Consider the following 57,671-nt stretch of genomic DNA (forward strand, 5'->3'; position numbering starts at 1 on the left):
GTTTCTGCGTGCTTCGCAAATTGTTCATGAAGGCAGGATGACGACCTTCCCTGAACCCGTATATGAGCGGCCTGAATCATCCAGACATCTCCCCCGTTATGTCCCACATAAGCACGTTGAATTGTCGAGCCGATCTGAAGTGGACAACAGGATTATTCGCTCCGTCAAGGAGATTCCCGTGGCGAGTGGCTTGAGTCACAACGTCGGCGAGGTCGAGCCTGTGGCTTGTTTTTGCCCGTCCATAAAGGGTGGAAAATGGGGCAAAGGGAGTCCTGTTATCTGATGGGGGGACGCCGAGTCCGGCGGTAAGCGGTGGTTATTTTCGACGTGACACAAAGCTGAAACATTTGCCCTCGCGCAAGGTGTGGTACGTATAGTTTCACGGGGGAGGTATCCAGTTCGTATTCGGGCCGGGTGGTACGCCCCTACGTTCCGAACCACTGGAGACTTCAATGACTCTGCTGACCACATGGGTGGATTCCGAACCGCGGAAAGCTGTCCTCCGCACGACTGATCCATCCGAGATCGCGGCCGCTCTCTCGGGGATCGGTGTGCGCTATGAACAGTGGCCGGTCCGCGACGACCTGCCCGACGGCGCCGACACCGCCACCGTGCTGGCCGCCTACCGCGCCGAGGTCGACAAGCTGGTGGCGGAGGAGAGCTTCACCACGGTCGACGTCGTCTCGCTGTTCCCCAGCGACGCACCGGACTGGCCGGCCACCGCCAAGGCCGCCCGGGAACGGTTCCTGCGCGAGCACACCCACGACGATGACGACGAGGTCCGCTTCTTCGTGGCCGGTGCCGGCATCTTCTACCTGCATGTGAACGGCGAGGTCCACGCGGTCTACTGCGAGAAGGGCGATCTGCTCGGCGTACCGCGCGGAACCACCCACTGGTTCGACATGGGCACGGTGCCCGCCTTCACGGCGATCCGCTTCTTCCACGAAGAGGACGGCTGGATCGGCAACTTCACCGGCAGTGACATCGCCACCCGCTTCCCCGACTTCGACGAGATCCACGCGGGATACAGGGGAGAGACCCCTTGAGCCAGCGGTTCGAAGCGGACTGTGTCGTACTCGACATCGAGGGCACCACGAGCGCCACGGGCTTCGTCGTGGACGTGCTGTACCCCTATGCGCAGGCACGGTTCGGCGCACTGCTGAAAGAGCGTGCCGACGACCCCGACGTCCGGGACGCCGTCGACCGGATCCGGGAACTGACCGGGGAACCGGATGCCGACGCCGCACGGATCGAGCAGGTGCTGGGCCAATGGGCGAGTGAGGACCGCAAGGTCTCGCCGCTCAAGAAACTCCAGGGCATCCTGTGGTCCGAGGGCTTCGCCAAGGGCGAGCTGGTCTCGCACTTCTACGACGATGTCATCCCGGCCATACGGACCTGGCACGCCCGAAGGGTCCGGCTCTTCGTCTATTCCTCCGGGTCGGTCGCCGCCCAGCGGTCGTGGTTCGCGCACAGCCCCCACGGAGACCTGATGCCGCTGGTGGAAGGGCTCTTCGACACCGAGAACGCCGGGCCGAAGGTGTCGTCCGACTCCTACCGGGCGATCTCGGAGTCCATCGCCGCGGCCCCGGAACGGACTCTCTTCCTGTCCGACCGGACAGCCGAACTGGACGCCGCCCGGTCCGCGGACTGGCTCACGCTGAGGATCCGGCGCCCGGGGGAGCCGTACTACGACCACGACACCGGTGAACACCCCGAGGCCCTGTCTTTCGCCGACATTGACGTCACCAGCGCAAGGAGTGCCCGATGACAGCGGAACACATCGATCCGGCCTCGGCCGGGTCCCAGCCGGTCGCGGTGGTCGTCGACAGCTACACCACGGCCAACCACCTGCCTCCGGCCTTCGCCCGGCTCGGCGTGGCCGCTGTGCACGTACAGAGCACCCCCGAGCTGCTGACCTCCATGCCGGCCCCGAACCTGGCCGCCTACCAGGCCAACTTCATCTGCGACACGCCCGAGGACACCGCTGCCCGGCTGGCTCCGCTGGACCCCGTCTGCGTCGTGGCCGGCCAGGAGGGGCCGGGAGTGAACCTCGCCGACACCCTCTCCGCGCTGCTGGACGTGCCGACCAACGGAACCGCTCTCTCCCTCGCCCGGCGCGACAAGTTCCTGATGATCGAGACGCTGCGCCGGGCCGGGGTCCGCTGTGCGGACCAGTTCCGCAGCAGCGATCCCGACGACCTGGTGGCCTGGGCCGAGGAGCGCGGCTCGTACCCCGTCGTGGTGAAGCCGCTGCGGTCCGCGGCGAGCAACGGTGTGGCCGTGTGCGCAGGCCCGAGCGAGATCCGCAAAGCGGCCGAGGAGATCCTCGGCGTGCCGGACTTCTTCGGTCAGCCCAACCGGGAGGTGCTGATCCAGTCCTACCTGGCGGGCGAGGAGTACAAGGTCGACATGGTGTCCTACGAAGGACGCCGGTACACCTGTGGCGTCTGGCGGTACGGAAAGAGGCTCGTCGGCACCCGCAACATCTACGACCGTGACTCCCTGTGCGCGCCCGATGAGGCTCCGGTGCCCGAGACCATCGCGTACGTGGACACCGTACTGGCGGCTCTCGGCATCGAGTTCGGCCCCAGCCATGCCGAGGTCATCGTCACCCCCGAGGGTCCCACCCTCGTCGAGGTCGGCACCCGTATCGCCGGTGGCACGGTCCCGGACTTCCACGACCTGTGCCTGGGCACCAACCAGGCCGACGTGACCGCCCTCGCGTACGCCAGACCGCAGGAGTTCCTGAGCCGTCTCGCCGGACGCTCCTACCGGAGGCTCCGGCACGCGAGCCAGTACCTGGTGCCGACCACCGCGGAAGGCGTGGTCGCGGGCGTCGACGAGCAGGTGGTCCAGGAGATCGAAGCCCTGGAGACGGTCTTCCGGCTCACCGTCAAGCTCACGGCGGGGGACCGGATCCGGCCGACCGTCGACCTGCCCAGCGCGACCATGGTGGTCCACATGGCCGGTGACCACCCCGCCGCCCTGGAACGCGACCACGAGCGCATCCGGCAGCTCAAGGACCGGGTCTACCAGCTCGCCTAGTTCCCACCGGAGCACGGCCGGGTCTCGTCCGCAGCCGTTCGCACCCTTACAGAACCACCCAGGAGACCTCAGCATGCCCACAGATCCGAACCCCTCTACGTTGCTGCTGGTCGGCGGGGCCCGAGCGATTCCGCTCAGCATCGACATGACGGTCCAGGCCCTGTCCCAGGCCGGTTCCCGCGGGATTCGTGCCCATGTGACCAGTGAGGCGGCCTCGCTGGCGGGCACGCCGGACGTCGTGGCGCTGGCGGACGCCGCTTCTGCGGTGGACTTCTCGCAGCCCGGGACGACCGCGCAGTGGGCCGCGGACCGGGTGGCCGGGGGCGACCGCTTCGATCTGGTCTTCGGCATCCAGGAAATGGCACAGACCGCGGTCGCCGAGACCGCCGAGGCGATCGGCGCACCGGGCAATCCGCCCGAGGTGATCCGGCGGATCCGCACCAAGGACGCCTGCCGGGAGGCACTTGCCGCGGCGGGATTCCCGCAGCCCGCCGTACGGCTCTGCGCCGACCAGACGGAGGCGGCCGCGTTCCTGAGGGAGACGGCCGGCCCCTGGATCGTCAAACCCCGCGACGCGATGGGCAGCATCGGGGTGAGCCAGGTCTCCGACCCCGCACAACTCCCCGCGGCGCTGGCGCTGTTGCCGAGCGCCGAACCGTTCCTGGTGGAGGAGTTCGTCGAAGGCCCGGAGTACAGCGTCGAGGGCGTCTTCCGGGGCGGGAAGCCCACCATCCTCGCCATCACCGCGAAGGAGAAGGTCGCACCGCCGTTCTTCGTGGAGGTGGGGCATGTGCTGCCGGCCGAGCTGGATCCGGCCGTGCAGACCGAGATCGAACAGCAGGTCGGCGATGCTCTGACCACGCTGGGGCTGCGCTTCGGAGGCTTCCACGTCGAGCTGTGGCTCACGCCGGCCGGCGTGGTGCTCGGCGAGGTGCACGGCCGGTTCGGCGGCGACTGGATCCACCGGATGCTCGCCCACGCCATCCCCGGACTGGAACTCTTCGGCGTCGTCTACGACGACATGCTCGGCCGAGCCGACACCTCCCACGAACTGCGGCCGGTACGGGGCGCGGCGGCCCGCTACCTGACACCACCTCCCGGACGGCTGACGGCAGTCGAGGGCTGGGACGAGGTGCGGGCGCATCCGGCCGTGCTGTACGCCGCCCTCACGGTCGAGGTGGGTGACCGGATCAACCCGGTCCAGAAGTCCGGCGACCGGGTGGGAGTGGTGGTCGTCGGAGCGGACACCCCCGTCGCCGCCCGGGAACTGGCGCTGGAGTTGACGTCCTCCGTGCGTTTCGTGGTGGAGTCATGAGCACCACCACACCGGCGCGGCCGAGCAGGGGACCAGTGGCCAAGGCCTTCGGGTCACTCGGCCGTTCGCTGGTCCCGGGCTCGAAGCAGGGCCGTATCGTGGCCGTCGGCGCGGCGGCGGACTCGATCGCCAACGGCCTCTATCTCGCCGCGGCGACGCTCTACTTCGTGCACTTCCTCCATGTGTCCGCCGTGGCCATCGGCAGCGCCATCGCCCTCGCGAACGTCGTCGGCCTGGCCACGCCGATGATCTTCGGTCCGCTGGCGGACCGGTACGGCTCGCGCACCGTCTACGTCGGGCTGACCCTGGTCCGGGCGGCCGGCTTCGTCGCCTACGGGTTCGTCACGAACTACGTCGGCTACCTGATCGTCACCTGCCTGGTCACCGGTGCCACCCGGGCCTGCTCACCGCTGCTCCAGGTCATCGTGGGCGAGTTCGAGGCGGGCACCGAGCGGACCCGGACGATGGCGTCCCTGCGTGCGATCGGCAACATCGGCCTGACCGTCGGGTTCTTCCTGGCGGCCGTGGTGCAGGCGGCTCAGTCCCGGATCGCCTTCATCGCGTTCTTCTGCTTCAACGCGGTCGTGTTCGTGGGCGTCGCCCTCTCCGTGGTGACGGCGGGACGGGTGGCCGCCCCCGCCGCTCCGGCGCCCGACGAGGCCACACCGCACGGCGCCGATCCACCCGCCGCACCCGCCAGGTCGCCGTACCGCGATCTGAGGTTCCTCGTCGTCACCTGCGCCAACGGCGTGCTGATGCTGCACGACTGCGTGCTGTTCATCCTGCTGCCGCTGTGGATCGTGCAGCGGGCCGGCCTGCCGGCCAGCGTCAGCTCCGGGCTGCTGGCCGTGAACACCGTGCTGACCGTCGTCTTCCAGATGGCCATCGGCCGTCTCGCCCAGGGCGTGGACAAGGCGCTGCGCATCCTGCGGTTCGCCTGTGTGTGTCTGGTGCTCGCCTGCGCCTGCTTCGCGGGCGCGGACGGGCGCAGCGCACTGCCGGCGCTGGGCGGAGCGGTCGTGGCGGTCGCCCTCCTCACCGCGGGGGAGAACCTGCACGCGGTCGCGCGCTGGGAACTCTCGTACGAGATGTCACCGCCCAAGGCCCGTGCCCAGTATCTCTCCCTCTTCAGCACGGGCATGAGTGTGCAGCTCGTGGTGGGCCCCTTCCTGATGACCGCCGTCCTGCTGCCGATCGGTGCCCTCGGCTGGCTCGCGCTCGCCGGACTGTTCGCCGTGGCGACTCTGGTCACCGTGGTCGCGGCCCGGCCCGCGACCGTGGCCGCGGAACGCAGCGGTTAGGATGCCGGCCGGGTGTCCCGGCTTCTGCTGTCCTTGTCTTCTTCAGGACAGACGGCATTTCCCAGAGCGAAGCATGTGAAGAGCGAACTCGCGCGAGAGGCGGCTCGTCTTGGCTGTTGATTTCGATGCGCTCCGCAAGGACTTCCCGATCCTCGAGCGGAGGATCCGCGACGGAGCGCGCCTGGTCTACCTGGACTCCGGTGCGACCACCCATAAGCCGCTTCAAGTCCTCGACGCCGAGCGGGACTTCTACGTGACGCGCAACGCCGCCGTGCACCGGGGCGCGCACCAGCTCGCGGAAGAGGCCACAGAGGCCTACGAGGAGGCGCGGGCGACGATCGCCCGATTCATCGGGGCCGCGGAGAACGAGATCGTCTTCACCAAGAACGCGACCGAGAGCATCAATCTCGTCGCCTACGGGCTCGGCAATTCCCGATTCGTCGGCCCCGGTGACAAGATCGTGGTCACCGAAATGGAGCACCACGCCAACCTGGTGCCCTGGCAGCAGCTGGCCGAGCGGACCGGGGCCCAGCTCGCCTGGTTCGGGCTGACGGACGACGGACGGCTCGACCTGGACGGCATCGACCAGCTGATCGACGACCGCACCAAGGTCGTCGCCCTCACCCATCAGTCGAACGTCCTCGGCACGCTCAACCCGGTCCGTCTCCTCGCCGACCGAGCGCACGCGGTGGGTGCGCTCGTGCTGGTCGACGGCGCCCAGTCCGTGCCGCACCGCCCGGTCGACGTCAAGGAGCTCGGCGCGGACTTCGTCGCCTTCTCCGGCCACAAGATGCTCGGTCCCAGCGGGGTCGGCGTCCTGTGGGGCCGGCGTGCGGCTCTGGAGTCCCTGCCGCCGTTCCTCACCGGCGGTTCGATCGTCGAGATCGTGGAGATGGACCGGACCACGTTCCTGCCGCCGCCGCAGCGCTTCGAAGCCGGTGTGCCGATGACGGCACAGGCGGTGGGGCTGGCCGCGGCCGTCGACTATCTGAGCGCGGTCGGCATGGCCGAGGTGGCGGCGCACGAGGAAGCGCTGACCGCACGCACCCTGGAACTCCTCACCGAGATCCCCGGGGTACGGATCGTCGGCCCGACCGACCTCGTCGACCGGGGGTCGGCGGTCTCCTTCACCGTCGAGGGCATCCATCCGCACGACCTCGGTCAGGTGCTCGACGACCGGGGCGTGGCCGTCCGGGTCGGTCACCACTGCGCCCGCCCGATCACCCGCCGCTACGGCGTTCCTGCCACGGCACGGGCCACTTTCTATCTGTACAACACCTTGGACGACGTGGACGCGCTGGCTGCCGGCGTACGGGCGGCGCAGGCGTACTTCGGCTGAGACGGTGCCCGCCGGTCCGGCGCCTGCCCGCAGCGCCGCCGCCTCAACTGCTCACACAGGTATGGCTGATGGGGGCTGCCGCGCCTGTCCTCGGCGGGTCAGGGCCGCGGCGCGGAGCAGTGCCGTGGCCACCGCGCGGCGCAGCTCGGGAAACCGGCGCAGCAGCGGCGGGAGCACGGCGAGCCCGGCGCGGTAGCCGGGGTCGGGGTGCGGATGCTGCCGGGGCAGCAGTACGGCGGCGGCGCCCGCTCCGAGCGGCGCGAGGGCGGCGAAGACGAGGAGCGTCCGCCGCCGGCCGGGCAGGCCGGCGAGGGTGCCGCCGGTCAGCCGGCTGAGCAGGATGCCCGGCGGCAGGCCGGCCGCGACCGTGGCGACCGCCCGTCCTCGGCGCCCCTTTGGAGCGTGCCGGCCGGCCGGGGTGCCGGCCTGGGCCGCGACGCTGGCGGACGCGCCGATCAGCAGGTAGGCGGCCACGGCCTGGTCGCCGCCCGGCTGACCGCACTGGCCGGCGCCCTCGCCCCGGGCCGATCACGGACAGCGGGACGCCCAGGTCCGCGGCGACCGCGCTGAGCGCGGTCGGGTCACGGGGTCGTGCTGCGGGTGAGGATCACGGCGTACCGGCACTCGGTGTCGGTGGTGTTGGCGAAGACGCGCTCGGTGGGCTCGCCCAGCTCGACGGTGTCGCCCGCGTCGAGTTCGTGCACCGTGCCGCCGTCGTGGAAGGTGAGGTGGCCGTCGAGGACCCAGACGAGCTGTCGTACGAAGGCGAAGGCGGCGGCCGGATACGGCACCCGGGCGCCGGCAGGCAGCCGGATCTCGGCGACCTCGGCGGGGAAGCGCGCGCCGGTGATCTGGCGGCGCCGGTAGCCGGTCGCCGGGTCGCGCCACTCCGCCCGGTCCGCCACGCGGCGTACGCCCGCCACCGGTTCGCCCTCGCCCGGTGTCCCCTCGGCGAGGGCGAGCAGCGAGGCCACGCTGAGCCGGAAGGCGGCGGACAGCTTGCCCAGCACGACCGCGGTGGGGCTGCTCTCCGCGCGCTCGATCCGGCTGATCATCGCCTGCGACACCCCGGAGGCCTCGGCGAGCTGGGCCAGCGTCCACCGGCGCCGCTCCCGTTCGGTCCGGACCCGGGCCGCGATCCGCTCCACCAGGGGATCTACTATGTTGGACATGGCTGCAATATACGCAAGAGACGGTGCCGTCGTGACGGTGCGTCCCGCCCGGCCCGGCGACGTGGAGGCCGTCCGCGCGATCCGCAACCACGCCATCGAGCACTCGACCGCCCTGTGGACGCAGACCCCGCAGACCTCCGCCGAGGCGGTCGCCTGGCTGGCCGCCCACCTCGAACGCGGTTCGGCCTTCGTCGCCGAGACCGGCGGCGAGGTCGCCGGGTTCGCCGTCTACGGTCCCTGGCGGCAGCTGGACGGATACCGCCACACGGTGGAGAACTCGGTCTACGTCCGCGAGGGCCGGCACGGACTCGGCCTCGGCTCCGCCCTGCTGGCCGCCGTCGTCGCCGCCGCCCGGGACGCCGGCCACCATGTCATGATCGCCGGCATCGAGGCCGGGAACACCGCCTCGATCCGGCTGCACGAGCGGTTCGGGTTCCAGCACGCCGGCACGGTCGCGGAGGCCGGCACCAAGTTCGGCCGCTGGCTGGACCTGACGCTCATGCGGCTGCCGCTGGACTGAGCCGAGGGCGAGTGCCCGGGGCCGTGCGCGCACCGGCGTTCGCCGCCGCCGATCCCAACCCCGCACGTCCGCACGCCCGTTGGCCGGTCTGCGCAGCAACAGGCGTACGGCGTACGGAGATCCACGACACCCCGGCAAGTGCTTGACGGAATTTCCACCACCGGGTGACACTGCTGCTGCTTTTGACGTCCCTCGTTACGTCAGTGCACAACCTGGAGAGCTCATGTCCTTGGAACAGCCCGCCCTCCCCTTATCACGAAGCGCCACCGAGGTTCGCCAAAGCGACCTACCCGCCGTGCTCGACGGGTTCGACCTCAGCGATCAGGACCGGTTCGGCGACGGTTTTCCCCACGAGGTCTTCGCCCGGCTCCGCCGGGAAGCCCCCATCCTGCTGCACCCGCCCGGCCGTACCCGCGACGGCGAGAACTTCTGGGTGCTCTCCCGCTACGCCGACGTGGTCGAGGCCGCGGCCCATCCGCTGCTGTCCTCCCAGGGCGGCGGCGACCGCGAGGGCGGCGGCACCCACCTCGACGACCTGCCCGCCGGCACCTACTCCGGCGCGATGCTCAACATGATGGACGACCCGCGCCACCGGCTGCTGCGCGACCTCGTCACCCCCTCGGTCACCGGCCCCGTACTGGACGCCCTGACCCCGCTCATCACCGAACGCGCCGAGCAGATCGTCTCCGAGGTCGTGGAGCGCGGCTCCTGCGACTTCCAGAACGACGTCGCCGGCCGGTTCTCCGTCGAGGTCATGGCCGCACTGCTCGGCGTACCGCGCGCGGACTGGCCGCAGTTCGTCGACTGGACCGAAGTCGTGATGGGCTACGAGGACCGCGAGTCCGGCGAGGCCTCCTCCCGCAGCCAGGCCGCCCTGCTGGCCATGTACGAGTACGGCGTCAAACTGATCGCCGAGAAACGGGCGAACCCGGCACAGGACTTCCTGTCCCTGGTCGCCGTCGGCGACCTGCCCGCGGACCAGGGCGAACCGCCGCTGCGCGAGTACGAGCGCGAGGTGTTCGTCAACCTGCTCACCCTGGCCGGGAGCGAACCCACCCGCAATGTGATCGCGGTGGGTCTTCAGGCCCTGGCCGAACGGCCCGACCAGTGGCAGGCGCTGCGCGCCGACCGCTCCCTGCTGGGCAGCGCGGCCGAGGAGATGATGCGCTGGTCCACGCCGACGCCGTACAACCGCCGGACCGCCACCGAGGACTTCACCTTCCGCGATGTGCAGTTCCGCCGCGGGGACAAGGTGACGCTGTGGTGGTCCTCGGCCAACCGGGACGAGAGCGTGTTCACCGACGCCATGACCTTCGACGTGCGCCGGGACCCCAACCCGCACCTGGCCTTCGGCTGGGGGCCGCACAGCTGCCTCGCCACCGATCTGGCCAGACTCGAACTGCGCACGCTGTTCGGCGCGTTGCTCGACCGGGTCGCCGAGGTGCGGCTCACCGGCCCGGTGCCCTGGGCCAACAACAGCAAGCACACCGTGGCGCTGCGCGTGCCGGTGGAGTTCGTCCGGGCCTGAGGCCGGCCGGGCCCTGGCGGCAACGCCCTGAGCGGAGAGACGCCGAGCACATGGGCGTCGAGTAGACAGGCGGCGAGCGGAGAGGTGCCGGGCGGAGCGGCCCCCTGGCGGGGCCGGGGCCGCCCCATGCCCTGCCGCGCGCGGCGGACGCCGTGACCACGACCGCCGCGGCGGTCCGGGGAACCGTGGTCACGGCGCGCCCGCCGCCCGCACGCGCCGGGTGGGGCGCGCCCGTACGACCGGACGCTCCGGCCTGCCCGCGATGCCGCCGGCGCGGTCCGCCCCGAGCGCGCTCCTGCCCGGCAGTTCCGACGTGTCGCCGACGAGGCGACCTGGGGGGAAATTCAGGTGGGTAACCGAGTGGGTAACGCTGCTGTCCAGGAACCGGTCGCGATCGTCGGCCTGGCCTGCCGGCTGCCGGGGGCGCCGGATCCGGCCGCGTTCTGGCAGCTGCTGCGCGACGGCCGGGACGCCCTTGGCGAACCCGGTCCGGGGCGCTGCCGTCCGGACGGCCCGGCCGCGCCCGTGCTGCCCTCCGGCGCGCCGGTACGGGCCGGATTCCTGGACCAGGTCGACTCCTTCGACGCCTCCTTCTTCGGCATATCACCGGGTGAGGCGGCGGTGCTGGACCCGCAGCAGCGGCTGGCGCTGGAGCTTGCCTGGGAGGCCTTCGAGGACGCCGGGATCGTCCCCGGCGACCACGGCATCGACGGCGGCACCGGGGTGTACATCGGCGCCACCTACGACGACTACGCCGCCCTGCGCGGCACCCGGCTCAGCCCGCACTCGGCCACCGGCCGCAACCGGGCGATGATCGCCAACCGGGTCTCCTACGCCCTGGGCCTGAGCGGACCGAGCCTGGTGGTGGACAGCGCCCAGTCCTCCTCGCTGCTCGCGGTGCACCTGGCCTGCCGCGCGCTGGCGGCGGGGGAGTGCACGGTGGCGCTGGCCGGCGGCGTCCAGCTGAACATCACCCAGGACGGCTACGACCTCACCCGGGCGCTCGGCGCGATCTCACCGGACGGCCGCTGCCACACCTTCGACGAACGGGCCAACGGGTTCGTGCGCGGCGAGGGCGGCGCCGTGCTGGTGCTCAAACCGCTCGCGGCCGCCCTGGCCGACGGGGACACCGTGCACGCCGTCATCCGGGGCAGCGCCACCAACAACGACGGCGGCGGAGACACCCTCACCGCCCCGCGCCAGGAGGCCCAGACCGAGGTGGTGCGGCTGGCCTGCACCGCCGCCGGGATCACCCCGGACGAGCTGCGCTACGTCGAACTGCACGGCACCGGAACGCCGTTGGGCGACCCGGTCGAGGCCGCGGCGCTCGGCGCGGCGGCCCGCCGCGAACAGCCGCTGGCGGTCGGCTCGGTGAAGACCAACATCGGCCACCTGGAGGGCGCGGCCGGCATCGCCGGACTGCTCAAGACGGTCCTCTGCCTGGCCCACCGGGAACTGGTCCCCAGCCTGAACTTCCGCACCCCCAACCCGCGCATCCCGCTGGCCGAGCTGGGGCTGCGGGTGGTCACCGAGACCGGGCCGTGGCCCGCCGGGGACGGCCCGCTGCTGGCCGGGGTGAGCGCGTTCGGCATGGGCGGCGCCAACTGCCATGTCGTCCTGGCCGAACCACCGGCCCCGGAGACGGCGCCGCGCGGCGAGGCCGGGCGGTACGACGGCCCGGTGCTCGTGCCGCTGTCCGCGCGGTCCCCGGCGGCGCTGACCGAGCTGGCCGGCCGGCTCGCCGAGCCGGCCGCGGCGAACCCGGTGGATGTGGCCTACTCGCTGGCCACCACGCGCACCCCGCTCGACCGGCGCGCCGTGTTGGTCGCCGAGTCGGCCGAGGAGGTGCCCGGCCTGCTGGCGGCGCTGGCCGGCGACACGGCGAACGCACGGGTGGTGCGCGGCACCCCGGTCGAGGGGCGGACCGTGTTCCTCTTCGCCGGCCAGGGCAACCAACGGCCGGGAATGGCCCGGGAGATCTACCGGCGCCACCCCGTGTTCGCCGCCGCCGTGGACGAGATCTGCGCCGGCCTGCGCCCGCATCTGCCCCGGCCGCTGCCGGAGGTGCTCTTCGCCCCGGAGGGCTCCGCCGAGGCGGCGCTGCTGGACGAACCGCTGTACACCCAGCCGGCGCTGTTCGCCGTACAGGTCGGGCTGTTCCGGCTGGTGGAGAGCTGGGGGATCACCCCGGACGCGGTGCTCGGCCACTCCTTCGGCGAGCTGGCCGCCCTGCATGTCGCCGGGGCGATGTCCCTGCCCGACGCCTGCGCGCTGGTCGCCGCCCGCGGCCGGCTGATGCAGGACATCCCGCCCGGCGGGGCGATGGTGCTGGTGGAGGCCTCCGAGGCCGAGCTGCTGCCGGACGTCGAGGACTCCGCCGGACTGGTGTCGATCGCCGCCCTCAACAGCCCCACCGCGACGGTGATTTCCGGCGACGAGGACGCCACCCTGGCGATCGCCGGCCGCTGGGCCGGGCAGGGCCGGCGGACCCGGCGGATCCAGGTCCCGATGGCCAGCCACTCGGCCCATGTGGACGGCATCCTGGACGGGATGCGCGCGGCCGCGGCCCGGGTGGACTGGCGGCGCCCGGACCTGCCCGTCGTCTCCTCGCTGACCGGCGCCGAGCTGGACGTGACCGGGCTGGACTGGCCGGAGTTCTGGGCGCGCCACACCCGGGGCACGGTCCGGTTCGCGGACGCGATCGCCACGGCCTGCGCGGGCGGCGCGCGCACCTTCCTGGAACTGGGCCCGGACGGCACGCTGTGCGCGATGGGCCCGGGCAGCGCACCGGAGGACGTCGCGTTCGTCTCCGCGCTGGCCGGCGGGGAACGCCCGGACGAACGGTCGCTGCTCACCGCGGTCGCCCGGCTGCACACGCGCGGGGTGCCGGTGGACTGGGCGCGGTTCTACGCCGGTTCCGGCGCCCGGCGGATCCCGCTGCCCACCTATCCGTTCCAGCGGCGCCGGCACTGGATCACCGGGGTGACGGGCACCGACAGCACGGTGCCCGCCGCGCCGGCGGCGCCGGCGCCCGAGGTGTCCCGGCTGGCGGCGCTGCCCGCGGACGAGCGGGAGCAGGCGGTGCGCGCGCTGGTGCGGGCCGAGGTGGCCGCCGCGCTGGAACTGTACTCCGCCGATGCCGTGGACGGACACCGCCCGTTCCGGGAGCTGGGCTTCGGTTCCCTGATGGCGGTGGAACTGGGGCAGCGGCTGGCCGAGTCGGCCGGACTGCGGCTGCCCGCCACCGTTGTACTGGACCACCCGACCCCGGACCGGATCACCGCGCACCTGATCGACCGGCTGGCCGCCCAGGCACCGTCGACCACCGAAACACCGGTGGCCACCGCGCCCGCCGCACAGACTCCCGCCGTACCGGTGACCGCCGACGAGCCGATCGCCATCGTCGGGATGGCCTGCCGGTTCCCCGGCGGGGTCGGCTCACCGGCGGAGCTGTGGGACCTGGTGGCCGCGGGCGGCGACGCGATCGGCGCCTTCCCCACCGACCGCGGCTGGGACCTGGACGGGCTGTTCGACCCGGACCCGGACCGGCCGGGCCGCAGCTACGCCCGCACCGGCGGCTTCCTGTACGACGCCGCCGAGTTCGACGCGGGCCTCTTCGGCATCTCGCCGCGCGAGGCGCTGGCCATGGACCCGCAGCAGCGGCTGCTCCTGGAGACCTCCTGGGAGGCGCTGGAGCGGGCCGGGATCGACCCGCTGTCCCTGCGCGACACCGCGACCGGGGTGTTCGCCGGGGTCATGGCGCAGGACTACGGCCCGCGGATGCACGAGGGCGCCGCCGGCCTGGACGGCTATGTGCTCACCGGCACCACGGCCAGCGTCGCCTCCGGCCGGATCGCCTACACCCTGGGCCTGCGCGGCCCGGCCGTCACCGTGGACACCGCGTGCTCCTCGTCGCTGGTCGCGGTGCACCTGGCGGCGCAGGCGCTGCGCGCCGGGGAGTGCTCGCTGGCCCTGGCCGGAGGCGTGACGGTGATGGCCACGCCGGGCATCTTCGTGGAGTTCTCCCGGCAGCGCGGCCTCGCGCCGGACGGGCGGTGCAAGTCCTTCGCGGCCGCGGCCGACGGCACCGGCTGGGCGGAGGGCGCCGGACAGCTGGTGCTGGAACGGCTCTCCGACGCGCGGGCCAACGGCCACCCCGTACTGGCGGTGCTGCGCGGCTCGGCGGTGAACCAGGACGGCGCCTCCAACGGGCTCACCGCCCCCAACGGCCCCGCACAGGAACGCGTGATCCGCTCCGCGCTGGCCGCCGCCGGTCTCTCCCCGGCCGACGTCGACCTGGTCGAGGCACATGGCACCGGCACCACCCTCGGCGACCCGATCGAGGCCCAGGCCCTGCTCGCCACCTACGGCCAGGGCCGCACCGGTGAGCCGCTCTGGCTGGGGTCGCTCAAGTCCAACATCGGCCACACCCAGGCCGCCGCCGGCGTCGCCGGGGTGATCAAGGTCGTGGAGGCGCTGCGGCACGGGGTGCTGCCGCGCACCCTGCACGTGGACGAGCCCTCGCCGTACGTGGACTGGGGGTCCGGCGCGGTACGGCTGCTCGACGCGGCCCGGCCCTGGCCGGAGCGCGACCGGCCGCGCCGCGCCGCGGTGTCCTCCTTCGGCATCAGTGGCACCAACGCCCATGTCGTCATCGAACAGGCCGCGCCCGCGACCGTCTCCCCGGCGGCACCGCACCCCGTGCTGCGCTCCGGCCCGGTGCCGGTCGTGGTGTCCGGGCACACCGCCGCCGCGCTGCGCGCCCAGGCCGAGCGGCTGGCCGTCCATCTGGAGCAGTTGGAGCCGGAGTCCGCGCCGGCCCTGGCGGACATCGCGTGCGCGGCCGCCACCGGCAGGGCCGGGCTGGCCCACCGCGCCGTACTCACCGCCACCGACCACGCCGACCTGGTACGCGGCCTGCGCACCCTCGCCGCCGACGCCGACTCGCCCGCCCTGGTGCGCGGAGTCGCCGACGCGGACGGCCGTACGGTGTTCGTGTTCCCGGGGCAGGGGGCGCAGTGGGCGGGGATGGCGGTGGAACTGCTGGACTCCTCACCGGTGTTCGCGGCGCGGATGGCGGAGTGTGCGGAGGCGTTGGGGGAGTTCGCGGAGTGGTCGCTGCTGGGTGTGTTGCGGGGGGAGGTGGGTGAGCCGGGGCTGGATCGGGTGGATGTGGTGCAGCCGGTGTCGTTCGCGGTGATGGTGTCGTTGGCGGCGTTGTGGCGGTCGTTCGGGGTGGAGCCGGATGCGGTGGTGGGGCATTCGCAGGGGGAGATCGCGGCGGCCTGTGTGGCGGGGGCGCTGTCCCTGCGCGACGCCGCCGCGGTGGTCTGCCTGCGCAGCCGCGCGCTGACCCAACTGTCCGGCGAGGGCGGCATGATGTCCGTGTCGCTGCCGGTCGCCGAGCTGGAACCCCGGCTGGCACGCTGGGCGGACCAGGTGTCGGTGGCCGCGGTCAACGGGCCCGCCGCGGTGGTGCTGTCCGGCGCCCCCGGCCCGCTGCGCGAACTCGCCGCCGAGCTGACCGCCGACGGGGTGCGGGCCCGGCTGGTCGCCGTGGACTACGCCTCGCACTCCCCGCAGGTGGAACGTATCCGCACCGAACTGCTGGACCGGCTCGCCGGAATCCGCCCGCGCACCGCCGAGATCCCCTTCTACTCCACGGTGACCGGCGAACGGCTGGACACCGCCGGCCTGGACGCCGACTACTGGTACCGGAACCTGCGCGGGACCGTCCGCTTCGAGGAGACCGTCCGCGCCCTGGACCGGGCCGGGCACCGGGTGTTCGTGGAGGCCAGCCCGCACCCCATCCTCACCGCCGCCGTGCAGGACACCGTCGAGTCGGCGGGCAGCACCGCCGTGGTGGTCGGCTCCCTCCGCCGCGACCAGGGCGGCCCCGGCCGGTTCCTGCTGTCGCTGGCCGAGGCCCATGTGCGCGGCGTCCGGGTCGACTGGACCGCCGCCCTCGGCGCCACCGGCCGACGGGTGGAACTGCCCACCTACGCCTTCCAGCGGGAGCGCTACTGGCTGGCCACCCCGGCGGGCGGCACGGATCCGGCCGGGTTCGGGCTGGACGCCACCGCACACCCGTTGCTCGGCGCGGCCGCACCGGTGGCCTCCACCGGGGAACTGCTGCTGACCGGGGAGCTGTCCCGGCAGCGCCACCCCTGGCTCGCCGACCACACGGTGTTCGGAACCGCCGTGCTGCCCGGCACCGCCTTCGTCGAACTGGCCGTACGCGCCGGGGACCAGGCCGGCTGCACGGTCCTGGAGGAGCTGACCGTGCACGCCCCGCTGCCGCTGCCGGAGCGCGGCGGTGTACGGGTGCAGGTGGTGCTCGGTGCGCCCGGCGAGGACGGCGGCCGCACCGTGGACGTGTACTCCCGGCCGGGCGGCGCCGAAGAGGCCCTGGCACCGGGGTCCGGCGGCCCGCAGTGGACGCACCACGCCACGGGCCGGCTCGGCGTGGCCGAGGCGCCCGCACCCGTACCCGGCGGCCGGCTGCCGGACGGCGCCACCCCGGTCGACCTGACCGGCCACTACCCGGAGCTGGCGCGCCGCGGCTACGGCTACGGACCGGCGTTCCAGGGCCTGCGCCGACTGTGGCGGCACGGCGAGGAGCTGTACGCCGAGATCGCCCTGCCCGAGCCGGAGGCATCGGACGCGGCAGCCTTCGGCCTGCACCCGGCGCTCCTGGACGCGGCGCTGCACGCGGCCGTCCCGGCCGAGGGCACCGGCGCGTCCGCCGACGGCACCGCCGCCCTGCCCTTCGCGTTCTCCGGGGTCCGGCTGTACCGGAGCGGGGCCGCCGCGGCCCGGGTGCGGTTGCGGCCCGCGGGCGCGGGAGCCGTGTCGCTCACCGTGACCGACGCGGCGGACCAGCCCGTCATGGTGATCGACTCGCTGGTCTTCCGGCCGGTGCACGCCGGACAGCTCGCCGCCGGCCGCCGGGACCACCTGTACCGCACCGACTGGGTGCCCGTGCCGGCCCCGGCGCAGGCCGGCGCCGTGCAGCTGACGACGGGGCCGGAGGGGCTGGACGAGCTGGGCGACCGGGTGGCCGCCGCGGTGGGCGTCCCGGTGGCCGGCGTGACCGAGGCCCTGGCCGTGGCCCAGCGCTGGCTGGCCGAGGAGCGGTTCGCCGCATCCCGGCTGGTGCTGCTCACCCGCGCCGCGGTCGCCACCCGCACAGGGGAGCCGGCCGACCCCGAGGCCGCGGCGGTGTGGGGCCTCGTCCGCAGCGCCCAGACGGAACACCCGGACCGGTTCGTGCTGCTGGACAGCGACGGCAGCGTGCCCGACGGGGTCGCCCTGGCCACCGGTGAGCCCCAACTGGCGGTACGGGACGGGCGGTTGCTGGTGCCCCGGTTGGTGCGGGTGACGGAGGCGGCGCCCGAGTCGACGCCTTGGTCGGCGGATGGCACGGTGCTGGTCACTGGGGCGAGTGGCACGCTCGGGCGGCTGGTGGCGCGGCATCTGGTGGAGCGGCACGGGGTGCGTGCCCTGGTGCTGGCGTCCCGGCGCGGTGGTGACGCTCCCGGCATGGGTGAGCTGCTCGCCGACCTGACGGAACTCGGCGCCTCGGCCCGGGCGGTGGCGTGCGATGTGGCCGACCGGGACGCGGTGGCCGCGCTGCTGGCCGAGCACCCGGTCACGGCCGTGGTGCACGCCGCCGGCATCCTCGACGACGGCGTACTCGCCGCGCTCACCCCGCAGCGGGTGGCCGAGGTCTGCCGCGCCAAGACGGACGGCGCCCGGCACCTGGCCGAGCTGACCGGCCCGGACCTCACCGCCTTCGTGCTGTTCTCCTCGGTGGCCGGCACCCTCGGCAACGCAGGCCAGGCCGCCTACGCGGCCGCCAACGCCGCACTCGACGCCCTGGCCGCCCAGCGCCGCGCCGCCGGACTCCCCGCCACCTCGGTGGCCTGGGGACTGTGGGCCGAAACCAGCGGGATGACCGGCCGGATGGCGGACACCGACCGGGCCAGGCTGGCCCGCGCCGGGGTCGTACCGCTCGACTCGGGCACCGCGCTCGACCTGTTCGACGCGGCCACCGCACGGGACGAACCGGTGCTGCTGGCCGCCCGGCTGGACCCGGCGGCCCTGCGCGAACGGGCGGCCGAGGGCGTGCTCGCCCCGGTGCTGCGCACCCTGGTCCCGGCGGTGCGCCGTACCGCCGCCGCGGACGGGACGGCGGACGGCGCGGACGCCCTGCGCCGGCGGCTGGCCGAGGGCGAGCCGCTGCGGGTGCTCCAGGACCTGGTGCTGACCCAGGCCGCGGTGGTCCTCGGCCACACCGACCCCGGCGGCCTGTCACCGGACCGGCCCTTCAAGGACTTCGGCTTCGACTCGCTCACCGCGGTGGAGCTGCGCAACCGGCTGGGCCGCGCCACCGGGACCCGGCTGCCCGCCACGGTCGTCTTCGACCACCCCACCGCCGCCGCACTCGCCGCCTACCTGCACGCCGAACTCGTCGGCGACACCGCCCCCGCGACCCACTCCCCGGCGCCGGCCGTGACCGCGGACGAGCCGATCGCGATCATCGGCATGGCCTGCCGGTTCCCCGGCGGCATCGCCTCCCCCGAGGACCTGTGGAACCTGGTGGCCGCCGGCGGCGACGCCATCGGCGGCTTCCCCACCGACCGCGGCTGGGACGTCGCCGGCCTGTACGACCCGGACCCCGACCGGGCCGGCCACACCTACACCCGGCACGGCGGCTTCCTCCACGACGCCGGCCTCTTCGACGCCGGACTGTTCGGCATCTCGCCGCGCGAGGCACTGGCCATGGACCCGCAGCAGCGGCTGCTCCTGGAGACCTCCTGGGAGGCGCTGGAGCGGGCCGGGATCGACCCGACCTCGCTGCGCGGCAGCCGCACCGGCGTGTTCACCGGCGTGATGTACCACGACTACGCCAGCACGCTGCGCGAACTGCCCGAGGGCGTCGAGGGACACCTGCTCACCGGCACCGCCGCGAGCGTCGCCTCCGGCCGGGTCGCCTACACCCTCGGCCTCCAGGGCCCCGCGGTCACCCTGGACACCGCCTGCTCCTCCTCGCTGGTGGCCCTGCACCTGGCGGCGCAGGCGCTGCGCGCGGGCGAGTGCTCGCTGGCCCTAGCCGGAGGCGTCACGGTGATGGCCGAGCCGACCACCTTCACCGCGTTCTCCCGGCAGCGCGGGCTGGCCGTGGACGGCCGGTGCAAGTCCTTCGCCGGGGCGGCCGACGGCACCGGCTGGTCCGAGGGCGTCGGCCTGCTGCTGCTCGAACCGCTGTCCGCGGCCCACCGGGCCGGCCACCGCGTGCTGGCCGTGCTGCGCGGCTCGGCCGTCAACCAGGACGGCGCCTCCAACGGCCTGACCGCCCCCAACGGCCCCTCCCAGGAACGCGTGATCCGCGCCGCGCTCGACGCCGCCGGACTGACCCCCGCGGACGTCGACGCCGTCGAGGGCCACGGCACCGGCACCCCGCTCGGCGACCCCATCGAGGCCCAGGCACTGCTGGCCACGTACGGCGCCGAGCGCGACCGGCCGCTGTGGCTGGGCTCGGTCAAGTCCAACATCGGGCACGCCCAGGCCGCCGCAGGCGTCGCCGGGGTGATCAAGGTCGTGGAGGCGATGCGGCACGGGGTGCTGCCCCGCACCCTGCACGTGGACGAGCCGTCCCCGCACGTGGACTGGGCGTCCGGCGAGGTGCGGCTGCTCACGGAGGAACAGCCCTGGCCGGACACCGGCCGCCCGCGCCGCGCCGCGGTGTCCTCCTTCGGCATCAGCGGCACCAACGCGCACGTCGTCATCGAGCAGGCCGACGACACCGCACCCGCTGCGCCGGAACCGGCCACCGCGCCGGTGCCGCTGCCGCTGCCGGTCGCGCTGTCCGGCCGGACCGAGGACGCCCTGCGCGCCCAGGCCGCCCGGCTCGCCGGTCATCTCGCCGGCCACCCGGACACCCCGCTGCTGGACATCGCCTGGTCCAGCGTGACCGCCCGGGCCGCCCTGGAACACCGCGCGGTCGTGCTGGCCGACGGCAGGGAACAGCTGGCCGAGCGGCTCGGCGCGCTGGCCGAGGGCCGGGACACCCCGGGCGTGCTCCGCGGCACCGCGGCCGACGCGGCCCGAAGGGTGGCGTTCGTGTTCCCCGGGCAGGGCGCGCAGTGGGCCGGCATGGCCCTGGAACTGCTGGACTCCGCACCGGTGTTCGCCGCCCGGTTCGCCGAGTGCGCCGCCGCGATCGAGACCCACGTGGACTTCTCGGTGCTGGACGTCCTGCGCGGCGCCCCCGGCGCGCCGCCGCTGGAACGCGTGGACGTGGTGCAGCCGGTGACCTTCGCCGTCACCGTGTCGCTGGCCGCGCTGTGGCGCGCGTACGGCGTCGAACCCGAAGCGGTGATCGGCCACTCGCAGGGCGAGATCGCCGCTGCCTGCGTGGCCGGGGCGTTGTCCCTCGCCGACGCCGCCGCCGTGGTGTGCCTGCGCAGCCGCGCGCTGACCGAGCTGTCCGGCAAGGGCGGCATGATGTCGGTGGCCCTGCCCGCCGAGGAGGTCCGCGCGCTGTTCGCCGACGACCGGCTCGCGGTGGCCGCGGTCAACAGCCCCGCCTCCACCGTCGTCTCCGGCGACCCGACCGCCCTGGAGGAGCTGGCGGCCGACTGCGCGGCCCGCGGGGTGCGGACCCGGCGCATCGCGGTGGACTACGCCTCGCACTCCCCGCAGGTCGCCGCCGTCGAGGACAGCCTCGCCGGGCTGCTCGCCGGGATCACCCCGCGCGCGGCCCGTACCGAGCTGTACTCCACCGTCACCGGGCAGCGGCTCGACACCCGCGAGCTGACCGGCGCCTACTGGTACACCAACCTGCGCGAGACCGTCCGCTTCGCCGACGCGGTACGCGCCGCGCTGGACGCCGGGATCGGCACCTTCCTCGAGGTCAGCCCGCACCCGGTGGCCGCCCCGGGCGTCCAGGAGACCGTGGACGCCGCCGGCGCCCGGGCCGCCGTACTGTCCACGCTGCGCCGCGACGACGGCGGTTGGCCGCGGTTCGCCCAGGCCCTGGCCGAGGCACAGGTGCGCGGAGCCGGGGTGCGGCTCGCCGAGGTGTTCACCGGCAGCGGCGCCCGGCCGGCGGACCTGCCCACCTACGCCTTCCAGCACGAGTGGTACTGGCTGGCCGAACAGGCCCGGTCCCGGACCGACTCCTGGCGCTACCGCGTCGAGTGGCGCCCCGCGGAAGCACCCGAACGCACCGCACCGGACGGCGTGTGGCTGGCCCTGGTGCCCGGCTCCGGCGCGGACCGGACCTGGCTGGAGACCCTCACCGGCGGCCTCCCGGTGCACGTGGTCACCGTGGACACCGAACACGCCGACCGCACCGCACTGACCGGCCTGCTGCGCCGCGCGCTGGCCGAGCACACCCCGCGCGGCGTGCTGTCCCTGCTCGCCGCCGACCGCCGCCCGCACCCCCGGCACCCCGTGGTACCGGCCGGGGCGGCCGCCACCCTGGCCGTCGTCCAGGCCCTCGGCGACCTGGCGGCCACCCTCCCGCTGTGGCTGGTGACCTCCGGTGCCGTGGCCACCGGCCGGGCCGATCCGCCGCGCGAGCCGAGCGCCGCCCAGGTGTGGGGCCTGGGCCGGGTCGCGATGCTGGAACACCCGGCGTTCTGGGGCGGCCTGGTCGACCTGCCCGCCGACCTGGACGAGGCCGCACTGGACCAGCTGCGCGCCGTACTCGCCGGAGGCCGGGGCGACGAGGACCAGCTCGCGATACGCGCCTCCGGCACCCTCGTACGACGCCTGGTGCACGCCCCGCCCACCCCTGGCGCCGCGGGCCGCTGGCAGGCCCGGGACACCGCGCTCGTCACCGGCGGCACCGGCGCCCTCGGCCCCGAGGTCGCCCGCTGGCTGGCCGGACTCGGCGCCCGGCACGTCGTCCTGGTCAGCCGCAGCGGGCCGGACGCCGAAGGGGTCGCCGACCTCGCGGCCGAACTCGACGGCCTGGGCGTACGGCTGACCGCCCACGCCTGCGACATCGCCGACCGGGACGCCGTGGCCGCACTGCTGGCCGGGCTGCGCGAGCAGGGCGAGACCGTGCGCACCGTCGTGCACGCCGCCGCCCTGATGCGGCTGGCCGCGCTGCCCGACACCGACCTCGCCGAGTACGCCGACGTCCTCACCGCCAAGGTCCAGGGCGCCCGGAACCTCATCGAACTCCTCGACCCGGCCGAACTCGACGCGCTCGTCCTCTACTCCTCCATCGCCGGGGTCTGGGGCAGCGGCGACCACGGCGCCTACGCCGCGGCCAACGCCGAACTGGACGCCCTGGCCGAGCAGGCCCACGCCGCCGGACTGCCGGTGACCTCGGTCGCCTGGGGCGTCTGGGACGGCGCCCGCTTCCCCGACGGAGTCGACGCCGACCAGCTGCGCCGCCAGGGCCTGCCGCTGATCGCCCCCGGCCCGGCGCTGGACGCGCTGCGCACCGTCCTCGAACACGCCGAGACCGGACTGTCGGTCGCCGACGTCGACTGGGCCAGGTTCATGCCCCTGTTCAGCTCGGCCCGCACCCGGCCGCTGTTCGCCGAGATCCCCGAGGCACAGCGCGCCCTGCACACCACCACCGCAACGGAGGAACGGCCGTCCGGTTCCGGCTGGGCCGAACGGCTGGCCGGGCTGCCGGACACCGAGCGCCGCAACGCCCTGCTCCGGCTGGTGCGCGAGCAGGCCGCCGTGGTGCTGGGCCACTCCGGCGCCGGCGCGATCGGCGCCGACCGGGCCTTCCGCGACCTCGGCTACGACTCGCTGACCGGCATGGAACTGCGCAACCGGCTCGCCGAGGCCACCGGCCTCACCCTGCCGGCCACCCTGGTCTTCGACCAGCCCACCCCGGCCGCGGTGGCCGAGTATCTGCGCACCCGGCTGGCGCCTCCCGAGCCACCTCTCCTCGCCGAACTCGACCGGCTCACCGAACGGCTGTCCACGGTGGCCGACGACGGCGACCGGGCCGAGATCGAACGGCGGCTGCGGGCGATGCTCACGCTGGTCGGCGGCGACGAGGACGACTTCGACCCCGCGTCGAACGAGGAGATCTACGACCTCATCGAACGCGAACTCGGGGAGAGCTGAAGGGCGTTGGACATGTCCGAGGAAGAGAAGCTCCGGGGCTATCTGAAGCGGGTCATGGTCGACCTGCGCAAGGCCAACCGCCGCCTGGAGGAGGCCGAACGCTCCCGCACCGAGCCCATCGCCGTCGTCGGCATGGCCTGCCGCTACCCGGGCGGAGTGCGCTCACCGGAGGACCTGTGGCGGGTGCTGGCCGACGGCCGGGACGTCACCGGCGACCTGCCCACCGACCGCGGCTGGGACATCGAGGCCCTCTACGACCCCGACCCGGACCGCTCCGGCCACACCTATGTGCGCCGCGGCGGCTTCCTGGACGACCCCGGCGCCTTCGACGCGGGCTTCTTCGGGATCTCCCCGCGCGAAGCCCTGGCGATGGACCCGCAGCAGCGGCTGCTCCTGGAGACCTCCTGGGAAGCACTGGAGCGGGCCGGGATCGACCCCACCTCGCTGCGCGGCAGCCGCACCGGCGTGTTCGTCGGCCAGAACCACCAGGAGTACGGCACCCGGCTCGCCGAGGCCCCGGCCGGCGTCGAGGGCCACCTCGTCACCGGCGTGGTCTCCAGCGTGCTGTCCGGCCGCGTCTCCTACACCCTCGGCCTCGAAGGCCCCGCGATCAGCGTCGACACCGCCTGCTCCACCTCGCTGGTCACCCTGCACCTCGCCGTGCGCTCGCTGCGCGACGGGGAGTCCTCGCTGGCCCTGTCGGGCGGAGTGACCGTGCTGGCCGGCCCCGGGCCGCTCGTCGAGTTCAGCCGCCAGCGGGTCCTCGCCGCCGACGGCCGCTGCAAGGCGTTCTCCGCCGCCGCCGACGGCATGGGCATGGCCGAGGGCGTCGGCGTGCTCGTCCTGGAACGCCTGTCCGACGCACAGGCCAACGGGCACCCGGTGCTCGCCGTCATCCGCGGCTCCGCCGTCAACCAGGACGGCGCCTCCAACGGGCTCACCGCCCCCAACGGCCCCTCCCAGCAACGGGTGATCCGGGCCGCGCTCAGCGCCGCCGGGCTGTCCCCGGCGGACGTCGACCTGATCGAGGCACACGGCACCGGCACCGCCCTCGGCGATCCGATCGAGGCACAGGCACTGCTGGCGACCTACGGCGCCGACCGCGACCGGCCGCTGTGGCTGGGGTCGGTCAAGTCGAACATCGGACACACCCTCGCCGCCGCCGGCGTCGCCGGTGTCATCAAGTCCGTGCTGGCGCTCCGGCACGAGACCGTGCCCAGGACGCTGCACGCGGACACCCCGTCCCCGCACATCGACTGGTCCTCCGGCACCCTGTCCCCGGCCACCGAGCCGGTGCCCTGGCCCCGCGCCGAACGCCCCCGCCGCGCCGCGGTGTCCGCCTTCGGCATCAGCGGCACCAACGCCCACGTCATCCTGGAGGAAGCCCCCGATCCCGAGCCCGTCGCCGAGCCGCCTGCGGTCGCGGGGCCGGTGCCGGTGGTGGTGTCGGGGCGCAGTGCGGAGGCGCTGCGGGACCAGGCGGCGCGGCTGCGCGAGTTCGTCGCCGGGGACTCCGGCGTGTCGGTCGCGGGGGTGGCGCGGGCGGCCGGTGTGTCACGGGCCGCCCTGGAGCACCGGGGCGCGGTGGTGGCGGGTGATCGGGAGGAGTTGCTGGCCGGGCTGGCGGCGCTGGCGGAGGGCCGCCCGGGGGTGGTCAGCGGGGTGGCTGACCGGGGTGGGCTGACCGGGTTCTTGTTCTCGGGTCAGGGGTCGCAGTGGTCGGGGATGGGGCGGGAGCTGGCCGAGCGGTATCCGGTGTTCGCGGACGTGTTCGGTGACGTCTGCGGGCGGTTGGAGGCGGTGCTGGGGCGTCCGGTGCGGGATGTGGTCCTGGACGGTGGGGAGCGGCTGGATCAGACGTTGTTCGCGCAGTGTGGTCTGTTCGCGTTCGAGGTGGCGTTGTTCCGGTTGCTGGAGTCGTTCGGTGTGGTGCCGGACTTTGTGGTGGGTCATTCGGTGGGTGAGGTGGCGGCTGCGCATGTGGCGGGGGTGTTGTCGCTGGATGACGCGGTGGTGTTGGTGTGTGCGCGGGCTGGGTTGATGCAGGAGTTGCCGCAGGGTGGGGCGATGCTGGCGGTGAACGCTCCCGAGGACGAAGTCGTCGGCATCCTGTCGGGTGAGGTGGGGATTGCGGCTGTCAATGGGGTGCGGTCGGTGGTGGTGTCGGGTGCGGTGGCTGCGGTGGAGGCTGTTGCCGGGCGGGCGGGGGAGCGGGGGTGGCGGCACACCCGGCTTCGGGTGAGTCATGCCTTCCATTCGCCGTTGGTGGAGCCGGTGTTGGAGCGGTTCCGTGCCGCGATAGCCGGTGTGGAGTTTGCTGCGCCGCGTATTGCGTTCGTGTCGACGGTGGATGTCGGTGCGGCGCCGGTGGACGCCGACTATTGGGTGCGGAACGTCCGGGACACGGTTCGTTTCGCCGATGCGGTGGCTCATCTGCATGCGCAGGGTGTGACGCGGTTCGTGGAGGTCGGCCCGGACACCGCGCTCACTGCTGCCGGTCCGGACTGTGTGCCCGAGGACAGTACGGCGGTGTTCGTGCCGTTGCTGCGCCGTGAACAGCCCGAGGTGCGTGCGCTGGCTGCCGGGCTGGCCCGGTTCCATGTGCATGGGGGTACGGTCGACTGGGCGTCGTATCTGCCCCCCGCCCAGCCGGTCGACCTGCCCACCTACGCCTTCCAGCACCGCCGTTACTGGCTGGAGTCCGCCGTACCGGCCGATCCGGCCGCGCTCGGCGCCCAGCCCGCCGGGCACCCGCTGCTCGGCGCGCTGGTCGCCCTCCCCGGCCCCATCGACACCGTCCTCACCGGACGGCTGAGCCTGCGCACCCAGCCCTGGCTGGCCGACCACCAGGTCACCGGCACCCCGCTGCTGCCCGGCACCGCGTTCGTGGAACTCGCCCGGCACGCCGCCGAACTCCTCGGTGACGCCCGGATCGACGAACTGACCCTCGAGGTGCCCCTGGCGCTGCCCGCCGACGGCGCCGTCGCCCTCCGGGTCGGCATCGGAGAACCCGACGACACCGGGCGCCGCGGCATCGAGGTGCACTCCCGGCCGGAGGGGACCGCCCTGCCCTGGACCCGGCACGCCACCGGTGTCCTGGCCGAGGACACGCAGGACACACAAGACGCGGGGGACACGGCGGACGGGTTCGGCACGGACCTGGTGCAGTGGCCCCCGGCCGGCGCCGAAGCCCTCCCGCTGGACGCGTTCTACCCCCGGCTCGACGAGACCGGTCTCGGGTACGGCCCGGCCTTCCAGGGGCTGCGCGCGGCCTGGCGACGCGGCGACGCGACCTACGCCGAGATCGCCCTGCCCGAGCAACTGCTCGGCCAAGCCGACGAGTTCGGTCTGCATCCCGCCCTGCTGGACGCCGCGCTGCACGCCCTCGCCCTGCGCGGCGACGACGCCACCCTCCGGCTGCCCTTCGCCTTCCACGGGGTCCGCTGGTACGCCGAGGGCGCCGCAACCCTGCGGGTCCGGCTCACCGTCACCGGGGACGACGCGGTCCGGGTCGATCTCGCGGACGACAGCGGCGCCCCCGTCGGCACCGTCGAGCGCGTGGTACTGCGCCCCCTCACCGGCACCCTGCGCCCGCCCGCGGGACAGGACTCGATGTACCGGCTGGACTGGACGTCCGCCCCTGCCGGGGGGAACCGCGACACTGGTGCCGACGTGCTGTTCCGGGTCGAGGACGGCCCCGTGGCCGAGTGCACCGCCGCCGTGCTGGAGCGCGTGCGTGAGTGGCTGGCCGAGGACCCCGCGCCCGGTGCCCGGCTGGCCGTGCTCACTCACGGCGCGGTCGCCACCGCCGCCGCGGAGGTGCCCGACCCGGCCGGTGCCGCCGTCTGGGGCCTGGTGCGCTCGGTGCAGGCCGAGTGGCCCGACCGTTTCGTGCTGCTGGACAGCGACGGCAGCGTGCCCGACGGGGTCGCCCTGGCCACCGGTGAGCCCCAACTGGCGATACGAGACGGTCAGTTGTTCATACCTCGGTTGGTGCGGGTGACGGAGGCGGCGCCCGAGTCGACGCCCTGGTCGGCGGATGACACGGTGCTGGTCACTGGGGCGAGCGGCACGCTCGGGCGGCTGGTGGCAGGGCATCTGGTGGAGCGGCACGGTGTGCGTGCCCTGGTGCTGGCGTCCCGGCGCGGTGGTGACGCGCCCGGCATGGGTGAGCTGATCGCCGACCTCACAGAACTCGGCGCCTCGGCCCGGGCGGTGGCCTGTGATGTGGCCGACCGGGACGCGGTGGCCGCGCTGCTGGCCGAGCACCCGGTCACGGCGGTGGTGCACGCGGCCGGGGTGGTGGACGACGGTGTGGTCACCGGTCTCACCGAGGAGCGGTTGCGGGCGGTGCTGGCGCCGAAGGTGCTGGGCGCCCGCTGGCTGGACGAGCTGACCCGCGACCGGGACCTCACCCGGTTCGTGCTGTTCTCCTCCGCCTCGGCGACCCTCGGCAACGCCGGGCAGGCCGCCTACTCCGCCGCCAACGCGGCACTCGACGCCCTGGCCGCCCGGCGCCGCGCCGCCGGACTGCCCGCGCACGCGCTCGGCTGGGGCCTGTGGGAGCAGCGCAGCGGCATCACCGGAACGCTGGCCGAGGCCGACCTCGCCCGCATCGCCCGCAACGGCATCGCCCCACTGCCCACCGAGGAGGCGCTGGCGCTGCTGGACACCGCCGTCGGGCTCGGCGATCCGGTCGTCCTGCCGATGCGGCTGGACACCGCCGCCCTGCACCGGATGGACCCGCTGCCCCCGGTCTTCGCGGGTCTGGTCCGGCGCCACCGCCGCACCCGGCGGCAACAGTCCGGCTGGGCCGACCGGCTGCGCGCCCTGCCCGCGCCGGAACGCCGCAGGGCCGCCCTGGACCTGGTCCGCACCCAGGCCGCCGCGGTCCTGGACCTGGCCGGGGCCGGGCAGGTCGGCGACGGCCGGTCCTTCGCCGACCTCGGCTTCGACTCGCTCACCGCGCTGGAACTGCGCAACCGGCTCGGCACGGCCACCGGACTGCGGCTGCCCGCCACCCTGGTCTTCGACCACCCCACCCCGGCCGCGCTGGCGGCGTTCGTGCTCGCCGAGGCCGGGGACCTGGACACCGCACCACTCACGGAACCGACGGCCCCCGCGCCGGCGGCCGCGGCGGACGAGCCGATCGCCATCGTCGGCATGGCCTGCCGCTACCCCGGCGGGGTCACCACCCCCGAACAGCTGTGGGACCTGGTCGCCGCGGGCCGGGACGGGATCTCCGGGTTCCCCGCCGACCGCGGCTGGGACCTCGGGACCCTGCCGGTCGGACGCGGCGGTTTCCTGGCCGGCGCCGGTGACTTCGATCCCGGCTTCTTCGGCATCTCGCCGCGCGAGGCGCTGGCGATGGACCCGCAGCAGCGGCTGCTGCTGGAGCTGTCCTGGGAGGCGTTCGAACGCGCCGGGATCGATCCGCTCGGTCTGCGTGGCAGCCGTACCGGTGTGTTCGCCGGGGTGATGTACCACGACTACGCCACCAGGCTGGCGCACGTCCCCGAGGAGCTGGAGGGCTACCTGGGCAACGGTAACCTGGGCAGCGTCGCCACCGGCCGGGTCGCCTACACCTTCGGCCTCAACGGCCCGGCGGTCACCGTGGACACCGCGTGCTCCTCGTCGCTGGTCGCGCTGCACCTGGCCGCCCAGTCGCTGCGCTCCGGCGAGTCCACCCTGGCGCTGGCCGGCGGAGTGACGGTGATGTCCAGCCCCACCCCGTTCCGTGAGTTCGACCGGCAGGGCGGCCTGGCCGCCGACGGCCGCTGCAAGTCCTTCTCCGCCGCCGCCGACGGCACCGGCTGGTCCGAGGGCATCGGCATCCTGGTGTTGGAGCGGCTGTCCGACGCGCGCGCCAACGGCCATGAGGTACTGGCCGTCCTGCGCGGCTCGGCCGTCAACTCCGACGGCGCCTCCAACGGGCTCACCGCGCCCAACGGCCCCGCGCAGGAACGTGTCATCCGCGCCGCGCTGAGCGCCGCCGGACTGTCCTCCGAGGACGTCGACATGGTGGAGGCGCACGGGACGGGCACCGCGCTGGGCGACCCGATCGAGGCGCAGGCGCTGCTGGCGACGTACGGCGCGGAGCGTGAGCGGCCGCTGTGGCTGGGGTCGGTGAAGTCGAACATCGGGCACACCCAGGCGGCTGCCGGGGTCGCCGGAGTCATCAAGGTCGTGGAGGCGATGCGTCGCGGGGTGCTGCCGCGCACCCTGCACGTGGACACCCCGTCCCCGCATGTCGACTGGACGGCCGGGCCGGTGCGGCTGCTCACCGAGGCGACCGGCTGGCCGGAGACGGAGGTTCGCCGGGCGGCCGTGTCGGCGTTCGGGGTCAGCGGCACCAATGCCCACGTGATCATCGAGCAGGCCCCCGCCACCGAGCCCGTTGCCGAGCCGCCTGCGGTTGCGGTGCCGGTGCCCGTGGTGGTGTCGGGTCGCAGCGCGGAGGCGCTGCGGGAGCAGGCGGCGCGGCTGTCGGAGCGGGTGGCGGCGGATGCCGAACTGAGCGTCCCGCAGGTGGCGTTCGCGGCCGCCATGACGCGGGCCGCGTTGGAGTACCGGGGTGCGGTGGTGGCCGCTGACCGGGCGGAGCTGCTGGCCGGGCTGGAGGGGCTGGCCTCCGGGGCGATCAGCGGGGTGGCCGCCGGGCGTGGTGGCGGTACCGGGTTCCTGTTCTCGGGGCAGGGGTCGCAGCGCTCGGCGATGGGGCGCGAACTCGCCGAGCACTACCCGGTGTTCGCGGACGCCTTCGATGACGTCTGCGGGCGGTTGGAGGCGGTGCTGGGCTGTCCGGTGCGGGATGTGGTCCTGGACGGCGGGGAGCGGCTGGACCAGACCTTGTACGCGCAGTGTGGTCTGTTCGCGTTCGAGGTGGCGTTGTTCCGGCTCCTCGAATCCTTCGGCGTGGTGCCGGACTTCGTGGTCGGTCACTCGGTGGGTGAGGTGGCGGCCGCGCATGCGGCGGGGGTGTTGTCGCTGGACGACGCGGTCGGCCTGGTGTGTGCCCGGGCGCGGCTGATGCAGGAGCTGCCTCCGGGCGGGGCGATGCTGGCGGTGAATGCCCCCGAGAGCGAAGTCGCCGGCATCCTGTCCGGTGAGGTGAGCATCGCGGCCGTCAACGGGGTGCGGTCGGTCGTGGTCTCGGGCGCGGTGCCGGCGGTCGAGGCCGTTGCCGGGCGGGCGAAGGAGCGGGGGTGGCGGCACACCCGTCTGCGGGTGAGCCACGCCTTCCATTCGCCCTTGGTGGAGCCGGTGTTGGGACGGTTCCGGGAGGCCCTGGCCGACGTCGTCTTCTCCGCGCCGCGGATTCCGTTCGTGTCGACCGTGGAGATCGATGCGGCGCCGACGGACGCCGATTACTGGGTGCGGAACGTCCGGGACACGGTGCGTTTCGCTGACGCGGTGGCGCGGCTGCACGAGCAGGGCGTGACCAGGTTCCTGGAGATCGGGCCCGCCGCCGCGTTGACCGCCGTGGGGCCGGACTGCCTGCCGGAGGACGCCGACGCCGCGTTCGTTCCCCTGCTGCATCGCGAGCAGTCCGAGGTGCGTGCGCTGGCCGCCGGGCTGGCCCGGTTCCATGCGCACGGCGGTATGGTCGACTGGGCGTCGTATCTGCCGCCGGCGGCCCGCGTCGCGCTGCCCACCTACGCCTTCCAGCGCCGCCGCTACTGGCTCGACGACGCCGGGCCGGTGCGCCCCGGCGGCCATCCGCTGCTGGACGCGGCCGTGGAGTTCGCCGAGGAGGACGGGTTCCTGCTGTCCGGCCGGCTGTCCACCCGGACGCAGTCCTGGCTGGGGGAGCACACCGTGCTTGGCGCGAGCGTGGTGCCGGGGAGCGTGTTCGCCGAACTGGCCCTGCACGCCGCCGAGGTGGCCGGTGCCGGTGCGGTCGCCGAACTCTCCCTCCAGTCACCGCTGGTGCTGCCCGAGGACGGCACGGTCGAGGTGCAGCTGAGGGTCGGCGCGCCCGGCGCGACGGGCTACCGTCCGCTGACCGTGCACGCCCGCCCGGCCGCACCCGGCACCCCGTGGACCTGCTACGCCCGCGCCGAGCTGGGCCCGGCGGAGACCGCCGTACCCCAGGCCGAGCAGCTCGCCTGGCCGCCGCCGGACGCCACCGCACTCGACGTGGCGTCGGCCTACGACGGGTTCGCCGCCGCCGGGCTGGAGTACGGCCCGGCGTTCCAGGGCCTGCGCGCGGCCTGGCGGCGCGGCGACGAGATCCTCGCCGACATCGCCCTGCCCGACCTCACCGACACCGGCCGCTACGGGGTGCACCCCGCCCTGCTGGACGCGGCGCTGCACGCCCTGCGCTGGCTGCGCGGGGACGCGGGCGACGACCGTACCCTGCTGCCGTTCGCCTGGACCGGGCTGGCGCTGCGCCGCACCGGGGCGTCCGCACTGCGGGTGCGGATCTCCCCGGTGGCCGCCGACACGGCCCGGATCGAACTCGCCGATGCCACGGGCGTACCGGTCGGGGTGGTGGAATCCCTCGCCGTACGGCCGGTCTCGGCCGGGCAGCTCGGCCGGCGGGCCGCGCTGTACACCGAGGAGCTGGTGCCCGCGCCCGCGTCGGCCGGACCGGAGCCCGCCGTACTGGTCTGCACCGATCTGGCCGAACTCACCGACCGGGAGGAGCTGCCCGGGGTGGTGGTGCTGCCGGCCGGGACCGAGGCCGACCCGGTCGCCGCGGCGGCGGGGGCGCTGAGCGCGGTGCGCGGCTGGCTGGCCGAGGACCGCTTCGCGGGTACCCGGCTCGCGCTGCGCACCCGGGGAGCGCGCACCGATCCGGCCGCCGCCGCGGTCTGGGGCCTGGTGCGCTCGGTGCAGCAGGAACACCCGGACCGCTTCCTGCTGGCCGACATCGAGGACGACACGGAGGTGCCCGCCGCCGCGTGGCAGGTGCCCGGCGGGCAGCTGGTGCTGCGCGACGGCGCGGTGCTCGTGCCACGGCTGGTCCCCGTCCCGGCGGCCCCCCTCACCGGCCGGAACGGCACCGGGCCGGACGGCGCCGAGCGGGACCCGGGCGGCCCGGTGCTGATCACCGGCGGCCTGGGCGCGCTCGGTGCGACCGTGGCCCGGCACCTGGTCACCGACCGCGGGGTGCGTGAACTGGTACTCACCGGCCGCCGCGGCCCGGACACCCCGGGCGCGGACGAACTGACCGCCGAACTGAGGAAGTTGGGCGCCGAGGTGTCGGTGGTGGCGTGCGATGTGGCCGACCGGGACGCGGTGGCCGCGCTGCTGGCCGAGCATCCGGTGACAGCGGTGGTGCACGCGGCCGGGGTGGTGGACGACGGTGTGGTCACCGGTCTCACCGAGGAGCGGTTGCGGGCGGTGCTGGCGCCGAAGGTGCTGGGCGCCCGCTGGCTGGACGAGCTGACCCGCGACCGGGAGCTGACCGACTTCGTGCTGTTCTCCTCCGCCGCCGGGGTGCTCGGCGCGGCCGGCCAGAGCGCCTACGCCGCCGCCAACGCCGCTCTGGACGCGCTGGCCCGGGCCAGGCACGTCGCCGGGCTCCCGGCCACCTCGCTGGCCTGGGGCCTGTGGGAGCAGCGCAGCGGCATCACCGGAACGCTGGACGAAGCCGACCTCGCCCGCATCACCCGCAACGGGATACGGCCGCTGGCCACCGCCGAGGCCCTCGAACTCTTCGACCTGGCCCGCGCCGTCGACGCCCCGGTCCTCGCGCCGCTGCACCTCGACCGGGCCGCCTTCCGGTCCGGTGGGCCGGTCCCGGCGGTGCTGCGCGGCCTGGTCCGGGACACCGCCGCCCCGGCCGCCGCCGCAGCCCCGGCCCCCGGCGCCGCGCTGACCGGACCGGACCGGGAGAAGGCGCTGCTGGAGCTGGTGCGCGCCGAAGCGGCCGGGGTACTGGCCTACGACTCGGCGGCCGCCGTGGCCGAACACCGCACCTTCGCCGAACTCGGCGTCGACTCACTGGCCGCGCTGGAGCTGCGCAACCGGCTGTCCGCGGCCACCGGCGTACGGCTGCCCGCGGCGGTGGTGTTCGAGTACGCCACCCCGGCGGCGCTCGCCGCCCATCTGCACGCATCCATGCCCGCGGCGGACGGCGCGCCTTCCGCGCCGGTGCTCGCCGGGCTCGACCAGCTCGAAGCGGCCCTGGCCGACGCCGAACCCGGCGCCGTGGACCGGGCGAAGCTGCGCATGCGGCTCACCGCGCTGCTGGCCAAGTACGGCGGCGAGGAGCAGACCGCTACCGCCGCGGAGCACGACCTGTCGTCGGCCTCCGACGACGAACTGTTCGGCCTCGTCGACGACCTCGGCGCCAGCTAGGGGCAGGGAAGGAAGACCGCGTGGCAAACGAGGACAAGCTCCGGGAGTATCTCCGGCGCGCACTGGCCGAGGCGCAGAGCGCCCAGCGCAGGCTGGCCGAGATCGAACAGGCCCGGCGCGAGCCGATCGCGATCGTGGGCATGGCCTGCCGCTACCCCGGCAGGGTCAGCACCCCCGAGCAGCTGTGGGAGCTGCTGGACGCGGGCCGGGACGGGATCTCCGGGTTCCCCGCCGACCGCGGCTGGGACCTGACCGGACTGCCGGTCGGGCTCGGCGGGTTCGTCACCGGCGCCGGTGACTTCGACCCCGGCTTCTTCGGCATCTCGCCGCGCGAGGCGCTGGCGATGGACCCGCAGCAGCGGCTGCTGCTGGAGACCTCCTGGGAGGCGTTCGAACGCGCCGGGATCGACCCCACTTCGCTGCGCGGCAGCCGTACCGGTGTGTTCGCCGGGGTGATGTACCACGACTACGCGACCCTGATGGACAGCGTGCCCGAGGAGCTGCACGGCTTCATCGGCAACGGGAACGCCGCCAGCATCGCCACCGGCCGGGTCGCCTACACCTTCGGCCTCGAAGGCCCCGCGGTCACCGTGGACACCGCCTGCTCCTCCTCGCTGGTCACCCTGCATCTGGCGGTGCAGTCGCTGCGCTCCGGGGAGACGTCGCTGGCGCTGGCCGGCGGTGTGACGATCATGTCCACCCCGGGCACCTATGTGGAGTTCGACCGGCTCGGCGGCCTCGCCGCCGACGGCCGCTGCAAGGCGTTCTCCGCCGCCGCGGACGGCACCGGCTGGTCCGAGGGCGTCGGCATGCTGCTGCTGGAGCGGCTGTCCGACGCACAGGCCAACGGGCACCCGGTGCTCGCCGTCGTCCGCGGCTCCGCCGTCAACCAGGACGGCGCCTCCAACGGGCTGACCGCACCCAACGGGCAGGCACAGCGCCGGGTCATCGTCGAGGCGCTGACCAACGCGGCCCTGTCCCCCGAGGACGTCGACGCGGTGGAAGCGCACGGCACGGGCACCGCGCTGGGCGACCCCGTCGAGGCGCAGGCGCTGCTGGAGACGTACGGCGCCGACCGCGACCGGCCGCTGTGGCTCGGGTCGGTGAAGTCCAACATCGGGCACACCCAGGCGGCTGCCGGGGTCGCCGGTGTCATCAAGGTCGTGCAAGCGATGCGCCATGGGGTGCTGCCGCGCACCCTGCACGTGGACACCCCCTCCCCGCACGTCGACTGGGCCGCTGGCCCGCTGCGGCTGGTCACCGAGGCGACCGACTGGCCGGAGACGGAGATCCGCCGGGCGGCCGTGTCGGCGTTCGGGGTCAGCGGCACCAACGCCCACGTGATCATCGAGCAGGCCCCCGCCACCGAGCCCGTTGCCGAGCCGCCCGCGGTCGCGGGACCGGTGCCGGTGCTCGTGTCCGGTCGCAGCGCCGACGCCTTGCGCGCGCAGGCGGCGCGCTTGCGGGACCACCTGCTCGCCGAACCCGCCGCCACCGTCACCGAGGTGGCCCGCGCGGCGGCGCTGTCGCGGGCCGCTCTGGAGCACCGCGGTGCCGTGGTCGCCACCGACCGCGAGGAATTGCTGGCGGGGCTGGCTGCGCTGGCCGACGGCGCCTCCGGGGTGCTCAGCGGCGTCGCCGGGCGGGGCGGTGGTACCGGTTTCTTGTTCTCGGGTCAGGGGTCGCAGTGGTCGGGGATGGGCCGGGAGCTGGCCGAGCGGTATCCGGTGTTCGCGGACGTGTTCGGTGACGTCTGCGGGCGGTTGGAGGCGGTGCTGAAGCGCCCGGTCCGGGATGTGGTCCTGGACGGTGGGGAGCGGCTGGATCAGACCTTGTTCGCGCAGTGTGGTCTGTTCGCGTTCGAGGTGGCGTTGTTCCGGTTGCTGGAGTCGTTCGGTGTGGTGCCGGACTTTGTGGTCGGTCACTCGGTGGGTGAGGTGGCGGCTGCGCATGTGGCGGGGGTGTTGTCGCTGGATGACGCGGTGGTGTTGGTGTGTGCGCGGGCTGGGTTGATGCAGGAGCTGCCTCCGGGCGGGGCGATGCTCGCGGTGAACGCTCCCGAGGACGAAGTCGCCGGCCTCCTGTCGGGTGAGGTGGGGATTGCGGCCGTCAATGGGGTGCGGTCGGTGGTGGTGTCGGGTGCGGTGGCTGCGGTGGAGGCTGTTGCCGGGCGGGCGGGGGAGCGGGGGTGGCGGCACACCCGGCTTCGGGTGAGTCATGCCTTCCATTCGCCGTTGGTGGAGCCGGTGTTGGAGCGGTTCCGTGCCGCGATAGCCGGTGTGGAGTTTGCTGCGCCGCGTATTCCGTTCGTGTCGACCGTGGAGATCGATGCGGCGCCGACGGACGCCGACTACTGGGTGCGGAACGTCCGGGACACCGTCCGCTTCGCCGATGCGGTGGCTCATCTGCATGCGCAGGGTGTGACGCGGTTCGTGGAGGTCGGCCCGGACACCGCGCTCACCGCTGCCGGTCCGGACTGTGTGCCCGAGGACAGTACGGCGGTGTTCGTGCCGCTGCTGCGCCGTGAACAGCCCGAGGTGCGTGCGCTGGCGACAGGGCTGGCCCGGCTCCATGTGCATGGGGGTACGGTCGACTGGGCGTCGTATCTGCCCGCCGCGGCCCGTGTCGAGCTGCCCACCTACGCCTTCCAGCGCCGCCGTTACTGGCTGGAGTCTGCCTCCAGCGACAATGTCGGCGCCGTCGGGCTGCTTCCGGCGGGCACCCCGCTGCTCGGCGCGGCCACCGCGCTGGCCGGGTCCGACGCCTACCTGCTCACCGGCCGGCTGTCGGTGCCGTCCCAGCCCTGGCTGGCCGACCACCGGGTCTCCGACGCGATCGTGCTGCCCGGCGCGGCCTTCGTGGAACTCGCCCTGCAAGCCGCCGACCGGGTCGGCTGCGACCAGGTCGAGGAACTCGTCCTGCGGGCGCCGCTGTTGCTCACCGACACCGGCGCGGTCCGGCTGCAACTGGCCGTCCGCGAGGCACAGGATGACGGCCGTCGCGCCGTGGAGATCTACTCGCTGGCCGAGGACGCCTCCGAGGACGAGCCGTGGACGCTGCACGCCACCGGCACCCTGACCACCGACACCCGTACCGGCGCGGCGGCCACCCTGACGGCCTGGCCGCCGCAGGACGCCGTACCGCTGGCCGTGGACACGGTGTACGACGGTCTCGCCGCCCGCGGACTGGACTACGGCCCGGCGTTCCAGGGGCTGCGCGCGGCCTGGCGGTGCGGCGCGGACATCCTCGCCGAGGTCGCCCTGCCCGGCGAACACCGCGACCGTGCCGGTCGGTTCGGGCTGCACCCGGCACTGCTGGACGCCGCGCTGCACGCGCTCGCGCTGACCGACGACACCGGCACCGCGCGGCTGCCGTTCTCCTGGGCCGATGTCCGGCTGCACGCCGCCGGAGCGGCCGCGGCCCGGGTCCGGCTCACGCCCACCGGTGACGGCACCGTCGCGCTGGACCTGTTCGACGCCTCCGGTGCTCCCGTCGCCTCGGTCGGCTCGCTCACGCTGCGCGCCGCCACCGGCCCCGACACCAACGGACCGCTCCACGACGCGCTGTTCCGGCTGGACTGGGACGGCATCCAGGCCCCCGACCGGCCCGCCACCGGCCCCTGGTCGGTGCACGGGGAGCTGCCCGAGCCGCTGGCCGCCGAGCTGCGCGCCGCCGGGACCGACCTCACCGGGGACGGCGGTCCCGCCGACGTCACCGTGCTGGCCGTCGCGCCGGGGCAGCCCGTCGAGCAGGTCACCACGGCGGTGCTGGGCCAGGTGCAGGACTGGCTGGCCGGCAGCGCGGCGCCCGCCCGGCTGCTGGTCGTCACCACCGGCGCGGTCGCCACCGGACCCGCCGACGGTCCCGCCGATCCGGGCGGCGCGGCGGTGTGGGGACTGCTGCGGGCCGCGCAGGCCGAACAGCCCGACCGGATCCTGCTGGCCGACCTCGACGGCACCCCCGCGTCCCGGCGAGCAGTCGGCGCCGTACCGGCCGCCGGGCGGCCCGAGGTGGCGGTGCGTGACGGCGCGCTGCTCGCCCCCCGGCTGGTCCGGCCCCAGCTGGTGCCGCCCGCGGACCGGCACTGGCGGCTGGCCGTCACCCGGCCGGGCACCCTGGACCACCTCGCGCTGGTGCCCGCTCCGGCCGCGGCCGGACCGCTGGGACCGGGGCAGGTGCGCATCGCGGTGCGTGCGGCCGGGCTGAACTTCCGCGATGTGCTCATCGCCCTGGGCATGTACCCGGGCGAGGTGGCGCTGGGCGGCGAGGGCGCCGGTGTGGTCACCGAGGTGGCCGCCGATGTCACCGACCTCGCCCCGGGCACCCGGGTGCTGGGCCTGTTCGGTGACGCGTTCGCCCCGGTCGCGGTCGCCGACCGGGCCGCCGTGGCACCGATCCCGGACGGCTGGACGTTCGAGCAGGCCGCCGCCATGCCGATCGCCCATCTCACCGCCCACCTCGGGCTGGTCGGGCTCGCCGGGCTGCGGGCCGGCGAGTCGGTGCTGATCCACTCCGCGGCCGGCGGCGTCGGCATGGCCGCCGTACAGCTCGCCCGGCACCTGGGCGCCGAGGTCTACGGCACCGCCAGCCCCGGCAAGTGGCAGGTGCTGCGCGACCTCGGGCTGGACGACGCGCACATCGCCTCCTCCCGCGACACCTCCTTCGCCGAGAAGTTCGGCCCCGTCGACGTCGTACTCAACTCGCTGTCCGGTGAGTTCGTCGACGCCTCCGCGCAACTGCTGCGCCCCGGCGGCCGGTTCCTGGAGATGGGCAAGACCGATCTGCGCGACCCGGCCGCGTTCCCGGGCATCGGCTACCAGCCGTTCGACCTGATGCAGCTGGCGCCGGACGAGATGCGGCAGCTGCTGGCCGCGGTGCTGGAGCTGTTCGCCACCGGCGCGCTGACCCCGCCGGAGCCGTCGGTGTGGCCGGTCGCCCGGGCCGCGGACGCCTTCCGGTACCTCAGCCAGGCCCGGCACACCGGCAAACTGGTGCTCGCCCTGCCCCGCCCGCTCGACCCCGACGGCACCGCGCTGATCACCGGCGGCACCGGCACGCTCGGCGCGCTGGTCGCCCGGCACCTGGTGCGCGAGCACGGCGTACGGCATCTGCTGCTCACCGGCCGCCGCGGACCCGACGCTCCGGGCGCGCGTGAACTGACCGACGAGCTGGCTGCTTTGGGTGCCCGTGCCGAGGTGGTGGCCTGCGATGCCGCCGACCGGGAGGCGCTGGCCGCGCTGCTGGCCGGCATACCCGAGGAGCACCCGCTCACCGCCGTGGTGCACGCGGCCGGGGTCGCCGACGACGGGCTGTTCACCGCGCTGACCCCGGAGCGCCTGACCGCGGTGCTCCGGCCCAAGGTGGCCGCCGCACAGCACCTGGACGAGCTGACCCGCGGCCACGACCTCGCGGCCTTCGTGCTGTTCTCCTCGGCCACCGGCACCCTCGGCGGCCCCGGCCAGGCCAACTACGCCGCCGCCAACGCCTGCCTGGACGCGCTGGCCGGCCGGCGGCGCGCGGCCGGGCTGCCCGCCCAGTCGCTCGCCTGGGGTCTGTGGGCCCCGCCCAGCGGCATCACCGGTGAGCTGTCCGCGGCGGACCTGGCCCGGATGGCCCGCGCCGGAGTGCAGGCGCTGTCCGCCGAGGAGGCGCTGGCCCTGTTCGACACGGCGCTCGCCGTGGACGAGCCGGTGCTGCTGCCCGCCAAGGTCCGGGTGCGCACCGCCGACCCCGCGCTGCTGCCCCCGCTGCTGCGCGGCCTGGTCCGCGCCCCCCGCCGCCGGGCCGCCGCCGCGACCGGGTCCGAGGCGGCCGCCGGGCCGGCCGCCCGCACCGCCGAGGAACTGCTGGCGCTGGTGCGCGCCGAGGCCGCCGCCGTCCTCGGCCACACCGACGCCGACGCCATCGACCCGCAGGCGGAGTTCCGCGCGCTGGGCGTGGACTCGCTGTCCGCGGTGGAACTGCGCAACCGGCTCACCGCGGCCACCGGCACCACCCTGCCCGCCACCCTCGTCTTCGACTACCCGACCCCCGCCGCCCTCGCCGCCCATCTCGGCGCGGACGAGCCCGCGGAGGCCGCGCAGGCCGCGCCGGTCGCCGCCGGCGTCGTCACCGACGAGCCCATCGCGATCGTCGGCATGGCCTGCCGGTTCCCGCCCGAGCTGCGCTCCCCGGAGGAGCTGTGGCGGTTCCTGCTGGACGGCGGCGACGGCATCACCGAGTTCCCCACCGACCGCGGCTGGGACCTGGACGCCCTGTTCGACGCCGACCCCGACCGGCCCGGAACGTCGTACACCCGGCACGGCGGATTCCTGCGCGACGCCGCCGGGTTCGACGCCGAGTTCTTCGGCATCAACCCGCGCGAGGCGCTCGCCACCGACCCGCAGCAGCGGCTGCTGCTGGAGACCTCCTGGGAGACCTTCGAACGCGCCGGGATCGACCCGACCACCGTGCGCGGCAGCCGCACCGGCGTGTTCGTCGGCGTGATGCGCCAGGACTACGGCCCGATGCTGCACCGCGCCGCCGAGGGCGTGGAGGGCTACCGGCTCACCGGGAACGCGGCCAGCGTCGCCTCCGGCCGGCTCGCCTACGCCTTCGGACTCGAGGGCCCCACCCTGACCGTCGACACCGCCTGCTCGTCCTCGCTGGTGGCGCTGCACCTGGCCGCCCAGGCGCTGCGCCGCGGCGAGTGCGACCTGGCACTGACCGGCGGCGCCACCGTGATGGCCACCCCGGGGCTGTTCGTGGAGTTCTCCCGGCAGCGCGGCCTGGCCGCCGACGGCCGGGTGAAGGCGTTCTCCGCGGCCGCCGACGGCACCGCGTGGTCGGAGGGCGCCGGCATGCTGCTGGTGGAGCGGCTGTCCGACGCGCGCGCCGCCGGTCATCCGGTACTGGCCGTGGTGCGTGGCTCCGCCGTCAACTCCGACGGCGCCTCCAACGGCCTCACCGCGCCCAACGGCCCCTCCCAGCAGCGGGTGATCCGCACCGCGCTGGCCTCGGCCGGACTGACCCCGCAGGACGTCGACGCCGTCGAGGCGCACGGCACCGGCACCACCCTCGGCGACCCCATCGAGGCCCAGGCGCTGCTCGCCACCTACGGCCAGGACCGGGACGGCGAACCGCTCTGGCTCGGCTCGGTCAAGTCCAACATCGGGCACACCCAGGCCGCCTCCGGCGTCGCCGGGATCATCAAGACCGTCCTGGCCCTGCGGGCCGGGCTGCTGCCCCGCTCCCTGCACATCGCCGAACCCAGCCCGCACGTGGACTGGACCGCCGGCGCGGTGTCCCTGCTGACCGAACCGCGCCCCTGGCCGGAGACCGGCCGGGCCCGCCGCGCCGCCGTCTCCTCCTTCGGCGTCAGCGGCACCAACGCACACATCATCCTCGAACAGGCCCCGCCCGGGGAACCGGCGCCGGCCCCGGCCCGGCCGGCGCTGCCGCTGCCGGTCGTGGTCTCGGCCCGCACCGAACCGGCGCTGCGCGCGCAGGCCGCCGCCCTGCTGACCCACCTCACCGAGCACCCCGCCCTCGAACCGCACGTCGTCGCCCACTCGTTGCTGACCACCCGCGCCACACACCCGCACCGGGCCGCCGTCCTGGCCGACCCCCACCGCGGGCTGGCCGCCCTCGCCGCAGGCACCCCCGACCCCGACGTCGTCACCGGCCGCGCCGCCGACGCCGGGAAACTCGCCTTCCTCTTCCCCGGCCAGGGCTCCCAGCGGCTCGGCGCCGGCCGCGCACTGGCCGCGGAGTTCCCCGCCTACGCCGAAGCGCTCGACACGGTGTGCGCCGCGCTCGACCCGCATCTGCCCCGGCCGCTGCGCGAGGTGCTGTACGCCGCCGAAGGCAGCCCCGAGGCCGCACTCCTCGACCGCACCGACTTCACCCAGGCGGCGCTGTTCGCCGTGGAAGTCGCCCTGGTCCGGTGTGCGGAAAGCTGGGGCCTGCGCCCGGACCTGGTGGCCGGCCACTCGGTCGGCGAGATCGTCGCCGCGCATGTCGCCGGGGCGCTGACCCTGGCCGACGCCGCCACCCTGGTCACCGCCCGCGGCCGGCTGATGGCGCGGGCCACACAGGGCGGCGCGATGGTCGCCGTCGAGGCCACCGAGGACGAACTCGCCCCCCAGCTGGCCGAACACACCGGCCGGATCCGGCTGGCCGCCGTCAACGGCCCCCGCTCGGTGGTGGTGTCCGGCGACGCCGACACGGTCGCCGGGATCGGCGCCCACTGGCGTGCGCACGGCCGCCGTACCCGGCAGCTGCGGGTCACCATGGCCCCGCACTCCCCGCACGTGGACGGCATCCTCGCCGAGTACCGGGAGATCGTCGCCGGACTGCCGATCGGCGCGCCCCGGCTGCCGGTCGTGTCCACCGTGACCGGGGCGCCGCTGACCGAGCGGGAGATCACCGACCCCGAGCACTGGGTCGCCAACGTCCGCGACAGCGTGCGCTTCCTGCCCGCGGTACGCGCCCTGGCCGAGGCCGGAGCCACCGCGTTCGTCGAGATCGGCCCGGGCGCCGCGCTGACCGCGATGGCCCGCGACTGCCTGCCCACCGAGGCCGGGGAGGGGACCGGGCAGGGCGTGGAACGGGTGGTGCTGCCCACCCTGCGCGACGGCCGGGACGAGCTTCCGGCCCTGCTGGACACCCTGGCCCGGCTGCATGTGCACGGCATCTCCGCGGACTGGACCGCGCTCACCGAGGGCCGCGCCCCGGCGCCGGTCCCGCTGCCCACCTACCCGTTCCAGCACCGCCGGTTCTGGCTGACCGGCGAGAGCGCCGCCGATGCCGGGGCGATCGGCCTCGGCCCGGTCGGGCATCCGCTGCTCGGCGCGGCCGTGGCCCTCGCCGACGGCGCCGGAGTGCTCTTCACCGGACGGCTGTCCCTCGCCACCCAGCCCTGGCTCGCCGACCATGTGGTGGCCGGCCGGACCGTGCTGCCCGGCACCGCGTTCCTCGACCTCGTCGCCCGCGCCGGGGCGGAACTGGGCTGCGGCCGGATCACCGAACTCACCCTGGACACCCCGCTGGTGCTGGCCGAGCGGGGCGCCGCCGCCCTGCAACTGGTCCTCGGCGCGCCCGACGAACAGGGCCGCCGCGCGGTGAGCGTGTACTCCCGTACCGAGACGGGACTCGCCGAGGAACCGTGGACCCGGCACGCCACCGGCACGGTCGAACCGCCGGCCGGCACCGCACCGCAGCCGGCGGACTGGCCCCCGGCCGACGCCGACGGCACCGAGACGGTCGAGACCGAGCCGGCCGAGCTGTACGAGCTGCTGGCCGACCGCGGGCTCGCCTACGGCCCGGTGTTCCGCGGGCTGCGCGCCGTGCGGCGCCGGGACACCGCCACCGGCACCGAGCTGTTCGCCGAGGTGACCCTGCCCGCCCCGGCCGAACCCGGCGGCTTCGGGGTGCACCCGGCGCTGCTGGACGCCGCGTTGCACGCGCTGGCCATCGACCCCGGAGCGAGCCGGGCCGCGCTGCCCTTCGCCTGGTCCGGGGTGACCCTCTGGCAGCCCGCCGCCCCGACGACCCTGCGGGTACGGCTGACCCCGGCCGACGGCGCGGTCGCCATCACCGCGTACGACGGTCAGGGCGCCCCGGTGCTCACCGTGGACGGCCTGGCACTGCGCCCGGTCCCGGAGGGGCTGCACACCGCGGACCCCGCGACCGAGGCGCTGTACACGCTGGGCTGGACGCCGCTGCCCGGCGGACCCACGCCCGCCGACCTTCCCGAGCTCACCGACCTCGGTACCGGCCTCGACCTCGCCGCCGTCACCGACCCGCCCGGACCGTGGCTGCTGGCCGCGCTGCCGGCCACCGCGGACGACCCGGCCCGGATCGCCGCCGCCACCCACCGGGTCCTGGCTCTCACCCAGCGGTTCCTGGCGGACGAGCGGTTCACCGGCAGCACGCTGGTGCTGCGCACCTCCGGCTCCACCGACGGCACCGACCTGGGCGCCGCGGCCGTCTGGGGCCTGGCCCGCTCGGCCCAGTCGGAGCACCCGGGCCGCATCGTGCTGCTGGACAGCGACGGCAGCCTGCCCGACGCCGCCGCCCTCGCCACCGGCGAGCCCCAACTGGCCGTCCGAAACGGCGCGTTGCTCGTGCCGCGGCTGCTCCGAGGGGCAGCACACCGTGAGCCTGCCCCAGGGGACCGCGAGGCATGGGACCCGGAAGGCACCGTACTGATCACCGGCGGCGCCGGGGCACTCGGCTCGGTACTGGCCCGGCATCTGGCCGCCGAGCACGGCGTACGGCACCTGCTGCTCGCCGGGCGCCGCGGACCGGACACCCCGGGCGCGGCCGAACTGGTCGCCGAACTCACCGAGTTGGGTGCCGACGCCCAGGTGGTGGCCTGCGACGTGGCCGACCGCGAGGCGCTGGCCGCGCTGCTGGCCGGGATCCCGGCCGAGCGCCCGCTGCGGGGCGTGGTGCACGCCGCCGGAGTGCTGGACGACGGGATGCTCGCCGCCCAGACCCCCGACCGCATCGACCGGGTCCTCGGGCCCAAAGCGGCCGCCGCGCTGCACCTCGACGAGCTGACCCGCGGTCACCACCTCACCGCCTTCGTGCTGTTCTCCTCGGCCGCCGGGATCCTCGGCAGCCCCGGACAGAGCGGCTACGCCGCCGCCAACGCCGTACTCGACGGCCTGGCCGCCCGGCGGCGCACGGCCGGGCTGCCCGCCGTGTCCCTGGCCTGGGGCCTGTGGAGCGGCGCGGGCGGCATGGGCGACACCGCGGACGGCGCCGCACGGCAGCGCATCGAACGGCTCGGTGTGGTGCCGCTCGAACCCGCCGAGGGAATGCGGCTGTTCGACACCGCCGTCCCGGCCGGCACCGCACTGGCCGTCCCCGTCCGGCTGAACCTGCCCGCGCTGCGCGAGCAGGCCCGCACCGTGCCACCGGCCCCGGTGCTGCGCGGCCTGGTCCGCGTCCCCGCCCGCAGCGCCGCCGGCACCGGCGCCCTCCGGGCCGCACTGGCCGGCCGCGACGAGGCCGCCCGCCGCAGACTGGTCCGCGACACCGTGCGTACGGCGGTCGCCGCCACCCTCGGCCACGACAGCGCGGCCGGACCCGGCGACCGGCGCGCCTTCACCGACCTCGGCTTCGACTCGCTGACCTCGGTGGAACTGCGCAACCGGCTGGCGGCGAGCACCGGACTGACGCTGCCCGCCACGCTGGCCTTCGACCACCCGAGCATCGAGGCCACCGCCGAGTACCTGCTCGGCAGGCTCACCGAGGCCGCCACCCCGGCCCGCCCCACGCCCCGCCGCACCGGCCCGGCCGACGAGCCGATCGCCATCGTCGGCATGGCCTGCCGCTACCCGGGCGGAGTGCGCTCCCCGGAGGACCTCTGGCGGCTGGTGACCGGGGACGGCGACGGCATCTCCCCGTTCCCCACCGACCGCGGCTGGGACACCGACCGGCTCTACGACCCCGACCCCGACCGGGCCGGACACACCTACCTGACCAGGGGCGGCTTCCTGCACGACGCCGCCGAGTTCGACGCGGGCCTCTTCGGCATCTCACCGCGCGAGGCGCTGGCCATGGACCCGCAGCAGCGGCTGCTCCTGGAGACCTCCTGGGAGGCGCTGGAACGCACCGGCATCGACCCGCTGTCCCTGCGCGACACCGACACCGGTGTGTTCGTCGGCGTCATGTACCACGACTACGCCACCCGGCTGCCCAGCACACCGCAGGACGTCGAGGGCTACCTCGGCGCGGGCACCGCGGGCAGCGTCGCCTCCGGCCGCATCGCCTACACCTTCGGTCTCCAGGGACCCGCGGTGACCGTGGACACCGCCTGCTCCTCCTCCCTGGTCACCCTGCACCTGGCGGCCCAGGCGCTGCGCGCGGGGGAGTGCTCGCTGGCGCTGGCCGGCGGCGCCACCGTGATGGCCACGCCGGGCACCTTCATCGAGTTCTCCCGGCAGCGCGGCCTGGCCGCCGACGGCCGGGTGAAGGCGTTCTCCGCGGACGCGGACGGCACCGTCTGGTCCGAGGGCGTCGGCCTGCTGGTGGTCGAGCGGCTGTCCGACGCGCGCCGCAACGGACACCGGATCCTCGGCGTGCTGCGCGGCTCGGCCGTGAACCAGGACGGCGCCTCCAACGGGCTCACCGCCCCCAACGGCCCCTCCCAGGAACGGGTCATCCGCTCCGCGCTGGCCGCCGCCGGTCTGTCCCCGGCCGACGTCGACCTGGTGGAGGCGCACGGCACCGGCACCGCGCTCGGCGACCCGATCGAGGCGCAGGCCCTGCTCGCCACCTACGGCCAGGGCCGCGAGGACGACCCGCTGTGGCTCGGCTCGGTCAAGTCCAACCTCGGCCACACCCAGGCCGCCGCCGGCGTCGCCGGGGTGATCAAGGTCGTGGAGGCGCTGCGGCACGGGGTGCTGCCGCGCACCCTCCACCTCGGCGAACCCACCCCGCACGTGGACTGGTCGGCCGGCGGGGTACGGCTGCTCGACGAGGCCCGGCCCTGGCCGGAGCGCGACCGGCCACGCCGCGCCGCGGTGTCCTCCTTCGGCATCAGCGGCACCAACGCCCATGTCGTCATCGAACAGGCCCCGCAGCTGCCCGCCCGGCCGGCGGAGCCGCAGCGGGTCGTCCCGGTGCCGCTGTCCGGCGACACCCCGGCCGCGCTGCGCGCCCAGGCCGGCCGGCTGCGTAGCTGGCTGGCCGACCGGCCGGACACCGCACCGGCCGAACCGGCCGCCGCCCTGGCCGCCGGGCGCGCCGCACTCACCCATCGCGCCGTGATCGTCGCCTCCGGACGCGACGACCTCCTCACCGGGCTGACCGCGCTGGCCGCCGGCGAGCCCGCCCCGCACGTCGTCACCGGCACCGCCGGCGATGTCGGCCGTACGGTGTTCGTGTTTCCGGGGCAGGGGGCGCAGTGGGCGGGGATGGCGGTGGAGCTGCTGGACTCCTCGCCGGTGTTCGCGGCGCGGATGGCCGAGTGTGCCGAAGCTTTGAGGGAGTTCGCGGAGTGGTCGCTGCTGGGTGTGTTGCGGGGGGAGGTGGGTGAGCCGGGGCTGGAGCGGGTGGATGTGGTGCAGCCGGTGTCGTTCGCGGTGATGGTGTCGTTGGCGGCGTTGTGGCGGTCGTTCGGGGTGGAGCCGGATGCGGTGGTGGGGCATTCGCAGGGGGAGATCGCGGCGGCCTGTGTGGCGGGGGCGCTGTCCCTGCGCGACGCCGCCGCGGTGGTCTGCGTACGCAGCAGACTGATCGCCGAGGAACTCACCGGACATGGCGGGATGGTGTCCGTGGCGCTGCCCGCCGAGGAGGTGACCGGTCTGCTGCCCGCCGACGGCGCAGCGACCGTCGCCGCGGTCAACGGCGCCGCCTCCACGGTCGTGTCCGGTGCCCCCGAGGCGCTGGAGCGGCTGCTGGCCGACTGCGCCGAACGCGGCGTACGGGCCCGCCGGATCGTGGTCGACTACGCCTCGCACTCCGCCCAGGTCGAACGCATCGAAGCCCGGCTGGTCGAGGCGCTGTCCGGGATACGGCCCCGGCAGGCGACGGTGCCCATGTTCTCCACCGTCACCGCCGACTGGGCCGACCCGGCCGCGCTGGACGCCGGCTACTGGTACCGCAACCTGCGCCGGACCGTCCGCTTCGCCGACGCCGTGCGCGCCCTCGCCGAGCAGGGCCACCGCGCCTTCGTCGAGGTCAGCCCCCACCCGGTGCTGGTGCCCGGGATCGACGGCACGCTGGACGAGGTGACCGTCGTCGGCTCGCTGCGCCGCGACGAGGGCGGCCTCGACCGGTTCCTGCACTCCGTCGCCGAGGCCCAGGTCGCCGGGGTGCCGGTGCGGCTGGCTTCCGCCTTCGACACCTCGCGGCCCGTCCCGGCGGACCTGCCGACGTACGCCTTCCAGCGGCAGCGCTACTGGCTCGCCGCCCCGGAGTCCACCGGCACCGGTGCCGGCACGGTGGACGGCGCGTTCTGGACGGCGGTCGACGGCGCCGACCCCGACGACCCCAAGGCGCTGGCCGACCTGCTCGGCGTCCCGGCGCAGCCGCTCGCCGAGGTGCTGCCCGGACTGGCCGCCTGGCGCGCCGCGAGGGAGGCGTCCGCCACCGCCGACGGCCGGCGCTACACCGTGGGCTGGCGACCGGCCGACCCGCCCGAGCCCGTACTGACCGGCACCTGGCTCGTGGTCGCACCCGACGGCCTGCCCCTCGCCGAGGAATGCGCCGCCGCCCTCACCCGCGCCGGCGCCGAGGCCCACGTGATCGGCCCTGACGCGGTACGCGCGGTGATCACCGGCAACGGGGTAACCGCCGGTGCCGGGACGGAGGTTGCCCTGCTCGCCGAATCGGGCTCGGACGCCCTGCTCGGCGGACCGGGCTCGGACGCCGGTCCGGGCGGGCCGGGACCGGACGTCGTATCAGCCGATGCCGAATCGGTCGTCGACCACACCGGCACCGCACCCGGTCTCGTACCGCCCGGAAGCGGGCCGGTGCGGGGTGTCGTCTCGCTGCTGGGGTTGGTCGACGGGCCGCATCCGGAGGAGTCCGCCGTGCCCGCCGGGCTGGCCGCCACTCTGGAGCTGGTGCGGGACCTGGCCGGCACGGAGACCGCGCTGTGGCTGGTCACCAGTGGGGCGGTCGCCGCCACCCCGGCCGACCGGGTGCCGCACCCCGAACAGGCCATGCTCTGGGGCCTCGGCCGTACGCTCGCGCTGGAGCACCCGAAGCTCTTCGGCGGCATCGTCGACCTGCCCGAGGATCCGCGCCGCGGGCTGGACCGGCTGGCCGCGCTGCTGGCCGGCGCCGAGGACCAGGCCGCGGTGCGCGACACCGGGGTGCTGGTGCCGCGCCTGGCGCACGCACCGCTGGCCGGGCGCACCCCGGCCCGGCAGTGGCGGCCCACCGGCACCGTCCTGGTCACCGACGGCCTCGGCCCGATGGGGCTGCCGGTGGCCCGCTGGCTGGCCGAGAACGGCGCCCAGGCGCTCGTCCTGACCACCGACGACCCCGCCGCCACCGCACCCGAGGACCTCGGCGTCCCGGTCACCCTGAGCACCTGCGACCCGGCCGACGAGACCGCCCTGGCCGAACTCCTCGCCGGGATACCCGCGGAGCTGCCGCTGACCGCGGTGGTGCACACCGCGGGCACCCTGCGCTCCGGCCCGCTGACCGGCACCGGCCTCGCCGAGGTCGCCGCCACCCTCGCCACCAAGGCGCGCGGCGCGGCCAACCTGCACCGGCTCACCGCCGGCCTGGACGCGTTCGTGCTGTTCTCCTCCGTCGCGGCCACCTGGGGCGGCAGCGAACAGGGTGCGTTCGCCGCCGCCAACGCCTACCTCGACGCGCTGGCCCGGCACCGGCAGGCCCGCGGGCTGCCCGCCACCGCCATCGCCTGGGGCCCCTGGCAGGGCGCCGGGCTCGGCGCGGCGGACGCCGGCGTCGAGGCGCAGCGCCGCGAACAGCTGCGCCGGCGGGGCGTGCTGGCCCTGGACCCCGAGCAGGCGCTCGCCGCGCTGGCCGACGCCGTCCGGCACGCCGACACCACGGTGACCGTGGCCGACGTGGACTGGGCCGTCCTCGCCCCCGCGTTCACCGCCGCCCGGCCCAGCCCGCTGCTGAGCGAGCTGCCCGAGGTCCGCGACAGCCTCGCCACCGAACCGGGCGGCACCGGCGGCCTCGGCGACCCGGAGGAAGCCGCGGACGGCTCCGCCACGGCGGCCCGGCTCGCCGCGCTGCCCGAGGCCGACCAGCGCCGCGAACTCGTCGCGCTGGTACGCCGGGAGGCCGCCGTCGTCCTCGGCCACGACGACCCCGAGGCACTGCCCACCGGGCGGCCCTTCACCGACCTCGGCTTCGACTCGCTGGCCGCGGTCAACCTGCGCAACCGGCTGCGCGCGGCCACCGGCGTACGGCTGTCGGCCACGGCGGTGTTCGACCACCCCACCCCCGACGGGCTCGCCGACCATCTGCGCGGACAGCTGGCGGCCCCCGCCCCGGCGGCCGTCGGCTCGCTGGACGAGGAACTCGACCGGCTGGCCGGCGTACTGGCCGAGGTGTCCGACGAGGACGACCGGCGGCGCGCACTGACCCGGCTGCAAGCCCTGGTGGGCCGACTGGCCCCGGAGCCGGACACGGGCCACGCGTCGGCGGAGTCGGTCAGCGAGCAGCTCGCGGACGCCGACGACGAAGAGATCTTCCGGTTCATCGACTCGGAGTTGAGCTGATCATGAGTGATGCCGACCGTCTCCGCGACTACCTGCGCAAGGTCACCGTCGACCTGCACGAGACCCGGCAGCGGTTGCGCGCCTATGAGCAGCGCGACACCGAGCCGGTGGCCGTCGTCGGCATGGCCTGCCGCTTTCCCGGCGGCATCGGCTCGCCCGAGGACCTGTGGGAGGTGGTGGCCGACGGCCGCGATGTGATGGCGGCCTTCCCCACCGACCGCGGCTGGCCGCTGGACCGCCTCTTCGACCCCGACCCGGACCGGCCCGGCACCACCTACGTCAAGGAGGGCGGGTTCCTCTACGACGTGGCCGACTTCGACGCCCCCTTCTTCGGGATCTCGCCGCGCGAGGCGCTGGCGATGGACCCGCAGCAGCGGCTGCTCCTGGAGACCTCCTGGGAGGCGCTGGAGCGGGCCGGGATCGACCCGACCTCGCTGCGCGGCAGCCGCACCGGCGTGTTCGTGGGCAGCGGCGCGCAGGACTACGGGATGCTCGCCGCGCAGGCCGCCGAGGACCTGGAGGGCTATCTGCTGACCGGCAACGCGATCAGCGTGCTGTCCGGGCGGCTGTCCTACACCCTCGGCCTGGAGGGCCCCGCGCTGTCCGTGGACACCGCCTGCTCGGCCTCCTTGGTCGCCCTGCACCTGGCCCGCCAGTCCCTGCTCCGCGGCGAGTGCTCGCTGGCGCTGGCCGGGGGAGCCTCGGTGCTGTCCACCCCGGCCGGGTTCGTGGAGCTGTCCCGGCAGCGCGGCCTGGCGCCCGACGGCCGTGCCAAGGCCTTCGCCGCGGCCGCCGACGGCACCGCCTGGGGCGAGGGCGCCGGGATGCTGGTGCTGGAGCGGCTGTCCGACGCGCGCCGCAACGGACACCGGGTGCTGGCCGTGGTGCGCGGCTCGGCGGTCAACCAGGACGGCGCCTCCAACGGGCTCACCGCCCCCAACGGCCCCTCCCAGGAACGGGTCATCCGCGCCGCGCTCGCCGACGCGGGCCTGGCCGCCGCCGACATCGACGCGGTCGAGGCGCACGGCACCGGTACCGCGCTGGGCGACCCGATCGAGGCCAACGCGCTGCTGGCCACCTACGGCCGCAACCGGCCCGCCGACCGCCCGCTGTGGCTGGGCTCGCTGAAGTCCAACCTCGGTCACACCGGCGCGGCCGCCGGGGTCGGCGGTGTCATCAAGATGGTGATGGCGCTGCGCGGCGACCGGCTGCCGCGCACCCTGCACGTGGACGCGCCGACCCCCGAGGCGGACTTCGCCTCCGGCGGGGTGGCGCTGCTGACCGAGCCCCGCCCCTGGCCGGAGACCGGCCGCCCGCGCCGCGCCGGGGTGTCCGCGTTCGGCATCAGCGGCACCAACGCCCACGTACTCCTGGAAGAGTGCGAGGAGTTCGCGTCGGCCGAAGCCCCGGCGACCACCGAAACCCCGGCGACCACCGAAGCCCCCGCCACCTCCGAGGCCTCGGAGACCTCCGAGGCCGCCGCCCCCGCCGCCACCGCCGAGACCGATCGTCGTACGACCGTCCCCGCCGCCCCCGTCCCCCTCGCCCTCTCCGCCCGCACCCCCGAAGCGCTGCGGGCGCAGGCCGAGCGGTTGCTGCCGCTCGTGCAGGCCGGGACCCCGTTGCCGGATCTCGCCGGCGCCCTGCTGCGCTCCCGCGCCCTCTTCGACCACCGTGCCGTGGTCGTCGCCGACGCTCCGGACACCGCCGCCGAGGCACTGCGCGCCCTGGCCGAGGGCAGGCCGCACGACGCCGTGACCGGCGCGACCGCCGCGCCCGTCGACCGGGTCGTGTTCGTCTTCCCAGGCCAGGGCTCCCAGTGGGCCGGCATGGCCGCCAGACTGCTGGACTCCGCCCCGGTGTTCGCGGCCCGCATCGCCGAGTGCGACACCGCGGCCCGCGCCTTCGTGGACTGGTCGATCGTCGACGTGCTGCGCGGGGCGCCCGGCGCGCCCTCCATGGAGCGCATCGAGATCCTGCAACCGGTGCTGTTCGCGGTGATGGTGTCCCTCGCCGAACTGTGGCGCTCCTACGGCCTCACCCCGGCCGCGGTGGTGGGCAGCAGCCAGGGCGAGATCGCCGCCGCCTGCACGGCCGGCGCGCTGTCCCTGCACGACGCGCTGAAGATCGTCGTACTGCGCAGCCGGCTGTTCGCCGAGGAACTGCTCGGCCGTGGCGCGGTCGTGTCGGTGGCCGCGTCCGAGCAGCAGGTCCGCGCCCGGCTGGCCGCCCAGGGCGACGCGCTGCACATCGGCGGCGTCAACGGCCCGAACGCGGTGACCGTGGTCGGCGCGACGGACGCGCTGGAGCGGTTCGTCGCCGAGGCCACCGCCGACGGGCTGCGCGCCCGGCTGGTCGGCTCCACCGTCGCCTCGCACTGCGACCAGGTCGACCCGCTGCGCGAGCGCATCCTGGACCTGTTCGCCGACGTACGGCCCACCGCGGCAGAGGTGCCGTTCTGCTCCACCGTCACCGGCGACTTCACCGACACGGCCGGCCTGGGCGCCGAGTACTGGTTCGAGAACGCCCGCCGGCCGGTGGCCTTCGACCCGGCCGTGCGCACCCTGCTGGCCGCCGGCTACCGCTTCTTCGTCGAGGTCAGCCCGCACCCGGTGCTGGTCACCGCGGTGCAGGACATCGCCGAGGACGCCGGGGCCGACGCCGCCGCCGTCGGCTCGCTGCGCCGCGACGAGGGCGGCCTCGACCGCTTCCTGCGCTCGGTGGCCGACGCGCACACCCGTGGCGCCCCGGTCGACCTGGGCGCCGCCCTGGCCGGCCGGGACCCCGCCTGGGTGGATCTGCCCACCTACCCCTTCCAGCGGCAGCGCTACTGGCCCGAGCCCGACCCGGACGCCGTGCCCGACACGGCGGACCCGGTGGAGTCCGCCTTCTGGACCGCGGTGGAGAACGCTGACCTGCCCGGCCTCACCGACGCGCTCGACCTGGCCGCCCCGGAGGCCGAACCCCTGGCCGCCGTGCTGCCCGCGCTGTCGGCCTGGCGGCGGCGGCGCCGCGAGCGGTCCGTCGTGGACTCCTGGCGCCACACGCTGGAGTGGCGGCCGGTGCCCGACCCGGGGAGCGCGCGGCTGACCGGCGACTGGCTGGTCGCCGTACCCCCCGGGCACACCGGACCGGAACCCGGCGCGCTGGCCCGGCACGGCGCCCGGGTGATCCGGGTCGAAGTCACGGCGGAGTCGGCGGACTTGGCGGAGCTGCGGGCCGCGCTGGCCGGCGTCCGGCCCGCCGGGGTGCTCGCCCTGCTGGGCTGGCCGGCCGCCGTGACCCTGGTCCGCGCCCTGGCCGAACTGGGCGTGGCGGCCCCCCTGTGGTTCACCACGACGGAGGCGGTGGCGCTGGACGCGGCGCCGGGCGGCGACCCGGACCGGGCCGCGCTGTGGGGCCTGGCCCCGACGGTGTCCCTGGAACACCCCGACCTCGCCGGCGGCATCGTCGACCTGCCCGCCCGGCCCGACGAACGGGCGCTGACCCGCTGGTGCGCGGCGCTGTCCGGGCGCACCGGCGAGGAACAGCTCGCCGTCCGCCCGGCCGGACTGTTCGCCCGTCGCCTGGTGCGCAGCCCGCTGACCGAACTGACCGGCGACACCTGGCGGCCCACCGGCACCACCCTGGTCACCGGCGCGGACACCGCGACGGGCGCGGCCGTGGCCCGCTGGCTGGCCGCCGCGGGCGCCCCCGCGCTGCTGCTCACCGCCGCTCCCGGCGGCGCGGTGCCCGAGGAGACGGTCGCCGCGCTGCGCGCCGAGGGCACCGAGGTGCACACCGCCGTCTGCGACCTGACCGACCCCGCGGCGGTGGCCGCGCTGCCGGCGTCGCTGCCCGCCGGGCAGCCGCTCAGCGCCGTGGTGCACACCGCCGTACCGCTCACCGAGGCCCCGCTGACCAGCCTCGACGGCGCCGCCGCCGCGGCCGCCATGGACCCCGGCGTCACCGCCGCCTGGCAGCTGCACCACCTCACCCGGGAGCTGCCGCTCACCGCGTTCGTGCTGTTCTCCTCGGTCTCCGGCACCTTCGGCGGCGTCGGCCAGGCCGGTTACGCCGCGGCCACCGCCGCGCTGGACGCGCTCGCCGAGCACCGCGCCGCGGCCGGGCTGCCCGCCCTCTCGGTGGCCTGGGCGCCCTGGGCCGACCCCGACGACACCGGCGGCGTGGCGGCCACCCGCCGGGACCGGCTGGCGAGCCGGGGCATCGCCGTACTGGACGAGCAGCGCGCCCTCGCCGCGCTCGGCACCGCGCTCACCGCGGGGGACACCCGCCTGCTGGTGGCCGAGGTGGACTGGCCGCGGTTCCACGCCGCGTACACCCTCACCGGCCCGCGCCCGCTGATCGCCGAGTTCGCCCCCGACCGCGGCCGCCGCGAGACCGGCGGCCCGGCCGTGCCGGGCGTCGGCGCGCTGGCCGGGCTGCCCGCCGCCGAGCGGTACGGCGCGCTGCTCACCGCGGTCACCGGCCAGGCCGCGGCCGTCCTCGGCTTCCCGGACGGCTCCGCGCTCGACCCGGCCCGCCGCTTCCTGGAACACGGCTTCGACTCGCTGACCACCCTGGAGCTGCGCAACCGGCTGTCCGCGGCCACCGGGGTACGGCTGACCGCGGCCACCCTGTTCGAGCACGACACCCCGCAGGCGCTGGCCCGTTACCTGAACGGCGAACTCGGCCCCGACCCGGCCGCCACCGCCGCCCCCGGCGTGTTCGCGGGCCTGTACCGGCAGGCGGCCGAGGCCGGGAAGACCGGCGAGTTCGTGGAGCTGCTCGGCGCCGCCGCCCGGCTGCGTCCCTGCTTCGCCGAGGGGGCCGGCGGCCCGCTGCCCGAACCGGTGCCGCTGACCGCGCACGAGGACGGCCCGCTGCTGGTCTGCCTGCCCACCGTGCTGGCCACCTCCGGCCCGCACCAGTACGCCCGGTTCGCCGCCGCGCTGCGCGACCGGCGCGCCGTCACCGCCCTCGCCCTGCCCGGCTACCTCGACGGCGAACCGCTGCCCGCCGACCGGGCCGCCGCGCTGGAGGCCGTCACCCGCCAGGTGCGGCAGGCGGCGGGAGAGCGGCCGGTGGTGCTGGTCGGCTACTCCTCGGGCGGCCTGCTGGCCGACGGCGTCGCCGCCCGGCTGGCCGCCGAGGGCCGCCCGGCCGCCGCACTGGTGCTCGTCGACACCTTCCTGTTCGGGCCCGAACTGACCGCCACCGGAACCGCCTTGTTCGAGCAGATGTTCGCCAGGCTGGCGGAGGGCGGCGCGGTCACCGACGCCCGGCTCACCGCGATGGGCGGCTATCTGCCGCTGCTCACCGACTGGCGGCCCGCCGACTCCACGACCCCGCTGCTGGTGGCCCGCACCACCGAACCCCTCGCCGGGTTCGACCGTCCCCCGGCCGACTGGCCCCGCCCGCACGATGAGGTGGAGCTGACCGGCGACCACTTCACCGTCCTCGAGGAACACGCCGAGCGCACCGCCCAGGCGGTGCACGAGTGGTTGGAGAAGCGATGACACGGCGTACGACGGTCCTGGTCGTCGGCGCGGGCCCGTGCGGCCTCGCCATGGCCGCACAGCTGAGCCGGCTCGGTGTGCAGGTCACCGTGGTGGACGCGGCGGACCAGCCGCACACCGGCTCCCGGGCGATCCTGCTGTGGCCGCCGGTGCGGGAGGTGCTCGGCGAACTCGGCCTCGCCGAGCGCGCCGCCCGCGAGGCCATCCAGCCCGTCGCCCTCCACTACCACCTGGGCTCCGGTGGCAGCGTGCGGGTGCCGCTCACCGACGTCAACGCCCCGCTGGTGCTGCCCCAGGAGCGCACCGGCCGGCTGCTGGCCGAGGCGCTGGCCGACCGCGGCGTCGGCGTCGAGTGGGGCACCCGGGTCACCAAGGTCGTCCCGGACGAGCACGCGGTCACCGTCACCGCGACCCGGGCGGACGGCAGCACCACCGAGTTCGAGGCCGACTGGCTGGTGGGCGCGGACGGGCTGCACAGCCGGGTCCGCGCCGAGCTGGGCATCGACTTCACCGGCGCCCGCTTCCCGGCCACCTTCCTGCTCGCCGAGGGACGCATCACCGGCGAGCCGGGCACCGGCTGGAGCGCGGACGAGGTGCACTACTTCCTCGGCGACACCGGCACCGCGGTGCTCGCCCCGCTGCCGGGCGGCGAGTTCCGCATCTCCGGCGCCGTACCGGAGGGCACCCCGGCCACCGCCGAGCAGGCCCAGGCGCTGCTGGACGAGCGAGGCCCCGGCGGGCTCCGCTTCACCGAGGTGCGCACCGTCACCCTGTTCTCCAGCGACGAGCGGGTGGCCGGCGCGCTGCGCTCCGGCCGCTGCTTCCTCGTCGGCGACGCCGCGCATGTGCACAGCCCGATCGGCGGCCAGGGCCTCAGCCTCGGCATCCCGGACACCCGCAACCTGGCCTGGAAGCTCGCGGGCGTGGTGCACGGCCGGCTGAACCCGTCGATCCTGGACAGTTACGACCCCGAGCGGCGGGCCGCGATCGCCCAGACCCTCCAGGCCACCGGCCGGATGGCCCGGCAGGCCGTGGCCGGCCCGGCGGCCCGTCGGGTCCGCGACCTCACCTGGCGCCTGCTGGGCGCCTCCGGCGCGCTGGCCCGCGGCTACGCGCCGCTGCTCGCCGGCTGGCGCAGCCGCTACCCCGACGTGCTGTTCGGCACCGGCCCGGACGCCCGCCCGCAGCGCTCCCGGCCGCGCCCCGGCACCCGCGACCCCCGCTGGCTCACGCACCCCTCCGACGAGCTGGCCGGCCGCTTCCAGCTCCTCACCTACGGCGGCCCCCACAGCCGACTCGCGCAGGACGCCGCTGAGTTGGCCGGCAGCCTGCCCGGCCTGGTCGCGCACTTCCCGCTGGCCGGCCCGCGGCAGCGGTTCGTGCTGCTGCGCCCGGACGGCCATGTGGCCGCCTCCGGCGACCCCGGCCGGTTCCCCGCCGTCGCCGCGCGGCTCGCCGCACTGGCCGCCACCCCGCCGTCCCCGTCGTCGGGCACCCCCTGACGACGGAGCACCGACCCCGCACCAAGGAAAGGAAACACACGTCATGCCGAACCCCGACGGAGACGTGGCCACCGGCTGCCCCGCGCACGCCGGCGCCACGGCGGGCCCCCGCCCCTGGGCGCCCGGGCTGCCCGAACCGGGCCCGGTCGAACAGCTGCTGCTGCCCGACGGCAACCCGGTGTGGATGGTCACCCGGTACGAGGACGCGCTCGCCGCGCTGAACAACCGCAAGCTGAGCAAGAACCTCGACAACGCGCTGCCCGAACTGTGGCCCTCCCTCGGCTACGACGGCCGCAAGTCCATCCTCAACCAGCACATGAACCTCGCCGACCCGCCCGAGCACACCCGGCTGCGCCGACTGGTGTCCAAGGCGTTCACCCCGCGCCGGGTCGCCGACCTCGGCACCCGGATCCAGCAGATCAGCGACGAACTGCTCGACGCCGTCGCGGAGAAGGGCACCGCCGACCTGAAGGACGCGTTCATCTCACCGCTGATCTCCACGGTGCTCTACGAGATGCTCGGCGTCCCGCTGGCCGACATCGAGGAGTTCGAGCGCAACACCTACATCTTCGTCGGCCTGGGCAACTCCTCCACCCCGGAGGAGGTCGTCGCCTCGGTCGGCTGGTTCGAGACGTACCTGACCGACCTCACCGCGCAGCGCCGGGCCCACCCCGGCGACGACCTCATATCCGGTCTGGTGCAGGCCAACGAGGACGGCGACGCCCTCGCCGACCTGGAGATCCGCTCCACGGTCATGCTGCTGCTCCTGGCCGGCGCGGAGACCACCATCAACCTGCTGTCCAACGGCATCCTCGCGCTGCTGCGCCACCCCGA

Annotated in this window: 16 protein-coding genes and 3 pseudogenes (2 of these 19 only partly in view); 16 read left to right on the plus strand and 3 right to left on the minus strand. The window is 75.1% G+C overall.

Annotated elements, in window-relative coordinates:
• On the minus strand, positions 1-80 hold the 5' end (the start) of the coding sequence (locus tag ACWCV9_RS13130) for an amino acid adenylation domain-containing protein (protein WP_450786181.1). The gene continues 1,717 nt to the left of window position 1, outside the view; the window shows 80 of its 1,797 coding nt (coding positions 1-80); the start codon lies at positions 78-80; its stop codon lies beyond the left edge, outside the window.
• A 372-nt stretch (positions 81-452) separates the two neighbouring features.
• Between ACWCV9_RS13130 and ACWCV9_RS13135 the strand changes: the two genes are divergently transcribed.
• From ACWCV9_RS13135 to ACWCV9_RS13160, 6 genes are all read left to right on the plus strand, one after another.
• Positions 453-1,046: a 1,2-dihydroxy-3-keto-5-methylthiopentene dioxygenase gene (locus ACWCV9_RS13135; RefSeq protein WP_450786183.1), complete on the plus strand. Its 594-nt coding sequence runs from the start codon at positions 453-455 to the stop codon at positions 1,044-1,046.
• On the plus strand, positions 1,043-1,768 hold the full coding sequence (mtnC, locus tag ACWCV9_RS13140) for an acireductone synthase (protein WP_450786185.1): 726 nt from the start codon (positions 1,043-1,045) through the stop codon (positions 1,766-1,768). Before ACWCV9_RS13135 ends, mtnC begins: the two co-directional genes overlap by 4 nt.
• A complete protein-coding gene (locus ACWCV9_RS13145) occupies positions 1,765-3,045 on the plus strand; it encodes an ATP-grasp domain-containing protein (RefSeq protein WP_450786186.1) in 1,281 nt (426 codons plus the stop codon). Before mtnC ends, ACWCV9_RS13145 begins: the two co-directional genes overlap by 4 nt.
• Before the next feature lie 73 nt (positions 3,046-3,118).
• A complete protein-coding gene (locus ACWCV9_RS13150) occupies positions 3,119-4,360 on the plus strand; it encodes an ATP-grasp domain-containing protein (RefSeq protein WP_450786188.1) in 1,242 nt (413 codons plus the stop codon).
• Complete coding sequence (locus ACWCV9_RS13155) at positions 4,357-5,661, plus strand: MFS transporter (protein WP_450786189.1); 1,305 nt, start codon at positions 4,357-4,359, stop codon at positions 5,659-5,661. The genes ACWCV9_RS13150 and ACWCV9_RS13155 overlap by 4 nt, the downstream gene beginning before the upstream one ends.
• A 109-nt stretch (positions 5,662-5,770) precedes the next feature.
• Complete coding sequence (locus ACWCV9_RS13160) at positions 5,771-7,000, plus strand: cysteine desulfurase (RefSeq protein ID WP_450786191.1); 1,230 nt, start codon at positions 5,771-5,773, stop codon at positions 6,998-7,000.
• A gap of 51 nt (positions 7,001-7,051) precedes the next feature.
• Here the strand turns inward: ACWCV9_RS13160 and ACWCV9_RS13165 are convergent, their stop codons facing one another.
• A complete protein-coding gene (locus ACWCV9_RS13165) occupies positions 7,052-7,474 on the minus strand; it encodes a hypothetical protein (protein ID WP_450786192.1) in 423 nt (140 codons plus the stop codon).
• 107 nt (positions 7,475-7,581) lie between these two features.
• Positions 7,582-8,172, minus strand: a complete 591-nt coding sequence (locus tag ACWCV9_RS13170; protein ID WP_450786194.1) for a helix-turn-helix domain-containing protein — start codon at positions 8,170-8,172, stop codon at positions 7,582-7,584.
• On the opposite strand from ACWCV9_RS13170, the gene ACWCV9_RS13175 reads away from it, so the two are divergent.
• From ACWCV9_RS13175 to ACWCV9_RS13220, 10 genes and pseudogenes are all read left to right on the plus strand, one after another.
• The gene (locus ACWCV9_RS13175) at positions 8,171-8,692 is read left to right on the plus strand and encodes an N-acetyltransferase family protein (protein WP_450786196.1); all 522 of its coding nucleotides are present in this window, start codon (positions 8,171-8,173) and stop codon (positions 8,690-8,692) included. The genes ACWCV9_RS13170 and ACWCV9_RS13175 overlap by 2 nt on opposite strands.
• Before the next feature lie 295 nt (positions 8,693-8,987).
• A complete protein-coding gene (locus ACWCV9_RS13180) occupies positions 8,988-10,220 on the plus strand; it encodes a cytochrome P450 (RefSeq protein ID WP_450786197.1) in 1,233 nt (410 codons plus the stop codon).
• Between the two features lie 360 nt (positions 10,221-10,580).
• Positions 10,581-23,327: an SDR family NAD(P)-dependent oxidoreductase gene (locus ACWCV9_RS13185; RefSeq protein WP_450786199.1), complete on the plus strand. Its 12,747-nt coding sequence runs from the start codon at positions 10,581-10,583 to the stop codon at positions 23,325-23,327.
• 6 nt (positions 23,328-23,333) lie between these two features.
• Positions 23,334-33,635, plus strand: coding sequence for an SDR family NAD(P)-dependent oxidoreductase (locus ACWCV9_RS13190; RefSeq protein WP_450786201.1), 10,302 nt, complete (start codon positions 23,334-23,336; stop codon positions 33,633-33,635).
• A 38-nt stretch (positions 33,636-33,673) separates the two neighbouring features.
• A pseudogene (locus ACWCV9_RS13195) lies at positions 33,674-35,206 on the plus strand (type I polyketide synthase); the annotation flags it as partial.
• Positions 35,207-35,356: 150 nt separating this feature from the next.
• Positions 35,357-36,595, plus strand: a pseudogene (locus tag ACWCV9_RS13200) (acyltransferase domain-containing protein); the annotation flags it as partial.
• 45 nt (positions 36,596-36,640) lie between these two features.
• Positions 36,641-49,837, plus strand: a complete 13,197-nt coding sequence (locus ACWCV9_RS13205) for a type I polyketide synthase (protein WP_450786259.1) — start codon at positions 36,641-36,643, stop codon at positions 49,835-49,837.
• A pseudogene (locus ACWCV9_RS13210) lies at positions 49,837-55,308 on the plus strand (type I polyketide synthase); the annotation flags it as partial. The gene ACWCV9_RS13205 and the pseudogene ACWCV9_RS13210, both read left to right, overlap by 1 nt.
• Before the next feature lie 23 nt (positions 55,309-55,331).
• A complete protein-coding gene (locus tag ACWCV9_RS13215; RefSeq protein ID WP_450786203.1) occupies positions 55,332-56,837 on the plus strand; it encodes an FAD-dependent oxidoreductase in 1,506 nt (501 codons plus the stop codon).
• 43 nt (positions 56,838-56,880) lie between these two features.
• Positions 56,881-57,671 carry the 5' portion of a cytochrome P450 family protein gene (locus ACWCV9_RS13220; protein WP_450786205.1) on the plus strand. Its footprint extends 445 nt past the window's final position, so 791 of the gene's 1,236 nt are visible here — the first part of the coding sequence; its start codon is at positions 56,881-56,883; its stop codon lies off the right edge, out of view.

The sequence above is a fragment of the Streptomyces sp. NPDC001606 genome, from assembly GCF_053596835.1.

What these genes read in the sequence shown, in the direction of transcription:
- ACWCV9_RS13135 (WP_450786183.1), top strand. Translation starts at nt 453, where the DNA reads ATGACTCTGCTGACCACATGGGTGGATTCCGAACCGCGGAAAGCTGTC.
- ACWCV9_RS13145 (WP_450786186.1), top strand. Translation starts at nt 1,765, where the DNA reads ATGACAGCGGAACACATCGATCCGGCCTCGGCCGGGTCCCAGCCGGTC.
- ACWCV9_RS13150 (WP_450786188.1), top strand. Translation starts at nt 3,119, where the DNA reads ATGCCCACAGATCCGAACCCCTCTACGTTGCTGCTGGTCGGCGGGGCC.
- ACWCV9_RS13155 (WP_450786189.1), top strand. Translation starts at nt 4,357, where the DNA reads ATGAGCACCACCACACCGGCGCGGCCGAGCAGGGGACCAGTGGCCAAG.
- ACWCV9_RS13175 (WP_450786196.1), top strand. Translation starts at nt 8,171, where the DNA reads ATGGCTGCAATATACGCAAGAGACGGTGCCGTCGTGACGGTGCGTCCC.
- ACWCV9_RS13170 (WP_450786194.1), bottom strand. Translation starts at nt 8,172, where the DNA reads ATGTCCAACATAGTAGATCCCCTGGTGGAGCGGATCGCGGCCCGGGTC.
- ACWCV9_RS13215 (WP_450786203.1), top strand. Translation starts at nt 55,332, where the DNA reads ATGACACGGCGTACGACGGTCCTGGTCGTCGGCGCGGGCCCGTGCGGC.